General features: G+C 63.1%; 49 protein-coding genes and 12 pseudogenes (1 of these 61 cut by a window edge). 31 read left to right on the top strand and 30 right to left on the bottom strand.

The window, feature by feature from the left end:
- Positions 1–82: 82 nt before the first annotated feature.
- The 3 genes from T428_RS0112555 to T428_RS0112545 are packed head-to-tail and all read right to left on the bottom strand — an operon-like array spanning position 83 to position 3216.
- Complete coding sequence (locus tag T428_RS0112555) at positions 83–988, bottom strand: esterase family protein (RefSeq protein WP_025736751.1); 906 nt, start codon at positions 986–988, stop codon at positions 83–85.
- Between the two features lie 42 nt (positions 989–1030).
- Positions 1031–1633: a hypothetical protein gene (locus T428_RS0112550; RefSeq protein ID WP_025736750.1), complete on the bottom strand. Its 603-nt coding sequence runs from the start codon at positions 1631–1633 to the stop codon at positions 1031–1033.
- Positions 1630–3216 (bottom strand): pyruvate, phosphate dikinase, encoded by a 1587-nt coding sequence (locus T428_RS0112545; RefSeq protein WP_025736749.1) that lies wholly within the window; start codon positions 3214–3216, stop codon positions 1630–1632. Before T428_RS0112545 ends, T428_RS0112550 begins: the two co-directional genes overlap by 4 nt.
- Positions 3217–3642: 426 nt before the next feature.
- On the opposite strand from T428_RS0112545, the gene T428_RS0112540 reads away from it, so the two are divergent.
- Entirely contained in the window at positions 3643–4236 is a 594-nt protein-coding gene (locus tag T428_RS0112540; protein ID WP_084298722.1) for a TetR/AcrR family transcriptional regulator, read from the top strand.
- A gap of 61 nt (positions 4237–4297) precedes the next feature.
- On the opposite strand, the gene T428_RS0112535 is transcribed toward T428_RS0112540, so the two are convergent.
- Positions 4298–4771 (bottom strand): nuclear transport factor 2 family protein, encoded by a 474-nt coding sequence (locus T428_RS0112535; RefSeq protein WP_025736747.1) that lies wholly within the window; start codon positions 4769–4771, stop codon positions 4298–4300.
- A 76-nt stretch (positions 4772–4847) separates the two neighbouring features.
- The gene (locus T428_RS0112530) at positions 4848–6461 is read right to left on the bottom strand and encodes a PEP-utilizing enzyme (RefSeq protein WP_025736746.1); all 1614 of its coding nucleotides are present in this window, start codon (positions 6459–6461) and stop codon (positions 4848–4850) included.
- A 144-nt stretch (positions 6462–6605) separates the two neighbouring features.
- Between T428_RS0112530 and T428_RS0112525 the strand changes: the two genes are divergently transcribed.
- From T428_RS0112525 to T428_RS31170, 7 genes are all read left to right on the top strand, one after another.
- Positions 6606–7607, top strand: a complete 1002-nt coding sequence (locus T428_RS0112525; protein ID WP_025736745.1) for a hypothetical protein — start codon at positions 6606–6608, stop codon at positions 7605–7607.
- A gap of 45 nt (positions 7608–7652) precedes the next feature.
- Positions 7653–8414 (top strand): SDR family oxidoreductase, encoded by a 762-nt coding sequence (locus T428_RS0112520; protein ID WP_211243942.1) that lies wholly within the window; start codon positions 7653–7655, stop codon positions 8412–8414.
- 10 nt (positions 8415–8424) lie between these two features.
- Positions 8425–8673, top strand: a complete 249-nt coding sequence (locus T428_RS31185; protein ID WP_156942940.1) for a hypothetical protein — start codon at positions 8425–8427, stop codon at positions 8671–8673.
- Positions 8674–8772: 99 nt separating this feature from the next.
- Complete coding sequence (locus T428_RS0112505) at positions 8773–8979, top strand: hypothetical protein (protein WP_025736742.1); 207 nt, start codon at positions 8773–8775, stop codon at positions 8977–8979.
- Complete coding sequence (locus tag T428_RS31180) at positions 8976–9524, top strand: alcohol dehydrogenase catalytic domain-containing protein (protein ID WP_051465220.1); 549 nt, start codon at positions 8976–8978, stop codon at positions 9522–9524. Before T428_RS0112505 ends, T428_RS31180 begins: the two co-directional genes overlap by 4 nt.
- Complete coding sequence (locus T428_RS31175; protein WP_084298720.1) at positions 9457–9975, top strand: zinc-binding dehydrogenase; 519 nt, start codon at positions 9457–9459, stop codon at positions 9973–9975. The genes T428_RS31180 and T428_RS31175 overlap by 68 nt, the downstream gene beginning before the upstream one ends.
- Positions 9976–10032: 57 nt before the next feature.
- On the top strand, positions 10033–10587 hold the full coding sequence (locus tag T428_RS31170; protein ID WP_169733653.1) for a TetR/AcrR family transcriptional regulator: 555 nt from the start codon (positions 10033–10035) through the stop codon (positions 10585–10587).
- A 58-nt stretch (positions 10588–10645) separates the two neighbouring features.
- Here T428_RS31170 and T428_RS34505 read toward each other — a convergent pair whose 3' ends face one another.
- The 5 genes and pseudogenes from T428_RS34505 to T428_RS0112470 form a co-directional block, all read right to left on the bottom strand.
- On the bottom strand, positions 10646–10834 hold the full coding sequence (locus tag T428_RS34505; protein WP_025736740.1) for a hypothetical protein: 189 nt from the start codon (positions 10832–10834) through the stop codon (positions 10646–10648).
- On the bottom strand, positions 10835–11191 hold the full coding sequence (locus tag T428_RS35430; RefSeq protein ID WP_281173783.1) for an LLM class flavin-dependent oxidoreductase: 357 nt from the start codon (positions 11189–11191) through the stop codon (positions 10835–10837).
- Between the two features lie 8 nt (positions 11192–11199).
- Positions 11200–11553 carry an LLM class flavin-dependent oxidoreductase gene (locus T428_RS35425; protein ID WP_281173782.1) on the bottom strand — a complete coding sequence of 118 codons (354 nt, stop codon included), beginning with the start codon at positions 11551–11553 and terminating at the stop codon, positions 11200–11202.
- Positions 11554–11571: 18 nt separating this feature from the next.
- A complete protein-coding gene (locus T428_RS0112475) occupies positions 11572–11877 on the bottom strand; it encodes an SDR family oxidoreductase (RefSeq protein WP_051465218.1) in 306 nt (101 codons plus the stop codon).
- Between the two features lie 43 nt (positions 11878–11920).
- A pseudogene (locus T428_RS0112470) lies at positions 11921–12898 on the bottom strand (acyl-CoA dehydrogenase family protein); the annotation flags it as partial.
- Between the two features lie 175 nt (positions 12899–13073).
- On the opposite strand from T428_RS0112470, the gene T428_RS0112465 reads away from it, so the two are divergent.
- Positions 13074–13487 (top strand): hypothetical protein, encoded by a 414-nt coding sequence (locus tag T428_RS0112465; protein ID WP_025736735.1) that lies wholly within the window; start codon positions 13074–13076, stop codon positions 13485–13487.
- A gap of 200 nt (positions 13488–13687) precedes the next feature.
- The gene (locus T428_RS27680) at positions 13688–14059 is read left to right on the top strand and encodes a CAP domain-containing protein (RefSeq protein ID WP_245604889.1); all 372 of its coding nucleotides are present in this window, start codon (positions 13688–13690) and stop codon (positions 14057–14059) included.
- Here T428_RS27680 and T428_RS0112455 read toward each other — a convergent pair.
- The 3 genes and pseudogenes from T428_RS0112455 to T428_RS0112445 form a co-directional block, all read right to left on the bottom strand.
- Positions 14041–15579, bottom strand: a complete 1539-nt coding sequence (locus tag T428_RS0112455; RefSeq protein ID WP_025736734.1) for an AMP-binding protein — start codon at positions 15577–15579, stop codon at positions 14041–14043. The two genes, T428_RS27680 and T428_RS0112455, sit on opposite strands and share 19 nt — an antisense overlap.
- A gap of 15 nt (positions 15580–15594) precedes the next feature.
- Positions 15595–16787: pseudogene (locus tag T428_RS27675) on the bottom strand (thiolase family protein).
- A complete protein-coding gene (locus tag T428_RS0112445) occupies positions 16784–17428 on the bottom strand; it encodes a TetR/AcrR family transcriptional regulator (protein WP_025736733.1) in 645 nt (214 codons plus the stop codon). Before T428_RS0112445 ends, T428_RS27675 begins: the two are co-directional and overlap by 4 nt.
- A 142-nt stretch (positions 17429–17570) precedes the next feature.
- Between T428_RS0112445 and T428_RS0112440 the strand changes: the two genes are divergently transcribed.
- The gene (locus T428_RS0112440) at positions 17571–18806 is read left to right on the top strand and encodes an amidohydrolase family protein (RefSeq protein ID WP_025736732.1); all 1236 of its coding nucleotides are present in this window, start codon (positions 17571–17573) and stop codon (positions 18804–18806) included.
- Between the two features lie 58 nt (positions 18807–18864).
- Here T428_RS0112440 and T428_RS27670 read toward each other — a convergent pair.
- Positions 18865–20363, bottom strand: a pseudogene (locus T428_RS27670) (class I adenylate-forming enzyme family protein).
- Between the two features lie 117 nt (positions 20364–20480).
- Between T428_RS27670 and T428_RS0112430 the strand changes: the two are divergent.
- The 7 genes and pseudogenes from T428_RS0112430 to T428_RS0112400 all read left to right on the top strand — a co-directional run bounded on the left by T428_RS0112430 (position 20481) and on the right by T428_RS0112400 (position 29032).
- Entirely contained in the window at positions 20481–21635 is a 1155-nt protein-coding gene (locus tag T428_RS0112430) for a thiolase family protein (protein ID WP_025736731.1), read from the top strand.
- Between the two features lie 255 nt (positions 21636–21890).
- A complete protein-coding gene (locus T428_RS27665; RefSeq protein ID WP_425412027.1) occupies positions 21891–22868 on the top strand; it encodes a cytochrome P450 in 978 nt (325 codons plus the stop codon).
- 65 nt (positions 22869–22933) lie between these two features.
- Complete coding sequence (locus T428_RS0112420; protein ID WP_025736730.1) at positions 22934–24427, top strand: class I adenylate-forming enzyme family protein; 1494 nt, start codon at positions 22934–22936, stop codon at positions 24425–24427.
- Entirely contained in the window at positions 24424–25527 is a 1104-nt protein-coding gene (locus tag T428_RS0112415; RefSeq protein WP_025736729.1) for an acyl-CoA dehydrogenase family protein, read from the top strand. Before T428_RS0112420 ends, T428_RS0112415 begins: the two co-directional genes overlap by 4 nt.
- Positions 25528–25760: 233 nt before the next feature.
- Positions 25761–26905, top strand: a pseudogene (locus T428_RS27660) (acyl-CoA dehydrogenase family protein).
- A 13-nt stretch (positions 26906–26918) separates the two neighbouring features.
- Positions 26919–28121 carry an acetyl-CoA hydrolase/transferase C-terminal domain-containing protein gene (locus T428_RS0112405; protein ID WP_025736728.1) on the top strand — a complete coding sequence of 401 codons (1203 nt, stop codon included), beginning with the start codon at positions 26919–26921 and terminating at the stop codon, positions 28119–28121.
- A 2-nt stretch (positions 28122–28123) separates the two neighbouring features.
- Entirely contained in the window at positions 28124–29032 is a 909-nt protein-coding gene (locus T428_RS0112400; RefSeq protein ID WP_036467846.1) for an SDR family NAD(P)-dependent oxidoreductase, read from the top strand.
- 47 nt (positions 29033–29079) lie between these two features.
- Here T428_RS0112400 and T428_RS27655 read toward each other — a convergent pair whose 3' ends face one another.
- The 3 genes from T428_RS27655 to T428_RS0112385 are packed head-to-tail and all read right to left on the bottom strand — an operon-like array spanning position 29080 to position 32738.
- Complete coding sequence (locus T428_RS27655) at positions 29080–30003, bottom strand: VOC family protein (protein ID WP_245604874.1); 924 nt, start codon at positions 30001–30003, stop codon at positions 29080–29082.
- A 3-nt stretch (positions 30004–30006) separates the two neighbouring features.
- Positions 30007–31218, bottom strand: coding sequence for a CaiB/BaiF CoA transferase family protein (locus T428_RS0112390; RefSeq protein ID WP_025736726.1), 1212 nt, complete (start codon positions 31216–31218; stop codon positions 30007–30009).
- A gap of 2 nt (positions 31219–31220) precedes the next feature.
- Positions 31221–32738 carry an aldehyde dehydrogenase family protein gene (locus T428_RS0112385; protein WP_025736725.1) on the bottom strand — a complete coding sequence of 506 codons (1518 nt, stop codon included), beginning with the start codon at positions 32736–32738 and terminating at the stop codon, positions 31221–31223.
- A 113-nt stretch (positions 32739–32851) separates the two neighbouring features.
- Here T428_RS0112385 and T428_RS0112380 point away from each other — a divergent pair, with 113 nt between their 5' ends.
- The 4 genes from T428_RS0112380 to T428_RS0112365 all read left to right on the top strand — a co-directional run bounded on the left by T428_RS0112380 (position 32852) and on the right by T428_RS0112365 (position 37043).
- Positions 32852–34051 carry an acyl-CoA dehydrogenase family protein gene (locus T428_RS0112380; RefSeq protein WP_425412026.1) on the top strand — a complete coding sequence of 400 codons (1200 nt, stop codon included), beginning with the start codon at positions 32852–32854 and terminating at the stop codon, positions 34049–34051.
- Between the two features lie 213 nt (positions 34052–34264).
- Positions 34265–35011 carry an acyl-CoA dehydrogenase family protein gene (locus T428_RS27650; protein ID WP_342666202.1) on the top strand — a complete coding sequence of 249 codons (747 nt, stop codon included), beginning with the start codon at positions 34265–34267 and terminating at the stop codon, positions 35009–35011.
- A 35-nt stretch (positions 35012–35046) separates the two neighbouring features.
- The gene (locus T428_RS0112370; RefSeq protein ID WP_025736723.1) at positions 35047–36189 is read left to right on the top strand and encodes an acyl-CoA dehydrogenase family protein; all 1143 of its coding nucleotides are present in this window, start codon (positions 35047–35049) and stop codon (positions 36187–36189) included.
- Between the two features lie 113 nt (positions 36190–36302).
- Entirely contained in the window at positions 36303–37043 is a 741-nt protein-coding gene (locus tag T428_RS0112365) for a FadR/GntR family transcriptional regulator (protein ID WP_025736722.1), read from the top strand.
- Positions 37044–37065: 22 nt separating this feature from the next.
- Here the strand turns inward: T428_RS0112365 and T428_RS35735 are convergent.
- The 3 genes and pseudogenes from T428_RS35735 to T428_RS0112350 all read right to left on the bottom strand — a co-directional run bounded on the left by T428_RS35735 (position 37066) and on the right by T428_RS0112350 (position 40246).
- A pseudogene (locus T428_RS35735) lies at positions 37066–37871 on the bottom strand (enoyl-CoA hydratase/isomerase family protein).
- Positions 37872–37877: 6 nt separating this feature from the next.
- Positions 37878–39038, bottom strand: coding sequence for a thiolase C-terminal domain-containing protein (locus T428_RS0112355; protein WP_025736721.1), 1161 nt, complete (start codon positions 39036–39038; stop codon positions 37878–37880).
- Positions 39035–40246: a Zn-ribbon domain-containing OB-fold protein gene (locus T428_RS0112350; RefSeq protein ID WP_245604873.1), complete on the bottom strand. Its 1212-nt coding sequence runs from the start codon at positions 40244–40246 to the stop codon at positions 39035–39037. The genes T428_RS0112355 and T428_RS0112350 overlap by 4 nt, the downstream gene beginning before the upstream one ends.
- A gap of 171 nt (positions 40247–40417) precedes the next feature.
- On the opposite strand from T428_RS0112350, the gene T428_RS0112345 reads away from it, so the two are divergent.
- The 5 genes and pseudogenes from T428_RS0112345 (at position 40418) to T428_RS27640 (ending at position 44335) form a co-directional block, all read left to right on the top strand.
- Entirely contained in the window at positions 40418–41185 is a 768-nt protein-coding gene (locus T428_RS0112345; RefSeq protein WP_051465217.1) for an SDR family NAD(P)-dependent oxidoreductase, read from the top strand.
- Positions 41186–41248: 63 nt separating this feature from the next.
- Entirely contained in the window at positions 41249–41413 is a 165-nt protein-coding gene (locus T428_RS32775) for a hypothetical protein (RefSeq protein ID WP_156942939.1), read from the top strand.
- Entirely contained in the window at positions 41410–42531 is a 1122-nt protein-coding gene (locus T428_RS0112335; RefSeq protein ID WP_036467842.1) for an acyl-CoA dehydrogenase family protein, read from the top strand. Before T428_RS32775 ends, T428_RS0112335 begins: the two co-directional genes overlap by 4 nt.
- Entirely contained in the window at positions 42528–43307 is a 780-nt protein-coding gene (locus tag T428_RS0112330; protein ID WP_025736716.1) for an SDR family oxidoreductase, read from the top strand. The genes T428_RS0112335 and T428_RS0112330 overlap by 4 nt, the downstream gene beginning before the upstream one ends.
- Positions 43308–43505: 198 nt before the next feature.
- Positions 43506–44335: pseudogene (locus T428_RS27640) on the top strand (mycofactocin-coupled SDR family oxidoreductase).
- Between the two features lie 70 nt (positions 44336–44405).
- On the opposite strand, the gene T428_RS0112320 reads toward T428_RS27640, so the two are convergent.
- The 9 genes and pseudogenes from T428_RS0112320 to T428_RS31985 form a co-directional block, all read right to left on the bottom strand.
- A complete protein-coding gene (locus T428_RS0112320; RefSeq protein WP_025736715.1) occupies positions 44406–45905 on the bottom strand; it encodes an MCE family protein in 1500 nt (499 codons plus the stop codon).
- Positions 45906–45915: 10 nt separating this feature from the next.
- Positions 45916–47040, bottom strand: a pseudogene (locus T428_RS27635) (MCE family protein).
- A pseudogene (locus T428_RS27630) lies at positions 47040–48487 on the bottom strand (MCE family protein). The pseudogenes T428_RS27635 and T428_RS27630 overlap by 1 nt, the downstream one beginning before the upstream one ends.
- Positions 48484–49788: an MCE family protein gene (locus T428_RS0112305; protein ID WP_025736714.1), complete on the bottom strand. Its 1305-nt coding sequence runs from the start codon at positions 49786–49788 to the stop codon at positions 48484–48486. The pseudogene T428_RS27630 and the gene T428_RS0112305 overlap by 4 nt, the downstream one beginning before the upstream one ends.
- Positions 49773–50799, bottom strand: a pseudogene (locus T428_RS27625) (MCE family protein). The gene T428_RS0112305 and the pseudogene T428_RS27625 overlap by 16 nt, the downstream one beginning before the upstream one ends.
- Before the next feature lie 77 nt (positions 50800–50876).
- Positions 50877–52308 (bottom strand): annotated as a pseudogene (locus T428_RS27620) (MCE family protein).
- Positions 52309–52311: 3 nt separating this feature from the next.
- On the bottom strand, positions 52312–53166 hold the full coding sequence (locus T428_RS0112290; RefSeq protein WP_025736713.1) for an ABC transporter permease: 855 nt from the start codon (positions 53164–53166) through the stop codon (positions 52312–52314).
- Between the two features lie 10 nt (positions 53167–53176).
- Complete coding sequence (locus tag T428_RS0112285; RefSeq protein WP_425412031.1) at positions 53177–53890, bottom strand: MlaE family ABC transporter permease; 714 nt, start codon at positions 53888–53890, stop codon at positions 53177–53179.
- Positions 53891–55051: 1161 nt separating this feature from the next.
- Positions 55052–55509: pseudogene (locus T428_RS31985) on the bottom strand (MaoC family dehydratase).
- A gap of 85 nt (positions 55510–55594) precedes the next feature.
- Between T428_RS31985 and T428_RS0112275 the strand changes: the two are divergent.
- The 3 genes from T428_RS0112275 (at position 55595) to T428_RS36085 (ending at position 56685) form a co-directional block, all read left to right on the top strand.
- Positions 55595–56020, top strand: a complete 426-nt coding sequence (locus tag T428_RS0112275; RefSeq protein WP_025736710.1) for a Zn-ribbon domain-containing OB-fold protein — start codon at positions 55595–55597, stop codon at positions 56018–56020.
- A gap of 41 nt (positions 56021–56061) precedes the next feature.
- Positions 56062–56256, top strand: coding sequence for a ferredoxin (locus tag T428_RS0112270; protein ID WP_025736709.1), 195 nt, complete (start codon positions 56062–56064; stop codon positions 56254–56256).
- Between the two features lie 279 nt (positions 56257–56535).
- Positions 56536–56685 carry a hypothetical protein gene (locus T428_RS36085; RefSeq protein WP_425412025.1) on the top strand — a complete coding sequence of 50 codons (150 nt, stop codon included), beginning with the start codon at positions 56536–56538 and terminating at the stop codon, positions 56683–56685.
- 250 nt (positions 56686–56935) lie between these two features.
- Here T428_RS36085 and T428_RS0112255 read toward each other — a convergent pair whose 3' ends face one another.
- Positions 56936–57289, bottom strand: a complete 354-nt coding sequence (locus T428_RS0112255) for an ArsR/SmtB family transcription factor (protein ID WP_025736708.1) — start codon at positions 57287–57289, stop codon at positions 56936–56938.
- A gap of 96 nt (positions 57290–57385) precedes the next feature.
- Between T428_RS0112255 and T428_RS27610 the strand changes: the two are divergent.
- Positions 57386–57671 (top strand): annotated as a pseudogene (locus T428_RS27610) (heavy metal translocating P-type ATPase); it runs 1655 nt beyond the window's last position.

The following is a 57671-nucleotide window of genomic DNA, read 5'->3' as shown; positions in this document are numbered from 1 at the left end:
CGGTCCGGTTCCGACCGCACGACGCGGCGACACCGGCGCGCCGAGATGGCCACGATCATGACCCGCCAGATGACTGGCGCGCCTACCGGATGGAGCCGGCGACGTCGCCCGACATGGCGCCCAGCTGTGCCGGCCACGAGCCCCAGCCGTTGTCGCCGCCGGCCGGGAAGTCGAAGTGGCCATTGCCCCCGCCGACGGCTCGATACTGTTGGTAGAACTGCAGATTGCTGCCCGTCGCCTGATCGGCGTAGCCGATCATGGCGGCGGCATCACTCGCGCCGCCGCCCTTCGCGGCCCACATCCAGATCCGGGTGTTGTTCTGCGCCAGCAGCGGGGCGTGCACGTACGGGTCGTGCCACTTCCACCGGCCCAGCTGCGGGGCGCCCCACATACCGTTGCCGTCCACGCCGCCGAATTGCTGCAGGCCGGCCAGAATCGCACCGTGCAGCGTGGTTTCTGACGGATAGACGAATCCGGACAGCGAGCCGGCGTACTCGAAGCGATCGGGGTGGAAGGCGGCCAGTGCCATCGCGGCGTAGCCGCCCTGGGCAGCACCTACCGCGGCGTGGCCGCCGCGCGCCAGGCCCTTGTTGGCGGCCAGCCAGTCGGGCAGCTCGCTGGACAGGAAGGTGTCCCACTGCTTGCTGCCGTCCTGCTCCCAGTTGGTGTACATGCTGTACGCGCCGCCGGCCGGCGCCACCACCGATATCCCTTTGCCGGCAAGGGTGTTCATTGCATTGCCCGCGGTGACCCAATTGCTGACGTCCGGGGCGGCATCGAAGGGATCCAGTAGATAGACCGCGTGCGGACCGCCGGCCAAAAAGGCCACCGGGATATCACGGTTCATCGCGGCCGAATGCACCATCAGAGATTCGTATCCAACCGCCCTGGCCTTTCCCGCGGCCACCACGTCTACCGTCACAGCACCCAGACCTATCGCAAGCGCACAGGCACAGAACACCCGCAACAACGCCGACATGCCTTTCATATCCACCTCCGTACGTTGACGCGGCGGAGCCGCCGATGCCGCTCAGGCGTGTCCGGCCTCGGCTTCCTCCTGCCGGGTGAGCCCGGCGGCCCGAATCAGCTCCTCGTGCAGCTCGAACCAAACAGTGTGGTACGAATCCACGACCGGCCGAGTAAGCCAGGACGTTTCACCAGCCCTGATCTTCACCAGCGCGTCGGACAGTTTCGTCAAGTACCCCGACAGCCGGGGCAGTTCGAGCGATACGGGCTCGAGGATCGCGACAGTGCGCCGGTGCACGTCCTCGAGCCGTTCGAGGATGGCGCCGTCGTAGGCCGAGTCGTCGTGTGCGTTCGGCAACCCGTCCTTGAGCTGCCAATTGGACACCAACTCCTTGAAAGCTGCGTTGACAGACCGGAATTCGTCATATGCTCGTTTGATTGCAGCTTGGTCCACGCCGCCGAGTTCGGAAGTCAGCAATTCCTCCAGGCGGGCGCGGCCCTCCGGCGTGATTCGCATCGTCTTGCCGGTGACCACCAAGCCGGCGTCACCCAGCCTTTCCACTGCGGCGGCCACTTCGGCGGAATCCTGCCTCAGGGTCCCGGCGAGCGTTTCGAGGTCGGCGCGCCCCTTCAGCCGCAGGGCCTGCAAGATCGGTAGATCAGTCATCGCGTAGTACCCGTCGTGGATGTCAGATGTATCGCGGTCAGCATGGTGAGCAACGGAGATTCGGATACGACGTCGCGGACGCCCGCGTCGATGGCCTCCAGTATCGCGGCGTCGGTCAATGCCGGAAGGACCGGATAGTCGCCCGCCGGGTGGGCGCGCAACGGAGCACGGCGAATAGCCATCTCACGCAGCGCTTCTAGGTCGGCCGAGTCGCTTTCCGACCACACCGTCAATTCCAGGATGCCGTCCCGGATCTCGCCATGGGTTCCATCGACGGTGATCAGCCGCCCGGCGAGCAGTTCGCGAGTACCCTCACCGCATCCGACCACGGCCGGCCGTGGCAACTCGCGGCTGACAACCGCCGCATGGCTTGTCGCACCACCAATCTCAGTGACGATAGCGCGCGCGGCAAACATGCCCTGGACATCGCTCGGGCAGGTGGAGCCACGCACCAGTATCACGTCTTCGTCGCGTTCCGCGGCATCGATGGCTTCGTCGATGTCGACGTATGCTCGCCCCGATGCCACTCCCGGCGACGCGGCCACTCCGGTCGCGAGAAGCTCGGCGGCAAAGCGTGTTTCAGGTTGCAGGCCCGGTGACAGTAGGGAGCGCACCTGGTCGGGCGTTACCCGGCGTAGCGCCTCGGATTCATCGATCAGCCCTTCGTGATGCAGAGCAACGGCCCAGCGTACCGCCGCCTGAGGCGACCGCTTGGCCGATCTCGTCTGAAGCAGCCATAACCTGCCGTCTTCGACGGTGAACTCGATGTCCTGCACATCCAACGCCGCCCGCTCCAGGGTGTCGGCAGCGCGCAGCAGCTCGCTGTATACGTTCGGCATACGCTCGGCAAGTGCGGCGACCGGCTCGACATCAGCGGTCCCCGCCACAACGTCCTCACCCTGCCCACCGCCCAGCCATTCTCCGAACGGCGTCTTGCCGCCCGTGCGTGGATCGCGGGAAAAGAGCACTCCGGTCCCGGAATCGACCTCCTTGTTGCCGAACACCATCGCTTGAACGACGACGGCCGTGCCGGCCAAATCGTCGAGCCCATGATGACGGCGGTAGGCAACTGCGCGATCCGACGACCAGGATCTCAGCACCGCGTCGACTGCACCACGCAGTTGGACATCGGGATCGCCGGGTACCTCTGCCACCTCGTCTTTGAGTACGATACGCCGATAGAGCTGTCGAAAGCGGTCACCCGTATCGGGGGCAAATGACGGTGAAAACTCCTCTGCCAACGCGCTTTCCACAAGGTCGTTGAGACCGAGGTTCAGGATGGTGTCGAGCATTCCCGGCATCGATACGGCAGCGCCGCTGCGCACACTTACCAACAGCGGTCGTGGCCCAGCCCCGAACGTCCGCGAAGTCTCGCCTTGAAGCCAGGCAATGCCCTCGCGCACCTGAGGCCAGATGTCGTCCAAAGTCGAGTCGGGATCGGCGGACCACCGATGAACGACGTCCGTGGTAATGCAGAAGGCCGGTGGCACGTTCAGCCCAAGACGCCGCATCGCGTTGATGCCGAAGCCCTTGTTTCCCAAGATGTCTGGTGGGAATTCCGCAGAGCCGTCCAGCAGCACGATGCCGGGGCGCGAAGTCGACGAGGGCGACAAGGAATCAGAACCTCCGGATGTAGTAGTCCAGGCCTTCGAGGTGGTCATGGTCGTCGACTTGTCTCCGTCGGGCAGAGATACGGGTGAATGGCGTTCACCTTCCGCTAAGACAACGGTTTCGGCGGCGAAGGCAGCGTCCGACCTCGGGCCGAACCGGCCGAAGATCCGTTGGCCAGGCTGCGCGGTACCCTTGAGCCTCACCGCCCGCGCTGTTAATCTACGATATGCTTGTATTGAACAGTGCAATACAACCACATTGTGAGGTCGGGTGGCAAGACTGGATTTCGTGGAATCTTCCGGTGCCGCCGCGAAAGTGCCTCTGCCAACGACGAATAGGACTAGGCCACGGCCGCCGGGTGGCCGTCAAGCGGCACGCGCGGCAGTAAGCTACGTGCGATGAAACAGAACACCAGAGCTCATCAGGACGCGGCGCCGCCCGACACGTCTTCGAAGGCACGCATACGCCAGGCGGCCCTTGAGTTGTTGGCCGAACGTGGTGAGCGCAGTACGACGCTTCGAGCGGTTGCGGAACGAGCCAACGTATCGTTGGGAATGGTCCAGCATCAGTTCAAGTCCAAACTGCGCTTGCTGGGCGATGTGCAGGCGTGGGTTTCCGAGCAGCTCGCCGAGGTAACGAGCACCGCGTCGACGGACGGGCCGCGGGCCACCGATCAGCCCACGGTCGACGCGTTTCTCGCCGGCAACCCGGTTATCGCCGCATACTTGCGGCGCAAGCTGCTAGAGGAGGCATACGCGCAGTCCCTGAGTTGGGCTTTCGATGCCCTCCGGGATCGTCCACGTGATGCGGGCGCGGATACCTCGAATTCGAAAGATGCTGCCGTCGTCGCGACGATGGCCGGCCTGCTTGCCGTGAGCCCAACCCTGTTGGAACCTCTTCTCGAGCACGCGCTTGACTGCGGGCCCGACGAACTGCGCACCCGATGGCGTGCCGCTGAGGACAGATTGTTGGGTGTCGCATTCAACATCTGACGCGTCCCACACATGTGACGAATGGTCTTGCGACTAAACCGCTTCCGCAAAACCCCCCGAGTCACCTCGGCAAGATGTCCGCCGGTATGCCTGCTTCGGCGAGGCGGTCCGTCATGACGCCCAACTCCGGGGTTACGGAGCCGACGCACAGGCCCTTGGGCCGCAGGGCGTGGCACCGACGATGACTGATGTACCACCGACCGTCGACGCGCTTGAGTTCGTCGACATACGCGCCGGTCATCACGAAATCCGCTGGGCGCGACGGCCCCTGGCTCTGGTAGGCGCGACTCCAATGCCACGCCGTCACATAGCACCGTGACCTGGCCACGTCCCGGTCCACTGTCACCGTGTGATTGCTCAACGAATGCACCGTCGCCTCCATGACGGCCGACGCACCAACGAGCATGTCCCGCAGCGCCTCCCGGCCCTGCACGGGTCCAAACCCGTGGTCATCGATGGCGTCTTCGGTAAAGATCGCCTCCGGAACTTCGGAGAAGCGCCCGGAGTCGAGCAGATAGCAAAAGTGCACCAGCACATCCCAGATCTGCTACGCATCCGATTTCATCGGGTGCACGCTCCTTTCCGACCGGCTAACCGATCGCGGGACTTCGTCACTTGGCACGCTCGAGGATCGTGATGACGCCGGTCTTACCGTTGACGCAGCAGTAGTCACCCGTGCGCAGTGTGCGAGAACCGTTCTTGGTGTTGACCACGCAGGGAATTCCTAACTCGCGAGCGATGATTGCGGCATGGTTGAAAGTTCCACCGATATCGACCACCAACGCCTTCGACACGAACATCAGCGACGCCCAGCTCGGGTCAGTCATCCGTGTGACGAGGATGTCTCCCGGCTCGATCTCGGCGTCGGGGTCGGCGGGGTCGAGGATGACCCGAACTGTCCCTTCGACGACGCCGGCGCTGACGCCGACTCCGTGCAGTTCGCTCACCTCGGAATCGGATTGAGATGCAACCGAGGCGACAGGCATCCCCTGCCAGGTCTCCGGCAACGTCAGCGCGGCGTATTCCTGTTGCCGTTGCCGGCGCTCGGCTATCACCGCGGTCCAATCTCCCTGGCGCGCCAGCGGAATTTCGTTGACTGTCAGTAAGAAAATGTCGTCGGGCTCTTCGATGACTCCCCGCTCGGCCAAGCATGCGCCGATCTTGCGTGCGGAAACTCTTGCCATGTCAAGAGATTGCAAGAACGCAGCCTTGGCCACGCCGCGCATCGGAATTCCCCTGGCTGCCATCCACAATGCGAGATGCGCGAGCGGCCGCTGCCATCCAGGACAGGCATCGACGAGCTTCTTCTCCAGAGTGACGCGCTCATCTCGCTTGCGCTGTTCGACCAGGAGCGGATCGCTGTCATCGTCCATGTTCTTCCAACTGCTCAGGGCACTGTGCAGTGGCGCGTCGTCTTCGCGCCACACCCGACCGGACAGCTCTCCTTCGTTGGGACCGTGGGACCCGTGCCGTCGGACTACTTGTTCGACGGACAGCCTGCCGCGCGAGGCGGCCCACATGTCTTGCACCAGCGCTGTTTCCGCGTGCTCCCCGTAGCCGCTCATGAAGTCGGTGACGTCTCCCGCACCGGCTCGCTTGACCAGAGCGGACAGGGCCTCGAAGGCGGGCTGTACGACGCACGCGACCGCCTGGCCGTCCAGGATGACGCTGCGCCGGAACCGGGCACGGGCATCGGCGAGTTGGTCGATCGCCTCGTCGAGGCTCATCGTAGCCACTGCGCCGATCCGGGTGCGCCACCATTGGTCGGTCTCGAGCTGGTTGGCCCGCAGTTTGGCCGGCAATGTCAGAAACGCATGGACGGACATAACCGCGATGAGTGGATACCGGCGACGACGGCGGCTTGGCCGATAATTCGGTGGCACGATTCCATAAATGCGTTCGGCGAGTTGACCGCCGTTGGTACCCGGCAACCCGTCGCCCATTTCGGTGAGGAAGTCCACCCGTCCCGCGACCCTGCCGAAGAAGATGTTCACCCCACGCTGCGTCGGATCCGCCGGTACGCCGCGATCGCGACGGGGCAGCACACCCATGGACACGAGTGGCTCGCGCATGCTGCATTCGGCTGGATCACCCCATACCGACCAACTCAGCGGGGTCATCACACCGGGCATCGCCTCGCCGATGTTCAACGTGCTCCAAAACGATTGCGGGTCACTGACTCCATGCAGCGGATCATCGCTGGCGCCAACCACGCTGTTGGTCATTGAGGTCCTTTCGTGGGCTGGACCCAAAGTACAAGTCGATGGTCGATGCAAGCGTATCGATTCCAATATCCTAGTATTGACACATGCGACTTCCGATGGCAAGGTCGCCACCGTGCCCGAGCTGAAAATTTGTCGGAATCGCCGATGATCACCGTCGCTGATGACGCGTTGCACCCTCCGACATCCGATGACTACTCATGGTCGGAGACTTACTATTTCAACTTCGACGCTCCCGAGGCCGGCCTATCGTGCATCGTCTATCCGTGGTTGCGCACCAACCTGGGCATTGCGACGTGCGGCGTCACCGTCTGGCAAGGCTTCGCCACATCGGCGTTCGAAATGCGGCTATACGACTGGCAGCAGCAACTGCCGATGCCCGACGGGAGGCTTCCGAACGTCGCATCCGTCAACGGTGTAACCATCGATTGCCTTGAGCCGCTGCACCAATACCGGCTCCGGTACGACTCGCCGCCATCGGTGCGGCAGAAAACGTCGTTCGACGTGCTGTGGACAGGCATCGCACCGCCCTACGAGCTGCTCAACCAGGGTCTTCGATTTTTGGGCAAGGGGCACTACGACCAATTGGGACACGCACGCGGCTGGCTGCAGATCGATGACGATCGCTTTGTGGTCGACTCCTATGTGGGGCGGGACCGATCCTGGGGACCGCGCGCCGATCTCGGCGACGGCATGGGATACGCCACCACCACGCTCGGTGTTGCGTCACCGGAATTGGCTTGGCACATCATATGTGCGGGAGCCTCGGACGAGCAGTACGCGAGCGGCGGCGGCGTCATGCTCGTTGACGGGCAGGTACGCAAACTCACCGCAACACGCGAGGTCCTGCGCCGTCACTTCAGCGGGCGGCCTGAGATAGTTTGCGTCAGCGGCACCGACGACACGGGTAAGCCCCTCGACGTCACCGGAGAGGCAATCAACGGAGCACCGTTTCACGCCAGACCCAACCTGTTCTCGTGGGTGACGGCGATGCGGTGGGAAGGTCAGGGAACAATGTTCTACGGCCAAGAGCAGGATGCATGGTCTTTCAACCTGTACCGCGACAAAGTGCGTGCAGGTCAATTCGCAATGGGCGCTGCCGCGCCGGCCATCAAGCCGCTGCACATCGACAGCGCGCCAATACAGTAAACGGAGGAAGACATGGACCTAGGAATTGCTGGCAGAGTCGCCCTGGTGTCGGGTGGCAGTCGCGGCGTGGGCCGCGCGGCGGCCGAGATGTTCGCGGCCGAAGGCTGCAAGGTCACCGTGGTGGCCCGCGGCCAGGAGGCTATCGACGCCACTGTGGCGGCAATAGAGTCGCACGGAGGCAAGGCGATCGGGATCTCCGCGGATCTCACGCTGGAAGATGATGTACGCCGCGCGGTGGCCGCGACGACCGAAGCTTTCGGGCCGCCCGACATCGCCGTCTCGAACGTGCACGGTCCCGGGCCGGCCAACTTCGACGACCTTACCGATCAGAACCTCTTCGACGCTTTCCAACGTATGACCATCAGCCTGGTGTACATGGTGCGTGCTTGCCTTCCACACATGAAGGAGCAGGGCTGGGGACGGCTCGTCAACGTCGGTTCCGGCGCGGCCAAGGAACCGCCGGCCGGTTTGCGCCACATGCTGGCCAACACCACCCGGGCCGCCGCGGTCGGATTCAACAAATCGTTGGCCAATGAGCTTGCCAAGCATGGCATCACGGTGAACACCGTCGCTACCGAGTGGATCGGAACCGAGCGAATGTACGAATACGTCAACAAGGTTGCCACCGAACGCAACGTCACCCCCGAGCAGGTCCTCGGCGGAGTAAAGGCCGACATCCCGGCGGGCCGGGTGGGCCGACCCGAGGAAGAGGCCAGCCTGGTCGTGTATTTGGCGTCCGAGTTGGGCGGCTACATCAACGGCGAATTCATTAACGTCGACGGCGGCTCGCACCGCAGCGCATTCTGAGGACCTGGCAATGTTGCAACCACCTGGGGCGGTCGTCGAAATCGCCCATGTGTTACGCGATATCGATGTCGGCATCGAGCAGTTCGGGGCATTCTGGGGTGCGGGCCCGTTCTACTGCGCCGAGATGCGGTTTGACACCGGTCACTACTATCGCGGCGAACAAACACCCCTGTTGATCGAGGTCGCCTTCGGATTCTCCGGTGGGGTCCTGGTAGAACTGATCCGGCCGCTCGACGGCGACCGCTCGGTATTCACGTAAGCACTGGATGCGCGGGGACCGAGCTTCCACCACGTCGTTCGTCGCGAGACCTACGAACAAGGTACTGCCCGTTACGAACGAGCCGGATACCCCAAGGCCTTGGAGCTCACCACCGCGTTCGGTGAGCGCACGGTCCTATTCGACACCACCGATCTCAACGGCGGCTTTCTCGAGGTAACCGATCTCAACATCACTTTCGAACCACTGATGACCACGCTGTCCCAAGCGCACGCCCAACGGGACGGGAGCGTCGAGAGACGCTCGTTATCGGCGCTGTTCGATTACGCCGGGACCGAATCACCATGAAGGCGCAAGCAATTCGCTTCTACGAGCACGGCGGTCCGGAGGTATTGCACGTAGAGACCGTCACCGTCGCGGAGCCCGGTCCCGGCGAAGTGACGATGGCGGTCGACGCGTTCGCACTCAATCGTGCCGATACCTTCTTCCGTGAAGGTTGGCATCCGATCAAGCCGGAGTTCCCCTCGCGCATCGGGTATGAGGCCGCGGGTCGCATGCTGGCGATTGGCGACGACGTTTCCGGCCTTGCAGTGGGAAATCGGGTGGCGACGCTGCCGGTGATGGAGGTCAACCGGTACGGCGGATACGGCGAGGCCATGACCCTGCCCGCGCGACTGGTGACACCGACACCGGACGGGTTGGGGGTGACCGAGGCAACCGCGGTCTGGGCCGCGTACATGACCGCCTACGGCGGGATCATCGACAGCGTAGCTATCGCACCCGGCGATTTCGTCCTGTGCACCGCCGCGTCCAGCAGCATCGCAAATGCGGCCATCCAACTCTGTTTGGCCGTCGGCGGCCAAGCCAATTGGTGCTACCCGGACCCCGGGTAAGGCGCGAGCGGTCCGGGACGCCAGTGCGCTGGACGTGATCGTGACCGACGAGGAGGATCTCGTCGCGCGAGCCATGGAGATCACCGGCGGGGCAGGGTTCAACTACGTCTTCGACCCCGTCGGCGGACCCGGCTTCGGGCTGCTCGCCGAAGCGGCCGCACCGCACGCAACTATCATCCTGTACGGGGCAACCTCGCCCCAACCGACCGAACTGCCCGTCATTACCTCAGTGAACAAGAATTTGTCGATACGCTGCTATGCGATGTTGCTGGAGGAACAACCAGACCGCGACGAGCGGGCAAAGGCCTACATTCGGCAGGGCATTGCCGACGGATGGTTGCGGCCCCGTGTTGAGCACGAGTTTGCATTTGACGAACTACACGAGGCCGTGGTCCTGTTGGACTCCATGGACCACAGCGGCAAGATCGTCATCCGTACCGCACCCAAATGAGATCCGCTCATGACGCCGGCCAACTTCGACGACAGCGACCTGACCACCAAGGCCAGGGTGCGCGCCGCCGCGCTCGATCTGGCCGGTGAACAGGGTCTGGATGCGACGTCGATAAGCCAGATCGCCCAGCGCGCCGGGGTTTCCGTAGGCCTGGTCCAGCATCACTTCAAAACCAAGGCCCAGCTCGCCGACGACGTACGCGCATGGGTGCTGGCTCGATTGGTCGACACGCCCGCCGTCGCGGTGGACCGCGACGCGGCGCGACCCGACGTCGCGGCATTCGACGAGCTGATGTTCAGCAATCCCAAACTCGCCGCGTATATCCGTCGGATTTTGATCGAAGCCACCCCGAATGCCAAACGCTGGTTCAACGAAGCCGTGGACCAAACCGTCGAGCAATTACGCAAGGGCCCCCCGGATGGATTGGGCGACCACCCGGATCAGTTACGTACAGTTGCCGCAATGCTTCTCGTCGTTACCTTAGGCCCGGTGATTCTCGGTTCGGCGCTTCCTGAGCAGTTGGACTGTTCGGCCGAGGAAGCTCATCGCCGCTGGCGGCAGATCGAAGCCGAGATGCCGTTTGCCGCCTCGCTACCGCGTCGACCACGCTGATCCGTTCCCGCGGCATCGCGGTGCTAACCGGACACACCGAAGTGGTGCGCGAATTGTGTCAGGTAGCGTTCGGCGGCCGCGGCGCTCGAGGCATCGACGTGGGCGATGATCGACGTTGCTCCCCCTTGCGCCATCCGCCCACGTACTCGTCGACCCAGGCAACGTCGTGCGGCTCGTCGAAGTTGATCGTGGGCAAGGCGACCTGAATGGCGATCTCGTTCGGGTCGCGGCCCGCAGCCGCCACCATTCAGTGCAATCTGTCGGTGATGCGGGAGAATTCGTCAACGCCGTCGATCGCGGCGGTGCGCACCGACGATGTCACGTTTTCGGCGCCGAGCACAGGGCACCAACCCTCCCCATGGGCTACCACTCGCCGCAATGTCGCGTTGCTGTTGCCACCGATCCACAACGGTGGATGTGGCTTCTGAACCGGCGCGTCTAGATGCATCTCGCCGACGGCCGCGAAGTTTGATTTCTTGACCGGCTGGGTCGGATTCAGCCAGATCTCCCGCAGCGCCGCGAGTGCCTCGTCGAATAGTCCGGCCCGCTCATCGAAATCGACTCCCAAAGCGGCGAATTCCGAGCGAAGGTAGCCAGCACCCACCCCGGCTATCAGTCGTCCACCGGACACGGGTCAAGAGAGGTGAGGGACTTCGCGGTCAGGTACGGATTGCGAAAAGGCAGCACAAACAGGTTGGTCATCAACCGGATTCGGGTTGTGACAGCGGCGAAGTAAGCCAATGCGACCGCCGGATCGAAGGTGTCATGCCCGCCATACTTTCGCCATTTGGCCGACGGCGCCGGATGCTCGCTCAACGCGATGGCGTTGAACCCGAGACTCTCGGCGGCGACCGCAACCGCGCGCAGCGTCTCGGGCTGCCGGAACTCGGCACTGGCATTCGGTACGTCACTGGGATATTCGACAGTGTATTTCATGAAGTGAGCCATCCTCTTGCGCGCGAGCACCAGTCCGTCAATGTCTGGTCAGTAGATGGAACCGGTGCCTCCACCGTCCAGGTGCAGGTTCACGCCGTTGAAAAAGCCGGACATGGGACTTGCGAGCATCGTTACGGCGTAGGCGATGTCGTCGACCTCGCCGATACGATTGACGGTCTGGTTGGCGCCGCGCAGCACGTATTCGGCCGCGCGATCGATGTCATCGCCCCCTCCCCTCCGTTGCGCGAAAGTATGCAAGAAATCGCGTAGGCCGTCAGTCATGATCATCCCGGGAGTGACGGTGTTGATCGTGACTCCGTTCCCGGACAATGCTTTTGACAAACCCATCGACATGTTAATCATCGCGGCTTTGGATGGCCCGTAGTCCGGCTGACCCGTCCGTGCACCACCACTTCGCCTTCGACGCCTCAACCGCGGTCAACTCGCCGGCGACGACTGCCTGCAGGCAGCGATCAATGTATTGCTCACCGACCTCGAGTTCGGTGTCCATCTCGGCGAGCAGAAAACGGTTGTGCTGAAAGCTGCCTATCGCCTGCCCAAAAGCCTTCCGGTCCTTGGCGTACTGCAGGGTCTGTCGCCATGTTTCACGGGCACCCGCAACCGCGGAAATGGCGATCGAAAGCCGCTCCGAGGGCAGGTTGTGCATCAGGTGATAGAACCCGCGTCCCTGTTGACCCAACAGATTTGTCGCGGGCACCCGAACATTGTCGAATATCAACTCAGCGGTGTCCTGATAGTGCAGACCCAGCTTGTCGAGCTTGCGGCCACGGGTGAAGCCCGGCATATCGGCCTCGACGACCAGCAGCGAGAAGCCCTTGTGACCAGCGTCAGGGTCGGTGCGACATACCACCACCACGAGATCACAGTTGTAGCCGGACGAGATAAACGTCTTGGCGCCATTGACAATCCAGCTGTCACCATTGCGTACGGCCGAGGTACGGATACCCGCGAGATCGCTGCCGGCATCGGGTTCGGTCATCGCGATCGCGACAATCAACTCACCACTAGCGATCCCCGGTAACCACCGCTGCTTCTGCTCGGGGGTGCCCAACGACGTGAAATAGGGCCCCACCACGTCGTTTTGCAGACTCAGGGACGGCGCCGGTCCCGCGTAGCGGGCAAGTTCCTCGTCGATTACGGCGTTGAATCGGAAGTCTTCGACGCCGCCGCCGCCGAATTCTTCCGGGATGTTGAACCCGACGAGTCCACACTTTCCGGCAGCAACAAACGCCAATCTGTCGACCAGTCGCGCCTCCTCCCATTGCTGAGCGTTCGGGGCGAGTTCGCGTTCGATGAATTGGCGCACGATATGACGGAACGCCTCGTGTTCGGCGCACATCACCTGTCGTTTCAAGATAGTCCTCGCTCCGCGGTCGCCGACCGCTGTGCCGACGCTAGCGCGCTTTCGCGCCATTCGCTAACGCTTTTCCGTTAGGTGTTTGGCCCTCGAAGGCGGTCAACCGCGCCGCAAGAACACATGGCCACCCAATTCTCTAAACATTTAGCTGTCTCTAGGCTACCATCGGCAAATGACCTTGCGACGCATCGCCTGCCGCGCCGCCGCGGTGGCAGCGGCCACGGTCTGCTGCGCCAATCCCGCAGCCGCTGAGCCTGGTTCGGAGCCGGCAAGCGCGGAGAACTGCCAATTCACCGTCTCGGCGGCCCAGCCGGCGGTCATTCCCGGCGGAGCCCTGGCGGTCACCGCAACGCTGACACCGGGCGCGTGCAGCGGGGCCTTCACCCCCAACACGCTGACGGTGTGCCTCGCTCAGGACGGCGGACCCCGCCAGTGCACCACCAAAGCGCTCTACACGCATGCGCAGGTAGTACTGGCCACGTCACCGCACGGCAGGCTTACCACCACCGGAAAGCTGTGCGGCATGACGATCTCGCCGGATCGGTATGTCTGCTTTACCAGCGACCCCGTCATTACCAACCTCTGATCACCCGCGACGATTTACAAGACGACGCCCTAATGTCTAAACTGTATAACCCTATAGATAAAGGAAGGCGAGGGGCGATCATGCCTGCTCCCGGTCGATACGCGCTGGTGATCAGCGCATTGCTGGTCGCGGCGACGGCCCTGACGGCGCCGGTTGCGCAGGCCGCCAATCGGCTGCTCAATTAGAGCGTATTCGCCAATATCTATACCGCACAACGCCAGAACGGTTGCACCACCGAGCCGCGCCTCGACGGACGACTCGAAGAGGCCGCACGCAGACATACCGATGACGTCCTCAACAATCCACAGCTCGACGGCGACCTGGGGACCGACGGATCTACGCCCTCGATCCGAGCCGAGCAGGCCGGCTTTGTGGGCAAGGTGGCCGAGACCGTCGCCATCAACCCCGCACTGTCGATCACCGGTATCGAGATTCTCAACCAGTGGTGGTGGAACCCACCGCTGCGGGCAATCATGCAGGATTGCTCGAACACCGCGACCGGCGTTTGGTCTGCCAACAGCCTGACCCGCTCGGTGGTCGTCGCTGTGTATGGTCAGCCCGGCACGCCCTGACGGGCAACCTGTACGCGCAGCAGTTTCTTGTCGATCTTTCCATTTGCCAGTTGCGGTAGCGCATTCACGATTTCGAGTCGTCGTGGAACTTTGTAGTCGGCCAGTTGTGACCACACGGCGCGCCGGAGGGATTCCAATGTGACCGTAGCCCCCAGGGCGAGCACCACGACCGCGCATACCGTCTCACCCCATCTGCGGTCCGGGGCGCCGACCACCGCGCACGCGGCGACACCGTCGACGCCGCTGACGACATCCTCGACATCGGGCGAAGACGCGTTCTCGCCACCGGTGATTATCACGTCCTTCTTGCGGTCGACCAGGTAGAGCAGACCGCGCTGGTCGAATCTCCCGATATCGCCGGTGTGGCACCATCCCTCGCGCAGCGTCGCCCGAGTGGCGTCGGGATCGTTGAGATAACCACGAAACATCATGTCGGACTTGACCGCAACCTCACCCACAACCCCGTCGGGAACCGCGCAACCGAACTCGTCGACGATCTTGACTTGCACACCGGGGAACGGGAACCCGACCGATCGTAAGGTCGCGGCCGCGTCCTGGTCGAGGCTGTGCAGTTCGCGCGGCAATACCGACACGATCGCCTTGGTCTGCCCGTACAGGTTCAAAAATCCGGCCCGGGGCATCTTTTCGAGGGCCCGCCGCAACGTTGACACGGCCATCGGTGCGGCAGAGTAGACCACGGTGCGCACCGAAGAGAGCTCATCGTCGTCGCTTGCCTCATCCAGTAGCGACTGGAGCATGGTGGGCGCCATGTGCAGGATCGTCACCTCCTCCGCACGGATCAGCCGCACGGCCTCCGCAGTGTCGAACTGCCGCTGCAGTATCACCGTCCCGCCGCGCGCGTACACGCCGCCGACGATCGCCATCGCGCCGATATGGAACATCGGCATATTGATCAGCACTCGGTCCTCACAACCCGATCCCATCGCGGCGTTCATAGTCAGCGCAATGGCCTGCATCTCCCCGCGGCCCAGGATACAGCACTTGGCCGCACCGGTGGTGTCACTCGTGAACAACAGGCACGCAACGCCATCGGCCGGCACCCTGCGGACAGGTACATGTGGGACGGCGGCACCCAATGATCCCAAGGTGGGCTCGTCAAGCGTTATCACTCGACGAATCCCCGCTTGGGCCGCCGCCACGGTGATCATCGGCTCGAATTCCCGATCGCAGAACACGATTGCCGGAGACACGCGTCCCAGCGCGTCAGCCACTTCGCTCGACGTCGAGCGGAAGCTGATGGTAACCAGGATGATTCCGCTGATCTGGCTGGCGGCCAGCACGATGCCGAACCCCAGACTGTTTCGCCCCATGACGGCAATGCGGTCCTGATACCGCACACCCAAGTCGGCCAGCACGTCCGCCAGCGCAATCGCCCGATCCCGCAGCTGGGCATGAGTAAGTGCTTGGTTCCCCATCCGGTATGCGATGCGATCGGGGTAACGCCGCGCGTTGTCGTGCACTGCGTCGCCAAGCATCACCTCGCCCGTCGGCGGCGACACCCCGGCTTCCTGAAACTACCTGGCGCTCAGTAGCATTGCTCCCGCCACCGGACCCCCGCCAACACCGACGGCAACCACCTCGGGCGGTTGGGCAACCTGTCGGTCACCGCCCTCGCCCCACATTTGCACGCAGGCCTCGTGCAAAAATCCCATGCCGTGCAGGCGCCCCGCCCGACAGCTGCCCACCGCTTGTGTTCACGGGCAGGTCGCCGGTGAGACTGATCCGTTCTCCACCTTCGATGAATGGACCGACCTGCCGTGGTCACAAAACCCAAGGCCTCCAGCCACATCACCGTGAGAAAGCTGAAACCGTCGTAAACCTGCGCCATGTCGACGTCGGCGGGAACCAGTGTCGTTCGCTCCCACAGCGTGGCGCCGGCATCGTGCGCTGCCATCGTGGTGAGATCGCGGCGCTGATCCCACGTCGCCCGCTCGAACATCCCAGTACCTACCGACTCCACCGTGAGGGGGTGTCGTGGCAATCCGGCGACCGCACCACGGCGGGAGATCACCACTGCGGTCGCACCATCGCACGGGATATCGCAGTCCTAGAGGCACAACGGTTCCGAGATCATCCGTGCGCCAAGATAATCCTCGATTGTCATCGGATCGCGGTAAATCGCGTCGGGATTGAGCGCGGCGTTGCGGCGCCCATTGACCGCAATCTGACCGAGTTGTTCGCGAGTGAGCCCGAAATCGTGCATGTAACGCTGCGCGGGCATGGCCAGCCAGTTGACGGCCGACAGCGCCCCAAACGGCGCGACCCATTCCAGGTGCGGGGGCAGCTGCCCGCCGCCTAACAGAACTGACGCACGTCCTCCACCGGCCTGCTGTGCGGCGGTGGACTCCCACACCGACCGGTAGACGACGACGTGGGTGGCCAGCCCCAATGTCACGGCCATGCATGCTTCGATGGCGGGGCCGATTCGCCCCGCCGTCTCCATAGCCGAAACGAACCACCGGCAACGCAGCCCAAGAGCGTTATGCACTTCGGTGACGGTTGCACCGGAGAAACCGATGTCGGGTGCGCCGGGGCCGGGATAGCTTGCCACGCCGTCGATATCGTCGACGCTGAGACCCGCGTGCGCAATCGCACGCTCGACGGCCTCAAGCGTCAGATCCAAGCCGGTGCGACCCAATCGACGACCCACTTGCGATTTGCCCGCACCGGTGATCACGGCCTTGCCGCCAAAAGGCCCGCTTGTCACGACGCCGGAACCTTTGTGACCAGCTGCGGATCGCCGGCGTTCGATTGCCCGACGTGGGCGAAGATGATGTCGGCGACCGCGCTCACCACCTCGTCGCGGTCGACACGCACCGACTGAGTTTGCACCGAATGCCAGGCGCGGTCGAGCAATCCCATAATCAGCATTCCCATCACCTCTGGCGAGTATGCATCAGAGCAATCCAGTGCTTGACCGAGCTTCCATGCCGCGCGCGTCAACATGCGGTCGCGGGATTGCTGAAAGGCTTTGTCGTTGGGAGCGAAGTGGGCCGCTGCGAGGACGAAGGCTCCGTGGCGATCCAGATAGGCGAAATAGCTCTCGACCCAAACCCGCACGGCGTCCGTGGTGATCGGCCGGGGCGTGTCAGCCCATTGGTTCAGCACTCCGATAATGTCATGAAAAGCCAAGCGCCCCAACGTTTTGAAGACTTCGTGCTTATCTTTGAAATACACATAGAAGTTAGCCCTCGAGACGCCGCTGGCCGCGGCAATGGCATTGATCGACGTCCCGGCGTAACCGTGCTCCAGGAAGCACTGCCTGCTGGCTTCCAGGATCGCAGCTCGCGTCCGCTGACCACGCCCCAGCTCTTCCGGGTTCCCGTCGCGACCGGCGGTTGAAGTCATTCGGCCAGGTTAGCTGACAGTTATGTCATCAAGCAATAAGCAGGATTGATATGTGCTTTTGACGATCTAGTTGGTTTGACTTGACACTTGTGTCAGGTGATGCGAAGCTCGGTTCACACTGGAGGACGAGGAGGTCCGCGCGATGACGCAATTCGACGAGGCGCCAATTTTCGACGCCGACCAGCACATGTACGAGACACCCGAGGCGCTGACAAAGTTCCTGCCGGAGCAGTATCAGCGGTCGGTGCAGTTCGTCAACGTCGGACGGCACACCCGCATCGCGATCTTGGGCAAGATCACCGAATACATCCCCAACCCAACCTTCGAGCGGGTCGCGGCGCCGGGCTCCCACGAGAAGTTCTACGCAGCACAAAACCCAGAGGGTCTCACGCTGCGCGAGATGCAGGGTCCGGCCATCGATGCCCCGTTGGCGTCCCGAAATCCGGCCGACCGAATCCGCGAACTGGATCGGCAAGGCGTCAGTGAATGCTTGAATTACCCCACGTTGGCCAACCTGGTTGAGCATTCCTCTGCCGAGGACCCGGAACTCACGGCGGCAATGATTCACGCTCTCAACCAGTGGATGTTCGAACATTGGGGCTATGTCACCGAAGATCGTGTCTACTCGACGCCAGTCATCAACCTCGGGATACTCGACGAGGCACTGAAAGAACTCGAGTACATCCTCGAATGCGGCGCGAAGGTGGCGCTGATCAAACCGGCACCGGTGCGCGGATTCAAGGGATGGCGGTCGCCGGCATTGCCCGAGTTCGACCCATTCTGGCGGGAAGTGGAGGCCGCCGGTCTGCCGATTGTGCTGCACGCCAGCCAGCCGCCGCTGACCGACTACATCAACATGTGGGAACCGCCTTCAACCAACAACTTTATGGAAATGAGCGCGTTCCGGTGGCTGGTGCCGGGCCACCGCGAGATCTCCGACATGCTGTCCAGCTTGATCTGCGATGGCACCTTGACCCGCTTCCCCAAGCTGCGGATCGCGAGCGTTGAAAATCGCAGCGCTTGGATTCGGCCGCTGTTCCACGACATGTCTGAGCTCTATAAGAAGATGCCGCAAGCGTTTCCGGAACATCCCCTCGAGGTGTGCCGGCGCAACGTCTGGGTCAGCCCGTTCTGGGAGGGCTCGGTGGCCGACGTCGTCGAGACGGTTGGCTGGGACAAGGTCCTGTTCGGTTCCGACTATCCGCACCCCGAAGGGCTGGAGACTCCCAAAGGGTATTTCAAGTACGCCGAGGGCATGGATCGACGAAGGACCTACGACTTCATGGGCGACAACGCACGTAGGTTCATGGGGCTGCCGATCCGCAACCCGGATCCAGACGTGACCAAACCGCCCGTGCTCGAGGCGGCCGGCGCCTAGCCTCGCAGACCGTTCGATCCCTTCTAGTGCCGCCAATTCGCCTCACCCGACTGGCATTTCAGTCGGGTGGGTCGGCGGTGGTCAGCTGTGCCACGATGTCACGGCGCAAGATCTTGCCGGTCGCGTTGGTGGGCAGCTGGTCGCAGAACACCACTTGATCGGGCGTCCGGGAGCCGCGCAGCCTGTCGCGCACATAGGTGCGCAAATCCTCGGGATCCGGTGAGCAACCGGCCGCCCGCACCACAACCGCGACAATCGACTGACCCCACTGCGGGTCGTCGACGCCGACGACCGCCACTTCGCGCACGTCGGGGTGCTCGACAAGGATGTCTTCGAGTTCGGCAGGAGCGATGTTCTCCCCACCACGAATGATGGTGTCGTCGGCGCGCCCACGGATGAACAGATAACCCTCCCCGTCGATCATCGCGAGGTCCTTGGTCGCAAACCAACCCGCGTCGTCGAGGACCGAACCGATCCCGGCGTAACGGCCCGACACCTGATCGCCCCGGACGAATAATTCCCCGGTTACCCCGGGCCCGAGGGAAACTCCTTCAGCGTCTCGGATCTGAACCTCTATGCCGGGTACTGGCCGGCTCACCGATCCCAGTCTGCGGGCAACTGCAGGATCGTCGGATCCGTGCGCGAGTCGGTGGTCGTCGGGCGTGAGTACGGCGATGGTGGAACTCGTCTCGGTCAGCCCGTAGGCGTTGACGAATCCCACGTCGGGTAGCAAGTCGAGCGCTCGTCGCACCAGCGGTAACCCGATTCTGGAGCCCCCATATGCCAAGTTGCGCAGTGAGGGCAATGCGATCGCCTCACTGTCGATCACGCTGACGATGCGGTCGAGCATGGTCGGTACCACGGTGGCGGTGGTGATCGCCTCATCGCGGACCAGTCGCACCCATATCGCGTGCGTCGAAGTTGTTCAGGTACACCATCTTGCGGCCCGCGTACAGATTGGACAGCACCGCTCCGACACCGGCGATGTGATAGGGCGGTACACAGATCAGCGCAGCATCGCTGTCGTTGGCGGCACCGAACTCCACCGTGCCCATCACGTAGCTCGTCAGGTTGCGGTGCGTCAGTTCACCGCCTTCGGCTGTGCCGTCGTACCCGAGGTGAACAGCACGATCGCGGCATCGTCCGGTCCGCGAACTCGGCTGCTGTCGGCTTCCCGGCCAATGCAGATGCCACGAACTCGGTCGCATCGATCGTTCGCGTCCCGGCGCGAATCACGTCGCGGTACGCGTGATCGACGACCACCGGCGGATCGGCCAAACGGTCGATCAGCGCCTGGAGCCCCTGCGCGGAGAGCCGGTAGTTGAGCGGCGTCAACGGCAACGCGGCACGCGATGACGAGAAAATCAGCAGGGGCAGCATCAGGCCACCAGCACCGAGGTACGCGAGGTGCTTTGCGCCTGAGCGGGTGATCACCCCGGCCCCGGCGTCGGCGAGGTCGCTGAGGGTCTGACAGGTGATTCGGCGCTCGTCGGCCACGACGGCCAGCCGGTCAGGACTGCTCGATGCCGCCATCTCCAGCAGCAATGAAACACTCACCTGCCGTTGTCCCTTCGTCGTCGCGTCCCCGGGTGCGGGATCGTTGTTCGAACGGTGTAGTTTAACTCGCACAAATAGATATATAGTTATCTGGTTGCCAGTATCGATGGGAGCACCGTGAGCGCATCGCCGAGCGTCGCCGTCATCGGCGTCGGACTTCACCCGTTCGGTCGCTACGACGACCGTTCCGCGCTGGAAATGGGTGCGGTAGCGACGAATCGCGCGCTTGCCGACGCGGGCATCACCTGGACGCAGGTGCAAAGCCTGTATGCGGGCAGCCTCGAAGTCAGCAATCCCGAGGCGGTCACGGGAATTCTCGGTATGACCGGTATTTCGGCACGCGCCACATTGAGTGGATGCGCCACCGGCAACTCGCTGCTGACCCTGGCCGCGCGGGAGATCGAGAACGGTCTCGCAGATATCACAGTCGCGGTCGGCCTGGACAAGCACCCACGTGGGGCGTTCGGTGCGGACCCGGCGGTGTCGGGTCTGCCGCAATGGTATGGCGATCAGGGTATGTTCCTTACCACCCACTACTTCGGCACGAAGATCATGCGCTACATGCACGACCACGGCATCTCCGAGCAGACGCTCGCCCGCGTCGCCGAGAAGAACCTCGGCAACGGAGCGCTTACCCCTCATGCTTGGCGCCGCAAGCCGATGAGCGCCGACATGATCTCGCAGAGCCCAATCGTCAACGCTCCACTGCGGCAGTATATGTACTGCAACCCGAACGAAGGCGCGGCCGCAGTAGTCCTTTGCCGCGGCGACAAAGCCAAGCAGTACAACGACGTCCCGGTCTACCTGCGGTCGACGGCGTTGCGTAGCCGAACCGAGGGCGGTTTCGAATTACTGCGGACCTCAATCGAAATGCCGATCCGGCCCGGAGCAACCTGCAGCGCCGCGGCGCAGGCATACGAATCCGCGGGAATCGGCCCGGCCGACGTCGATGTCGCGCAACTGCAGGACACCGACTCCGGCTCGGAAATCATTCATATGGCCGAGACAATGCTGTGCAAAGACGGCGAGCAGGAGGCACTGCTCGCCGTCGGCGCGACCCGAATCGACGGGCGCCTACCGATCAACACTGACGGCGGTTTGATCGCCAACGGCGAACCGATCGGCGCCTCAGGCCTGCGCCAGGTGTACGAGCTGGTCCATCAACTGTGGGGCACCGCAGGTGATCGCCAGGTTCCCAACAATCCTCGAGTCGGCCTCGCCCAGTTGTACGGGGCGCCCGGCACCGCCGCAGTGGCGATTCTTAGCAGGTAACCGATCAGATACGGAGGCAACGACTGTGACTCAGGCCGATGCACGCGTGACTGTCGACTTGGACCATCATTCGGCGGAGTTTCGGGAAGATCCGTACGGCTTCTTCGCCAAGATGCGCGAATCCGGTTGCCCGATAGCCCATTCCCACCACCACGACGGCTTCTGGGCGCTGGTCGACTACGCGTCGGTGTTCGAGGCATCCCGTGACGATGATTTGTTCACTCATATCCATCGATCGGGGTACCGGCCAGCGGCATGCCGTTTCCGATCCTGCCGATCGAATCAGATTCCCCGCAAACCAAGGAACTTCGCGACGTCACATTGCGACAGTTCTCACCAGCAGCAGCAGAGAGACTGCGCCCCACGGCAATCGAGATCACCGACGAGCTCATAGACGCGTTCATCGAACGTGGTGATTGCGACGTCGTCGCCGAGCTGACGACTCCGATGCCCGCGCGGCTCATCCTCCGACTGCTGCAATGGGACGAGTCGCGCTACCGCGAGTGGGTTAAGTGGGTTCACACGGTTATCCATGATCGCGCTCACGATCCGGACCGGGCCGGGGCCGCCGGGATGGAACTCTTTGGCAAGATCAACAAGGAGTTGCTGAAGCGTCGTGAAAGCGGACTGGGTGACGACCTGTTCAGCGATATCCTGCGGGGCACACTCGACGGTCAGCCGCTCGACGACATCCAGATCACCATGTACGCATTCCTGATGATCCTGAGCGGCATGGACACCACCAGCGGGCTCACCGCTAATGTGCTACTCGAATTGTGCGAGAATCGTGCTCTTCGCCAGCGACTCATCAATGAGCGGGAACTGATAAGCAAAGGCATCGATGAATTCCTGCGCTTATACACGCCCACGCCCGGTCTGGCGCGCACCGTGACTCGCGACTGCCGCTTCCACGGCCAGGATCTCAAGGCAGGAGATCGGGCAATCCTGATGTGGGCCGCGGCCAACCGCGACCCTGACGTATTCGAAAACCCGGACCAAACCAACCTGGACCGCGCAAATGCCCGCAAACAGATGGCGTTTGGGGTTGGCGTGCACCGCTGCCTCGGATCGCACTTTGCCAGGATGATGTTCCAGGTGATGCTCGGTCGGATACTCGACCGGCTTCCCGACTTCGAGCTCGCAGGACAATACCAACGATTCGAGGATGCCGGCGAGGTGTACGCGGTCCGCAAACTCCCGCTGAGGTTTACCCCGGGTAGCCGAATCGGCTAACCCGACGGTGGCCGACGCGCAGCCGCGCCGGCCGACAGACCACCCGACGCCGCGAAAAGCTCGCTGTGCAAAACAACTGCTCGATTGCGAGCCTGCTCGACGCGGCAGCAACGGCCCGGCCGGACATCCCCCTGCTTCAGGATGGATCCGGCACGGTTCATACCGTGGCCGAGGTCGCGCAGGCCAGCAAGGCGGGCGTCCAATGGCTGTGGGACGCCGGCATCCGACCCGGCATGACGGTCGCTTGGCAGCTGCCCTCGCACGTGCACGCCGCCATGTTGATGCTGACACTCGCCCGATGCATGGTGCGACAGGCACCGATAGTCCACATCAATCGCCAACGCGAGGTCGAGGCCGCGGTCAAGTCGTGTGGCGCCGACCTCCTCATCGTCGATCAGGGCCGAGCCGAGCACGTTCCGGTAGGCACCGATGTTGTTGAATTGCCGCCGAATTTCGCAGACTTCCTGCAGGTAGCCGAGCCGACAGCTCCCCACGGGCTGGTCGCCGACACGCCCACCGACAACCCAGACTGGATCTATTTCACATCCGGCAGCACCGGCGCACCGAAAACTGTGACACATTCCGACGCGACGCTGCTGACCGCCACGGACGGATTCACCACCCACCTCGGATTGGGTAGTGTTGCCAACGAGGTTGCGACAGTGGCCTTTCCGGTAGCTCACATCGGTGGCATCGTGCAGATTGTGAGTGCCATCGCGGCCGGCTACTCGGTGCTGATGGTGCCGAAGGTCGACCCGGATGCAATCTCCCGCACGCTGACGCGACACCGGGTGACCGTCACCGGCGGCAGCCCGACGTTCTACCGTCTACTGCTCGACGCGCAACTCGCCTGCGGGGCAGAAGAACTGGCGATACCGTCGCTGCGGATGCTGATCGGCGGGGGTGCGCCCTGCCCGGAAGAGCTCCATCGTCGCGTGCGCCGACACCTTCGCATCCCCATCGTGCACGCCTATGGAATGACCGAGGCACCGATGATCACCGTCAGCAAGTACACCGACACCGAGCAGCAACAGTGTCGTTCGAACGGTGCACCGATACCCGGTGTCGACGTGCGCTTGGGTGAGGACAACGAGGTCCAAATACGCGGCGCGGCCGTCACACCCGGTTACCTGGACGCCGAACAGTGGTCTGCCGTCACGCTAGCCGACAGCTGGATGCGCACCGGTGACACCGGGCGCATCCGGGATGACGGGCGGCTGGTACTGACCGGGCGCTTGAAGGACCTCATTATCCGCAAGGGTGAGAAGGTCGCGCCGGCCGAGATCGAGGCGGAATTGCTCGCACATCCGTTTGTCGACGACGTCGTCATCATCGGGCAGCCCGACGACCTCAGGGGTGAACTGGTGTGTGCCGTTGTGCGACGTTCCGACGAACACCGCGACGTCACACTCGATGAGCTGTGTCGTTTTCTCGCCGCGAGGGGACTGATGAAGCAGAAGTGGCCGGAGCGACTGGTAATTGTCGACAGCTATCCGATGACCGGCCTGGGCAAGGTCGCGAGAGCCGAGCTGGCCCGCGCGATCGGAGCCGCCCGATGACAACGCTCTCCGCCGACGAATCCAATGATCTCGCCAAGTCCATCCGCGCAGTGTGCGAGCGCCTCGCCACCGAGCAACGAGTCCGCGAGATCGCCTTCGAGCAAGGCGGTTTCGACGCCGAGCTGTGGAAGACGCTCTGCACCGATATCGGGGTGACAGCGATAGCACTGCCCGAGCGCCTCGGCGGAACGGCCTTGGGCGCGACAGCGCTGGGGAGTGTCGCTCACGAGCTTGGGCGGACGTTGGCACCGGTTCCCTTTGTCTCCTCGGCGGTGCTCGCGACGGGCCTCCTGCTCGACCTCGGGGACGACGCTCGGGTGGCGGCACTGGCTGATAGTTCACTCACCGCGGCGGCGGTGATCACGCGCGACGGTGGCGCGTGGCTGCCCGGCGCGGTCGCCGTACGGGCGCGACGCCGCGGCGCCTGGATTCTCGACGGCATCGCGCGTCACGTGCTCGGCGCCGCCGCTGCCGATGAACTTGTCGTCGTCGCCACGACCGACGATGTTCCGGCTATCTTCACGGTGGATAGCCACTCCGACGGGGTCACGATCGAGCCGGAGCGCGTGCTAGACGCCACCAGGCCCACCGCCACGGTGCGGTTGGAGGGTGCGGTTGGATCTTCGTTGACCGGCAGCCGACCCGCGGGTGACGTGATCAGCGACAACGTCCGGCGCGCCACCGCGGTGCTGACTGCCGAACAAGTGGGCGCGCACGAACGCGTTTTGGAGATCGCGACCGAATATGCGCGAACCCGAACCCAGTTCGGACGAGCAATCGGCAGCTTCCAAGCGGTTAAACACCGGTGCGCGGACATCCTTGTCGACCTGGAGTGGGCCCGGTCGGCTTCACTTGCGGCCTTGCAGGCAGTCGACGCCGACAGTCCCGATGCGGGGTGGCTGACGAGCCTCGCCAAGGCGGTCTGCTCAGAGGGGTTACGCGATGCCAGCCACGCGAATCTTCAAATCCACGGCGGGGTCAGGTTCACCTGGGAGCACTCCGCGCATCTGTACCTGAAACGTGCGCGTACAGACGAAGTTCTGTTCGGCGGTCCGGCGATGCACTGGGACCGAATAGCGGGTGCGGCCAAGCTGGTCTAGCGGCTGGCTTGATGCCATCGCGTCGGCTAATCTAGATTGATAACTATTTAACTATATCTCTGTTTGCTCTGTCGGCGGGGTCGGTTAGGCGCCCCGGAAAGAAAGGTGTCCAGATGCGCGTGTCGGTCGCTACCTCGGCGCGAGGGTCCGCATGAGATCACGCAGGACGGTACGCATCTGCGAATCGCAATCGGTTGTCGCGCAGCGCAACCCCGAGATTCGGTCGAATTGACGTGCCGGCTTCCGCCCAAGAACCGGAGTTGGATCGGGTGCGCGCGCAGATCCGCCAATTCCTGCAGTCCGCCCCTAAACCCGCCGGATTGCGCAACTACGGCCCGACTCCGACCGCCGATGATGTCGAGCCGGCCGGCAGTGGCACAAATACCTCGCCGAGCACGGATATGTGTGCCTGCATTGGCCGAAAAAGTACGGAGGTGCCAACGCCTCGGTCGCCTTTCAGGCCGCCTTCGCCGAAGAATGCGCGCGGGCGGGGGTGCCACGCCAACTCGGGATCACCGCAGTAGATCTGGTAGGTCCAGTCCTCATCGAATTCGGTACCGAGGACCAATAGGCGCGCTATCTGGAACAAATTCGCTTGGGTGACGACCTCTGGACTCAGTTGTTTTCCGAGCCGGGTGCTGGATCCGATCTTGCGGGCGTGCGAACCCGGGCCGAGCGGAGCGCGACCGGTTGGGTGATCAACGGTCAGAAGGTGTGGAGTTCGGCCGCCAACTCGGCCAATTACGGCCTACTGGTTGCCCGTTCGGGCGCCGACGGCCACCGGGGCCTGAGCATGTACATCGTGCCGATGAACTCACCGGGTATCCGCGTCCGGCCGCTCAAGCAGATCGACGGCGAGAGCAAGTTCAACGAAGTCTTCTTCGACGACGTCGAACTGGGACCCGACGCCTTGATCGGCGAGCCCGGACAGGGTTGGGCCTTGGCCATGGTGACGCTGGGCCGGGAACGGCTGACGCTGGGGACGCAGGCTGTCGGCATGTTGCGAATGCACGAGCGGCGCATGGCGCAGGCCGCCCGCGACCACGGCAGGCTGGACCCCGTGCTCGTCCGGTCGATGACCAGGTTATGGGCCCGGATCTGGCTGCTTCGCTTCATTTGGGAGCGCGCGGTGAAAGACGGCGACACCAACTCGGCGGCGTTCTCGGTACTCAAGCTGATGACCTCCGAGACGGACCGCGATTTGGGGGACTTGGCCACCCAGACACTCGGAACCGATGCCATGGCCGACCCGGCCGACAACGAGCTGGTGCACGCGATGCTGGTTGGCCGCGCTCAAACCATTCTCGGCGGAACCAGCGAGATTCAGCGCAACATCTTGGGCGAGCGGATTCTGGGTCTGCCGAAGGAACCGCGATGAGCCCGTTCCCGTGATCGCTGCCGGCGACTTCGAGGACGCGCTGCGATCACTGACCCATCCAGGCGCCACTATCGCTCTCGGTGATGGAGTGGGCCGACCGGGCACGGCGACGGATGTCGGGCACATCGGCAGTGCGCTCTCCCGCATCGCCCGCGCGATCGGCGGAATCCGGTTGGTGGTGGGTTGGCTGCCGGCACCGGTCGAAGGCATTGAGCCCGATGCCTTTCGCGAAATTGTCGCGCTGATGCCCGGGTGGGGCGCCCGGACGCTGACCAGCTGCCCCAACGGAACATTTGTTCCGACTCGCCTGTCGGCCACCCCGGCGTTGCTGTCCGGCCGACTCATGCCCGACGTCTTGATCACCCGACTGGTGCGACGAAGTGACGGTCTGCATTTCGGCACCGAGGTGTCCTGGCAGCGCCGGCTCGTCGAATCCGGTGTCCCTGTCCTGGCGATCATCGACGACACCGCTCCCAGCGCAGATGCCGGGCCCCCATTGAAGCCCGAACTGGTCAGCGTCGTCGGATACAGCGAAGACGGCCCGGCGCTGATTGCGCCGACCCAACCCGACGCGATCCATCAGGCCATCGCCGATGCGGTGATCCGATTCATTCCCGAAGGGGCGCGACTACAGGTGGGACCGGGTCAGGGCGGCACGGCCGTACTCAATCGGGTCACCACCGCCGTCAACATCGACACCGGTCTGCTCACCGATGCCGTCGTCGATCTGGACAGACGCGGGCTACTGATCGGAACGCCTTCTGCTACATATCTTCTCGGAAGCAAGGCCCTCTACGACTGGGCGGATGGCAAACCGATCCTGCGCGGCATCGAATACACGCACGACCTCACCCGGCTCTCCCGCGGCGCCCCTCTGATCGCTGTGAACACGGCGATCGAGATCGACCCGTGGGGCCAGGTCAATGTCGAGGGGATCGACACCAAGGTGGTCGGTGGCATCGGCGGACACCCCGACTATTGCGCTGCCGGGGCCATCTCGGCTGACGGAATCTCGATCATCGCCGTGCTCTCGACACCGCAGGCGGGTCTTGCGCGCCGGTCCGCTTTGGTCACCCAGCTCAGTCGCCCCGCGTCGACGCCCACATTCGATATCGACCTGATCGTGACCGAATCCGGTCATGTGGATCTGCGGGGCGCCAATTGGGAGCAGCGCCGGGAACTTATCGTCGAACTCTTCAGCGGAAGGAACTCATAAACGTGGTATCCCAGGGAGCACTTGCCGGTCGGGTCGTGCTGGTCACCGGGGGCGGACGTGGTATCGGGCGAGCGCACTGCCTCGAGTTGGCGGCCCAAGGCGCAGCCGTCGTCGTCAACGACCCGGGCGTTACTCGCGACGGCGTCGAACGCGACGCTGACCCCGCGGCCGAGGTGGTGGCCGAGATCGAGGAAAAAGGGGGTCGAGCCATCGCCCATACCGGGTCGGTTGCGTCGTGGTCCGATGTCGCGGACATGGTGGGATCGGCGGTGGAGACGTTCGGCGTGCTGACCGGTGTGGTCAACAATGCCGGGATCGTGCGCGACGCCATGGTGCTCAACGCCACTGACGCCGATTGGGACGCGGTGATGGCCGTGCACCTCAAAGGCACGTTCGCCGTCACCAAGCATGCGATGCAATACTGGCGGGCGCAGGCCAAGGGCGGCAACCAGATTGCTGCACATGTCGTCAACACGGTGTCCGGCGCCGGTCTTTGGGGCAATGTCGGCCAGGGTGCCTACGGCGCCGCCAAGGCGGCGATCGCCAACCTCACACATGTCACCGCGATTGAGGGAAGTCGCTATGGCGTTGCCGCGAACGCGATCTCACCGCTGGCGACGACCCGGATCAGCGAGAGCTTCTTCAGCAAAGAGAACTCACAGAACCCGGCCCTAGATCCCGCACGTAGTTCGGCAGTGGTGGCGTGGCTGCAGTCCGCCGACTCGTCGTGGCTGAGCGGACAGATACTGCGCGTCAACGGCTCGGTACTCAGCCGTATCGAGGGCTTTACCGAGGCGCCGGATCGGTACCAGGCCCAAGGCCCCGATGGGCTGCAATTCTCCGAGATCGGTGCGGCCGTACGGCGGTTGTATCACGTGGCACCACGCGGACTTGCCGGGGGCGGCGGCTAAGCCGCGAACATAGCCCCGTCATCCCGAGTCTCCCGTGGCAAAGAACTTCAGGGAGCGCTCGACGAATTCGAACACCACACCGTCGGGCGAGCGCAGGAATGCGATCGTGAGTCCGTCGATCTGCGTACCGGTAGCGGGCACCACACCGGATCACCGCATGCTTGGACCGATCCGGGGAGCGCCGCAAGCGCATCATCCACCGAGTCCACCCGCAGCGCACATCTGTAGAGGCCCTGCCGATTACCACCCCACGGCACCGGTTCTCTGCCCACGGTGTCGGGGTGTTGCACCACGACGACACTGAACTGGTGGGCGTCTTCGGGTAACGCGTAGCGCGCTAGCAAGCACTGTGTCGACCGTTGCTCCGCACCGGGGTCCAGCCGGTAACCCGTCACCGGTACCGCGGTAATCTCCTCGGTTTGCTCAAAACCTATGGAGCACAGGAATTTCCCGGTGGCTGCGGCATCGATGGCGGCAATGCGGATGCCCGCGAACACTGCGCACGGCTGTCCGCGGGCCTGGCTCAACTCGATGACGACGCCGTCGGGGTCGGTCACCAGCACCGACTCCGCATTCGAGATCAGTCCCTCGCCCGGCTCACCGACCGCGAAACCGCGGTCGGTGAGCCGGGCGGCCGCTACCGTCGGATCCGAGACCATCAGCAGTAACGACCGTATTCCCGGCCGTGCCGGGTCACGCTCGTGATCGTATTCAAGCGCCGGGATCCGGTACTCGATGGTCTCCAGCGCGCAGCCTCGGCGGGCGCCTAGTGCGTCGTACAGAAACGCTGTGGTGCAGTACGTTCCCCTGTCGAGTCCGAGAATGCTGCCGTCGATCATCACGCTGGGGTCGGTGCGCATCCGCTCCAACAACCCCAGTTGCGTGCAATACAGCAATTCGGTGCTAGCCAACGACGCGCAGTTGAGGTTGACATGCAGGAACCGCCGGGCGAGGCTCGCAGATGGCGACATCGGCTAGAGCACGACGGAATTGATTTTGAATTCGATGATCTCGTCCTCGCTGAAACCTAACTCCGCCAATATCGCATCGGTGTGCTCGCCGTGTGCTGGCGCGCACCGGAGATTCAACGATTTCTCGTCGAACTGCACCGGACTTGCCGCCAAAGCGAACTCGTTTCCGTTCTGATCCGACGCGCGGGGCAAGTAGCCGTTGGCGAGAACTTGCTCGTCGTCGTGGATCTCTCGCGCCGTGCGCATCACGTCCCACACACCGTCGAAATCGGCGAAAGCCTTTTCCCAGTACGTCAAATCACGTGCGCCGATGGTGTTGCGGAGCTCGACGATGCAAGCGGCGCGGTTTTGGAAGCGCACGGCGGCGTCGGCGTAGCGGCTGTCGTCGATCAGATCCGGCCGACCCAGCCGGTTGCAGAAGTCGGCCCAAAATCGATCGGACTGCAGCAATACGAACGCGATATGGCGTCCATCCTTGGTGGCGTAGATACTTGCCGCGGGATTTGGCATCTCTGCCAGATCGAATCGGGGGATGTCCTGGCCCGTGATTCCGGCGCCGACGATGTCCGGTCCCAGCTGCCAGATCGCCGCGTCGAGCAACGAGACGTCGACCACCGACGGTTGACCGGTGCGCTCGCGTTTGAAGAGCGCACCGGCGATGCCGGCCGCCAAGGACAGTCCGCCATAGACGTCACCGAACGCCGGCCGCTGCAGCGGCGGGTACGAACCGTCGCACGGCGCGTACGCCGCCCCGACGCCACCCCGCGACCAGTAGGCGGCCAGGTCATAACCGCCACGGTCGGCATGCGGACCTTTCGTGCCGTAGCCGTGACCGCGCGCGTAGATGATCGCCGCATTGCGAGCTCGCACGTCATCCAGGTCAATTCCCATGCGGCACCTGGATTCTGGCAGCAGGTTGGTGAGGAACACGTCGGCGGATTCGATCAACTTCATCAGCACTTCCAGGCCGTCGGCAGTGCGCGTGTCGAGCCCGATACTGCGTTTGCCGCGGTTGGGTTGCTCGATGAAGTGGTTGACGCCACCGGCCGCGGCTACCACCCCCGAATTGATCAGTCCCCGTTGGGGATCGCCGGTTTCGGGATGCTCGATCTTGATGACGTCGGCCCCCCAATCGGCCAGCACCGCACCGGCCGCGGGCACGAACGTCCAGGCTGCGAGTTCGACAACACGGATGCCGCTGAGAATGTTCGTCATGACTACTTTCGTGACACGCAGGGATCAGATGCGGGGAAGCCGATGGATTTGGTCTGCAGATGCTGCTCGAAGCCCTCGTGACCGTTCTGGCGTCCGACACCACTCATCTTGTAGCCGCCAAATGGGGCGTCGGCGCCGTAGAACAGACCGCCATTGATGTTGAACGTTCCGGTGCGGACCCGGCGGGCGACGGCCATGGCACGTTCGGGAGAGCCCATCACCGCGCCCGATAATCCGTACGCGGAGTCGTTGGCCAACGCGACCGCACCGTCGTCGCCGCCCTCGTACGCGGTGATCGACAGCACCGGGCCGAAGACCTCTTCCTGAAATATCCGGTGACCGGGTTCGACGTCGGCGATCACAGTGGGGGCCACCAAATAGCCGCGATCCAGCCCGGTGGGAGCCCCGCCACCGGCCGTAACGCGTCCGCCCTGCTCCGCGGCGGCCTCGATGTAACCGAGCACCCTGTCTCGCTGACGGGCCGAGACGAGCGGTCCGCAGAAAGTCGCCGGGTTGCCGGGATCTCCCACCCCGACGGCACTGAACGTCGACGTCGCCACCTCGACGGCCTGCTCGTAATGTTGGCGCGGCACCAACATGCGAGTGGCCAATGCACAACCCTGGCCGGAGTGGATCAATGCGCCGACACAGCCGGGCAATGCGATGTCAAGGTCGGCGTCGTCGAGCACGATGTAGGCCGATTTGCCCCCCAGCTCGAGCAGATTGCGCTTCATCGTCTCCGCGGACATGCGCCGGATCAACTGGCCGACCGCGGTGGAACCGGTGAAGGAAACCATGTCGACGCGCGGGTCGGTCACCAGCAGCTGCACCGCACTGTTGTCCGATGCCACAACGATGTTCACCACGCCGGCCGGAATGTCGGTCTGCTCGGCGATGATGCGGCCCCAGCGCAACGCACTCCACGGAGTCTCGACGGCGGGCTTGAGCACGACGGTGTTGCCGGTGGCCAGAATGGGCCCCAGCTTGTTGACGATGATCTCAACGGGAAAATTCCACGGGGTGATGGCAGCCACCACGCCCACCGGTTCTTTGAGCACTTTTCGCCGATTTGGAACACCCATCAGGGCCGCGTCGGGAAGGTCGCGTTCCCATGCGAATTCGCTGATGTAGCGGGCTGGCCACGAAATACTGTCCGCAAGCGGCCAATCCAACTGTGCGATGTAAGTCGACGAGACCGGACACCCGACCTCGGCGACCAATTCCGCTCGCATGCGTTCCTTTTCCTGCTGCAGCGCATCGTGCAGTTGCATCAGACAGTGCTGGCGGAACGCATGGTCGGTCGCCCACTCGGTGGTGTCGAACGCCCGACGCGCCGCCGCGATCGCCTCCTCCATGTCCTGCTTGCCGGCATCGGCACACATGCCGAGCACCTCTTCGGACGCGGGGTTGACGTTCTCGGCGACGGCACCGGTCGACGCCGGGCGCAGCTGGCCGTCGATGTATAGACGTGTTTCAGGGTCGAAGTCCACCGAGCTCGGGGCGGGAGCAGAAGCCGTCATCGACGATCCCTTTCGCCTGGGGTCTGTAGGTTCGTCTACCATACCCATAATAGATAACTGTTTATCTAATTAGGGCCGTAAAAGCCAGCCCCGCGTGCGAAGGAAGGACACCAGTGGCCCACACCACGGACTCAGGCGCCGACGGCCTGGCCGACTACTCGTCCGATCCCGCGCGGTATCGGCGGGGTTTGCGAAGCTTCCTCGACCAGCTCGATTTGGCGCGAGACTGGCGCGCGGCGGTGTTCGGCACCGCCGAAGAAGAGATGGCACATGGCGCGCGCATGCTGGCCACCCTGTTTGAGGCCGGATGGAACCGACACGGCTGGCCGGTAAGTTGCGGTGGCCTGGGTGGCAATGAGATTCATCGCGCGCTGTTCTACGAGGAACTGAGCCATGCGATGCTGCCCATCCCGGCACAGCAGTGGACGCTGGAGACTCTCGGCCCCGCGCTGCTGAAATTCGCACCCCACCTCGCCACCCGCCATCTGGTGAACTACTTGGACGGTACCGAGTGGTGGGGTCAGTGCTTCTCCGAACCAGAGGCGGGAAGCGACCTGGCCGCACTGCGAACTCGCGCCGTGGCCGACAACGACGCCCTTGTCGTCAACGGCCAAAAAATCTGGACAAGTCAGGGCCCGACCGCCACCCGGTTGTTGGTGTTGGTCCGCACCGGTACCGCCGAAAGTCGCCACCGGGGGCTGACGATGCTGATGATCGACGCGAACGCACCCGGGGTGACCATCCGCCCGATCGCACTGGCGAGCGGGCGCCGCGAACTCGCCGAGGTGTTCTTCGACGACGTTCGAGTGCCCCCCGACCGGGTTGTCGGCCAGGTCGGCGGTGGGTGGGCCGTCGCGATGTATCTGATGCAGTTCGAACGCGGAATGTACGGCTACGCCGTCCTCAACAAGGTCATGACGGACCTGAACTGGCTGCGGACGGTGATGATCAGATACGGAAGTACCGCCGCGTTGCGTGAGCGGTTCGCCCAGGTTTATACCGACGTCGCCGCGGCGCAGGCACGCACCGCAAACACCGTGCGCGCGCTGGCCGCGGGCGCAGCCGTCGGGCCGGCCAGCAGCATCGACAAGCTGCTGTTTGGACGAGCCGAGAAAGCGACTCAAGACCTGATCCTCGATGCACGCCGGGATTGGATGGTCACCGGAGAGGGCCCGCTCGACGACCCGACCCTCGACAACGTCCGGGCCCAGTGGTGGTATTCGCGGGCGGCCACGGTCATGGGCGGCACCGCCGAGGTACAACGCGGCATCGTTGCCGACCATCTTCTCGGCCTGCCACAGGAGAAGCGATGACCGACGACGATACCTGGCCCATGCTCGAGGAGGCCGTGGTACGGCTCTTCGAGGGCATCGCCGGTGCCTCAGCCGGCGAGCACGTGCCCATCGGTGACCGGCTGAGCGAAATGGGCTGGGAGGAAATCGAATCCGAGTTCCCGCTGCACGCACCGCAAGCGCTCTTCCGGGTCCAGGGCCGATTGCTGACCGACACCGACTGCCTAGCGCGCCATGCTCGCGGAGTTCGCCGGGCTGATCGACGAGCTGCCCGCCACGATCCTGTTGCCGCTCCCGTCGACAGGGATCGCGCCGGCGTCGGACGAGCACACCGTGGACGGACTGATCCTCGGACCGGCCACCGTCCTCGTCGCGGTGCCGTTCCGGTCGGGCAGCTCTGTTTCGGTATGCGTCGTGGACGCCTCACTGCTGCAGTCCAGTCGACTCGACACCTTCGATCCGTCCGTGCATTGGACACGGATCACCGGGCCGCTCGACGGCACCGGCGTCGATGCCTCGCCGGCGTGGGGCCGGGCGCTCGCCACGGCGCACCGCAGTCTGGCAGCCGAGCTCGTGTCGGTTGCGGACACCGCGTTGCACACCGCGATCGAGCACGTCAGTAGCCGCGTCCAATTCGGCACGGCGATCGGCGCACTTCAGGCGCCGCGCCATGCCCTGGCGGATGCTGCCGCGCAGCTCGAGGCAGCGCGAGCCATGCTGTCCGAAAGCTGGCGGACCGCAGCGCCACTGCAGGCACAGCTCGCCAAAGCGTCTGCCGGGCGTGCCCATCGCTGGGTCGCCGACGCCGCCTTGCAGGTATGTGGCGCAATCGGATTGACCGCCGAGCACAGACTGCACCGCTACGCCGCCGGGGAATCCAGCTCGACGCGTTATGCGGTTCGTACCGAACCTTGGAAGCGCATCTCGCCGACCAGCTCTTCTGCCAGGAGACTGCGGGTCAGGCTCTACCCACGATCGTGACCGGGTGCTGATAATGCCAGTTGGAGGAATAGACGATGCGCCGCAACATCTTTGATGACACTCACGAGGAATTCCGCGCGACCGCACGTGAGTTTTTCGAACGGGAATGCGTTCCGCACGTTGAGAAGTGGGAGCGGGATGGCAGAGTCAGCCGCGAAGCCTGGCTGGCTGCCAGCGAACACGGCCTCATCGGATGGGAATTCGACGAACAATACGGCGGGCTGGGAATCAGGGACTTCCGGTTCAACCAGATCCTGTCAGAAGAGATGTTCATGACAGGCGCGGTCGGCATCGGCCTCGGAGTGCAAAACGACATCCTCGTCCCGTACCTCAACTCATTGACCACCGAAGAGCAAAAGCAGCGTTGGCTGCCCAAATTCGTTGCGGGAGAATACATCGGCTCGATCGCCATGTCGGAGCCCGTAGCGGGGTCGGACCTGGCCGGCATCAAGACGACCGCACAAGATCAGGGTGACCACTGGGTGGTCAACGGGCAAAAAACGTTTATCAGCAACGGGCTGCTGTCGACACTGGTGCTCACCGCCGTCAAAACCGATCCCGAAGCAGGCCACAAAGGTATCAGCCTGCTGATGATCGAAGATGGCATGCCGGGGTTCACCCGCGGACGTAAACTCGACAAGATCGGCCAATTTTCGGCCGACACCGCCGAGCTGTTTTTCGACAATGTCCGGGTACCCAAGCAGAACCTGGTCGGAGAACCCAATCGCGGGTTTTACCATCTGGTCGCGAACCTGCCCAGCGAACGTGTCGGCGTCGCATGCTACGCAATTCCGGCTGCCCGGCGCGCGCTCGATCTGACCAAGGAATATGCGGCGCAACGTATCGCCTTCGGGCAGCCGATCGGCAAGTTTCAGGTGAATAGACATTTCATCGCCGAGATGCAGGTCAAGCTCGACGCCGCGCAGCCTTACCTGGACCAGTGTGTGCTCTCGGTCAACGACGGCTCGCTATCTGACGCCGACGCCGCCGGTCTGAAGTGGTGGACGTCGGAAGTGCAATGGGAAATCCTCGATCGCTGTCTGCAGCTGCACGGTGGCTACGGGTATATCAACGAGTACGAGGTGGCGCGGCTGTGGCGAGATTCGCGGGTGCAGCGGTTGTACGCCGGGACAACCGAAATCATGAAAGATCTGATGGGCCGGGCCATGGGATTCTGACACAACATCTCGTTGCCCTACCGAGAAGAGCACGTCGATTTTGGATCAAGTAATCTATCCAGATATTTAACTGAATATTCTGAACAACGCATGCCATCGGAGGGATGGGAAACGTGGAGGTCAACAGTCTCCGTGAGCCAAAGATGGCTGACAGGGTGGCGTCCGTACTGCGGCGCATGGTGGTGCGCGGCGAGATCAGCGAGGGCACGATGTTGCCGTCGGAATCCGAACTCATGGAGCAGTTCGGCGTCTCCAGACCCACGTTGCGGGAAGCATTCCGGGTATTGGAGTCCGAGTCGCTGATCAAGGTGGAACGCGGGGTCCGGGGCGGCGCACGAGTGCAGGCGCCGCGCAAGCAAACCCTGGCGCGCTACGCCGGGCTCATTCTGGAGTACGAACGCGTCACCCTCAAAGATGTCTACGATGCCCGCGTAACCATCGAAACTCCGCTAGTGGTACAGCTGGCACAAAAGCGCGATCCCAAGGTCATCGCCGAACTTGAAAGCATCGTCGAGCAAGAAGCTCAGCTGCGCCCTGGCAGCGAAGCGGTCTCGCAACTTACCGACTTTCACGCGGCCATCGCGCGCTTGTCGGACAACAAGACGCTGCAGATGATCAACGAGATGCTGCACCACATCATCGAAAACGGCAATCGATCACTGCAGCCCACCACCGGCGCCAACGCCGAGCGGGCCGTGCGCCGGTCGGCCAAGACTCACCGAATGATCCTTGACCTGATCAAGACCGGAGAAGCGGAGAAGGCCGGCGAGCTGTGGAGCAAGCACCTCCGAAAGGCAGAAGAATTCTTGTTCACCGGCGTCGAGCTGTCGACCCCCGTCGACCTGCAGGAATGATCCGCCCAGTGCGAGTACACCGTTAGGCCTTGCGGCCACGAAACGCCGCGACGCGTTCCTTGAATTCGCGAGTCGAAAAGGACGTGTATTCCTCCGCGAGCGCGTATTCGAGGACGCCAAGAGCGGCGCGAGACAGGTGCATGTTCATGGCAATCTTGGTCGCGCGCAACGCCTGCGCCGGCAGTGCGGCCAGCCGCTCGCCCAGTACCAAGGCTTCGTCGAGCACGGCGTCATCGGCAGCGACTCGCGTGACCAAATTCAGCTTCTCGGCGTCCGCGGCACTGATCCGGTCCCCCAACATCACATACTGCTTGGCTTTCATCAGGCCGATCAGAAGCGGGAGCATAGCCGCACCACCGTCGCTGGCAACCAGACCCACCGCCACATGCGGATCCGCGAGGTAGCTGCTCTCCCCCATCACAGGAAATCACTCAACAACGCGATCGAGCAACCAAGGCCCACTGCGGGACCGTTGACGGCCGAAACGAGCGGCTTTGGGAAATTGATCACTTCCATGAACACCGTTCGCGCTTCGGTGATCTGGAATTGGCGGGCCGTGGCATCCTCGATGAGGCGCCCGAACATGACCATGTCTCCGCCGGCGAAGAAAGCTTTACCAACGCCGGTGACGATCACCGATCTGACGTCGTCGTCGGCGGCGAGAACACGCCAGATCGGCGCGAAAGCGTGGTGTACCTCCTCGTTGACCGCGTTGAGAGCCTCAGACCGGTTGATCGAGACGACATGCGTCGCACCTCGCTTCTCGACCAGCAACCAAGGCGCGAAGCCCTCGCAGCCGGCCAACGTCGCGGTCTCCGCAGCAGTCATTGCGCCCTAACTCTTCCGATTCGACAGTATTGTCACGGCCGACACTGCTGTCGGTCCGCCGATATTGTGCGCCAGGACAACTCGCGCCCCGTCCACCTGGTTCTCCGCTTCGCCACGCAACTGATTGAACAACTCGAAACACTGCGCAACCCCCGTTGCACCGGGCGGGTGGCCCTTTGCCTTCAGACCACAACTGGGATTGACCGGTATCGATCCACCCACATAAGTCTCCCGGGCTTCGACCAACTTGTGCGCTTCGAAACGGCTCGCGAAACCGAGGTCTTCGTAACTGATCAGCTCCACCCCGGTGAAACAATCGTGCACCTCGGCAACGTCGATGTCCTTCGGGCTGACCCCCGCCATCGCCATCGCGGATTTGGCGGCCTTCACCGTCGGTAGGAAGCTGGTCATATCCGACTTGTGCTGGTGCATCACCCGATCCATGCCCAGGCCGAAGCCGCGGATCCAGACAGGCCGGTCGGTGTATCGGTCCACGACGTCCTCGGCAGCCAGGATGACGGCCGCCGCGCCATCGCTTTGCGGTGTGCAGTCGTACAGCCCAAACGGGTCAACCACGATCGGGGCGCTCAAGGCTTGCTCGATGGTGATCTCGTAGCGAAGTTGCGCCTTCGGATTCTTCAAGGCATGGAAGTGGTTCTTCACGGCCACCATCGCCATGTGTTCTCGAGAAGCCGGAGATTCGTGCAGATATCGCGTCACGTGCAGCGCAAAGTTGGCCGGCGCAACCAGACCCAACGGATAGTCCCACGCATTGTCTCGCGTCATGGCCGCCCAGTCCCAAAAAGTGGTGTTAGCCGCGGTTTCACGTACCTTATCAGCACCGACCACCAGCACCACGTCGTAAAGACCCGAGCCGACCGCGATCGCCGCATTGCGAATCGCGTCATTGCCTGTCGCGCAGGCATTCTCAACCCTGGTAACCGGGATATCCACGAGGTCCAAGGTGTCCGCGAGAATGCCGGATGGAAAGCCATCGGTGGTGGACAACTCGCCAAACCAGGCGGCCTCGACATCGCGCTTCTGTAGGCTCTTGTCGACATGAGCCACGGCCTCGGCGTAGGCCATCGGGATCAGATCTTTGATTCCCAACCCAAAATGCTCGGCGAACGGCGTCATTCCCGCCCCGACGATCGCAACGTTTCTCATGCCGATACTCCTAGTGTCCGCTCGGGCCTGAACGCGTAACCGTAATCGGGAATCCCGGACCGGTTGGCGATCTTGCGCAAGACCACGCTGCCCGGTTGGCCGACCTCGATCTGCCCGGCCGCGACGCCGGTGAGTTTGAGCAGCACACGGACCTGGCTGCCATCGAGCTGCACCACGGCCAGCGAATAGGGGCCGGGGAGGTCCGGAACCGGGATGTGCACCGTGGTATGGGTGTAGACCGTGCCGGTACGCGGCAACGGGGTCAACCGGTAGTCGGCCAACTCGCCGAGGCTGTCCACCCGAACCCGGGGAGGAAACAACGGTGCCGCATCGATGCCCGGTCGGGGTTCGAATACCGCTGCTTCCCAACGCAATTTGGGATCGAACGCGCGACTGTACGCGGCCAGCGAGATCGGGATTCCGTTGCCTTCCACATACTTCGACGCCGGCAACGACGCGGGCTCCGATTTGTCTCGGTTGATCGGACAACTTCCCGCGCCGAGGCGAGCAGCCACCGCCGTCGACTGTTTGACGGCGAGCAGCATGCCCTCGGTGCCGGCGTGGACAACATCGGCGAGGGCACCGATGACACCGGACGCCGAGGACTGCGGGTGTTGCACGCAATCGGCTGCCACCAAGCCCTTTCCGAGTTCGCGGGCGCCGATACCGACGACGGCGACCACATCGGCAACGCCCAACCGGGCAACCGTTGCCTCGACCCCGATTTCGCGTACCAGGCGGGTGTCAGCATAGGTGTGGCGCACTCCGTCACCACCGCGCGCCACCACGTGCAGGCTGCGCAATTGCCGAGACACCGGGCTAAGTGCCGGTCCGCTCGTGCCTACCAGCACGGCGCCGGCCCCGACCGCCGCATCGGCATCGGAGGCGAGCACCAAGGTGCCGTCGTCGGCAGCCAAAATCTGGTCGAGTACCACCGGGCCGCCACCCAGGACTTCAGCTACCGGCACGTCGGCGGGCAAGGACAGACCCGCGAGCAGCGCGGCGCCGTTGCCGCCCTCGAGCAGTGGGAAATCGCGGGAGACGAACACGACCCGGCGTGCAGTGGCATCGGGATCTGCCGCCCGGCCCGCGGCCACGGCCATCGTCAGCGCATCCTCGTCGGGACCCGCGGCGCGCACGCCGCGCACCTCCCAGGGCGGCAAGTACGTCCCGATGGAGGCAATCTGCACCCGGCCAGTTTCAGTCACAGCGTCCACCCTTGTCGTACCGGAGACTTCGATATCTCGACCGCCATATATATATATAGTTATATCATTCAACCGCGAGTTCGATGTGGGCGCCCGGCTACGTCAGCCTATCCACCGTGAGGGAGACACGTGAGCAGCTATCGCGCCACTCGGTCATTGACGGGCCAAGTGATGCTGGTTAGCGGTGCCAGCCGAGGTATCGGCCGCACCCTCGCCGATCGTGCCGCGGCTGATGGGATCCGAATTGCATTACTGGCCAAGACATCCACACCTAATCCGAAGATTGCGGGTACACTGAACGAAACCGCAGAGGCCGTGCGGGCCGCCGGCGGCGCGGCCTTGGCGATACCGTGCGACGTACGCGATCCCGGATCAGTCGGCGACGCGGTCAACGCGGTCGCCAAGGCGTTCAGCCAACTCGACATTGTCGTCAACAACGCCGGCGCATTGGATCTGCGGCCGACCGTGGCGTTGCCGCCCAAAAGCTTCGATCGCTTGCTCGCGGTCAACGTCGAAGGCCCCTTCACGTTGGTGCACACGGCCCTGCCCCTGTTCTCGGCCTCGCCGCACGCCCATATCGTCAATATTTCCCCGCCGGTGAACCTGGAAGCCGCGTGGGTCGGCGCCCACGTCGGCCATACCGTCAGCAAGTACGCGGAAAGCCTTCTCACCCTGGGTTGGTCGGCAGAATTCGCGGCGTTTGGCGAAACCCAGGCCACCGCACAGTCGCGGAGTCCACACATCATGGCCGATGCAATGCACGCGCTGGTTACCCGGCCACCGATAACCAGCGGCAAGTTCTTCACCGACGAACAGTTGCTACGCGAAGAAGGTGTCACCGACTTCAGCGAATATCGGCTCGCGGCCCGTGAGGGAGACCTCACTCCAAACTTCTACCTGCCCGATACCGCAGTGCCGACGATCGGTGCGCTGCAATGAACCCGCAGGGTCAATGCGCTTGCGATTGATCTCGGCACAACGTTCGAGCAGGAGTCCGTCGAGGTGGCTGCAGAACTTATCGAGGAACTCGGTCCGACGTCGTCCGACGCTGAGTCCATGCGCGAGCTACCCACCACGGCCCGCTTGCACGCACCGCTGTTCACGCTGCGGGGCGGGACAAACGAGGTCATGCGCGGGATGATCGCCCGGCAGATGGGAATTCGATGACTAACGCCAACGCTCTGCTCGGCGGCATCCTTACTGCCGACAGCCAGCCGGACGACCTGTCGGACTTGTGCAAGTTAATCACGGATATCGGGCAGAAGTCGTCCGGTGCCCGGGCCGGTCGTGGAACCATGCCGGAAACTCTCGACCGGCAACTGTGGACCGACCTGTGCGACACCGGGCTGGCCCGGTTGACCAGCACACCAAGCCTTGACGCCGGACCCGCCGAACTAGCTCTGGTCCTGTACACGCTGGCTCGACACGCCGCTGCGGCTCCCATCGCCCAAACGGATCTGCTTGCGGCATGGCTTATTTCACTCATCGACCATGAACAGCCACAAGACGCGGTGCTGACCGTCGCCTGTGCCGACAGCCAGCTCAGCAATGGCTGGCTGCGCGGCGTGGCCACCGACGTGCCGTGGGCCAGTGCCGCGGATGCGATCGTGATAGCGGCCCGCACCGCCGACGGGCTACGCATTGCGGTAGCCACCCATCGAGAATTGTCGATTCAATACCGGCACAACCTCGCCGGCGAGCCGCGCGACACCGTGCTCTTCGAACTCCCGCACGAACTGTTCAGTGACCCCCTCCCCGGTGCCGAGCGTGAGTTGATCCGACGCGGCGCCTGGGCACGATGCGTCCAGGCTGTCGGCGCACTCGACGCCGTCGCAGAGTTGACACTGCAGCACACCCGCGAACGCGAGCAATTCGGGAAGTCGCTGAGCCAGTTTCAGGCGGTGCAACAGTCGCTGGCGGCGATGGCCGGCCTGGTCGAAGAGGCGCGGGCGACCGTCAACCTCGCGGTGAGCACGACTGTCGAGTACGGGTTCGACTCGCCGGCAACAGAATTCGCCGTGAACTGCGCCAAGGTCACCTGCGCAAGGGTGGTTTCCCCGGCCAATACCGTGGCACACCAACTCCACGGCGCAATCGGCACCACGCTCGAACATCAATTGTGGCGGGTCACAAGTCGTGCCAGGAGCTGGACAGAAGAATTTGGTCGCCCTACCGCATCCGCGGTCGCATTGGGCGCCTACGCCCTGGCCGCCCCCGATCCCTGGGACATCTGCATCGGCCTGGCACCGGATCCCCAACACCACAACGGCAAAGGAGCTTTATGACTATCACCTGCACGTCGCTGTTCGCGGATGCATCGGCCATCGTCAGTGGCGGGGCGGGCGGCCTCGGTGAGGTCACCGTCCGACGACTGCACGGCGTCGTGATCGCGGACCTAGACGAGCGCAAGGGAGCCGCTCTTGCCGCGGAACTAGGGACGGGCGCGCTATTCGCCCAGACCGATGTCACTAGCACCGAGAGCGTTACTTCTGCCATCGAGGCCGCCCAGTCGTTGGGTGCCCTGCGCTACGCCGTGGTCGCCCACGGCGGGTTCGGCGTAGCGCAACGAATCGTTCAGCGCGACGGCACACCTGCGGATTTCGAGAGGTTCCGCAAGACCGTCGATCTGTATCTGAACGGCACATATAACTTGACGCGCCTGGCTGCTGCCGCCATGGCCGCGACGACCGAACCCGGCCCCGACGGTGCGCGCGGCGCAATTGTGCTCACCGCATCGATCGCCGGCTACGAGGGTCAGATCGGACAGACCGCTTATGCGGCAGCCAAAGCCGGCGTCATTGGCCTGACCCTGGCTGCGGCCCGCGACCTCAGTTCCACAGGTATCCGAGTCAATACGATTGCCCCCGGAACGATGCGAACCCCGATCATGGAATCGGTCGGCGAAGAAGCCCTGGCTAAGTTCGCCGCGAACGTGGCCTTTCCCAAACGCCTGGGCAGTCCGGCCGAATTCGCCGAAGCAGTCTTGTTCATGCTGTCCAACGGGTATGTCAACGGAGAGGTCCTGCGCCTCGACGGCGCGCAACGATTCGGGCCCAAATAGATTCGCTCGGAACACCGGCTCCGATGCGTATCGGCGAACACGCAACAGTGCCGGAGCCGCCGTCGTACGTTCTCATCGGGTATCTCGCCAATCCAGGCTGGCGCACGACTCGCCCGACGACTAAATTATCAAACTAGTTCTATAATTCGTGGTCGGTCGAACACCTTCAATCCGGCGCGTCCGGGGTCAGGAGAAGCCATGGGAATGTTGGACGGCCGGGTGGTATTCATCACCGGTGCGGCCCGCGGGCAGGGCCGCTCGCATGCCGTTACATTCGCCGAGGAGGGCGCCAACATCGTCGGGGTCGACATCTGCGAAGACCTCGATATCGTCCCCTACTACCTGGCACACTGGCGGACCTTGAAGAGACCGTACGTCTTGTTGAAAAAACAGGCCAGCAAATGGAGTTCGCCAAGGCTGACGTCCGTGACATGGCGGCTTTGCAACGGGCGTTCGATGCCGGGGTCGAGCGATTCGGTCACATCGACACCGTCATCGCCAACGCCGGCGTGATTCTGACCAATGCCGAGGAACGCGATGCTGCCGAGGCGATGCGGCTTGGCGTAGACAACACCATGCTTATCGGCGTGTGGAACACCTTCCAGGTAGCGCTGCCGCACCTCAAGGCACGAGGGCAAGGTGGCAACATCGTGGCTACCAGTTCCATGGCTGCCTTGCTGGACCTCACCGACGGCCGCGGCGGCCCCGATGCCTATAACATGTCGAAGCTTGCGATTACTGGGCTGGTCCGTTCATACGCGAACCTTCTTGCCCCGCAGGGAATCCAAGTAAATGCCGTGGCACCTACGAACTGTGCCACCTCGATGGTGACGGAGAACCCGGCGCTGTTCAAGGTGATCGAGGAAAACCCCAACCTGGTCAACGCCATGCAGACGGCACTACCCAGTCTCCCGATGATCGAGCCTCGGGACGTCAGCAACGCGATCTTGTTCTTGATCTCCGAGCAGGGTAGGTCTTTCACCGGAAGCCTGCTCCAGGTAGATGCGGGCATGGCCATCCGTTGCTGAGCTGGGTCACGCTGGCATCACCCCAAAACGACGACGCGGAGCACCCGACCGCCCGGTACCTCACCTTGGTTTATTCGTTGGGCGGCACCAGCATCGATTGCCATGTCCGGCCCACCTGGTTGTTGGCAAGGTCGGATTGGCGGTACACCATGCCGTCGGGCCCCACGTATTCGCCAGTCGTCGGGTTGTATTCGGCGATCGCAAGCGGCGCGGGCGGCGGGCCCGCAGGCGGCTGAGGTGGTGCCGGCGGCGCGGGCTGGGGTGCGGACTGCGGATACCCTGGCGGAACTGGCTCGCCGGGATCGAACTGCGGCACGCCTTGACCGGACAGGGTCGCGTTGGGATCGCCCTTCCGGTTGTTTCCCTCATTCAACGGGACATACTCTTCGTTGCTTTCGCACAACTTGACCGTCGCCGCCCGCTTCCCGAGCACTGTCTCACACGGGTAGTTGCGAGCACCACGCACGTTGAACTGCGCGTCCTGCGGTACTCGGCAGTAGAGCGGACCCGCGGGCCGAGCCGGGTAATCCTCGAAGGTGGCTGAGCGTTGTTGTTGTGCCGGAAGAAAACCCGTAGAGCACACCGGCGGAGGATTCAGGTTCAGCTTGAAGCTCAGGAAAGCCCCGTTGTACTCCTGCTTGGTTCCCCGGTTGGCCAGACCGGCGCCCTGGACGGCCTGGGTTCCTTGTGGCAGCAGCACGAGGAGCTGTTCGAGATCGGCTCGGTAGGCGACCGCGACCTCGCCGACGCTGACCAGGTTCGTGAGCAGCGCCGGCAGCGTTGGCTGGACCCGCTCGAATAGTTGGCGCGCCTCGTCGGCCGCACCTGCCGTGTTGTGCACCACCCCGCGTAAAGCGGAGTCATTGGTTTGCAAGGACTTTGTGACATAGGCGAGGTGGGATGCCCACGCCTGGACGGCGTCAGAGGTGTCGGACTGGGTGTCTAGCAGTGGACCGACGTTGTCGACCAGATTTTGCAACTCATCCTGATGCGCTCGCGAGTCGTGGGCCAGGGCCGAACCGCCACGCAAGAATCTGGCGATCTCCGGTCCAAGACCGCCGAAGGCCGTATACGACTCGTCGACAACCGTTTTCAGGTTCTCCTGCAGGATCGCCTTCAGGCCACGGTTAGTCGCGTCGAGCAGGGCGTTGATATCGGGCGGCACCGATGTGCGCGCTCGCGGGATCACGTCGCCATTCGACAGCGGCCGAGACGAGGCGTTGCGCGGCAACAGGGCCACATACTGCTCGCCCACAGCGCTTTGACTATGCACTTGGGCGTCTAGGTCGGACGGAATTTTGACATCGGAGCGCAGGCTTAACGTTGCCGCGACACCGCTGTCGGTAAGCCTGATGTCTTTCACCGTACCGACCTCGGTCCCCAGGTAGGTGACGTTGCTGCGGTCGTACAGGCCGGCCGCTTCGGGCAACTGCAGCGTCACGTCGTAGCGACTTACCCCGAAAAACAGTGCGGGCAATCGCATGTAGTCGAAGCCCAACACCAGCATCGCCGTGAGGGATACCAGCGAAAAAATCGATATCTGAATCAAGATCCTTTTGCTTAGGCGCATTTCACGGCCCCTAATCGAAGCGGTAGGGCACAACAAGTGGGTTGCGTGCTGTGTATGGACTCGGCATTTGTCCGATGGTGCGGCCCCACTGCATCTCGAGCTCGGTCAGCGATCCCTCGAACCGGGTGCCCGTCAGGAGGCCGGCATCCAAGCGAGACAAGGTCAGGTCCATGATCACTGTCACGTTTGCGTAGTCGCCGCGCAGCCATTTCGACAGGGTTGGCTTAGGGAAGGGATAGGTCGCGAAGAAATCCAAGGATCTGGTCAGGGCCGGCCCCGCATCGGCTAGCGACTTCAGCACGGGCCCAAGGTCCTTCAGCTCTTTGACGAGGTTGTCTTTGGTCTGATGGACGGCATCCGAAGCCAACGCGCTGAATTGTCCGATGGCCGTCACCGCATCGGCCAGCGTATTGCGTTCGTTGCTCAGGGCCGTCAGCGCCTCGGGTACCGTCTTCAGCGCCTTGTGGACCACAGGTTTGTCGTCGGCGAACTGGCGTACCAGGTTGTTGAGGCTATCGCTTGCGGCGATGATGTCGCGAGTCTGGCTGTTGAGGTTGCCGATGAACTCGTCGAGTTGCTGGATCAGGCCTCGCTACTCATCCGCTCGACCCGCGAGCGCCGTGCTGAGCACGCGGGTGATTTCCTGGATCTGACCGATGCCGCCGCCGTTGAGAAGCATCGAGACCGCGGCCAGCGTCTGTTCGGTCGTGGGATACATGCCCCCCGCCGAGAGCGGGATCAAGGCACCATTTTTCAGCCGTCCCTGCGGTGGCACCGCTGTCGGCGGGGCCAACTCGATGTGCAGAGAGCCCAAAAGACTGGTCTGACCCACGGTTGCGGTAGCATTTGCGGAGAGGTTCACCGACCCGTCAATGGTCATTGTTACCAACGCATGCCAGCCCTGGTGTTCGATCTTGGTGACATTGCCGACGGTCGTGTCACCAACCCGCACGCGCGAATTGCGCTGCATGTTTCCCACGTCTGGCACCTGGGCCTGGATGGTGAACGACCCCGGGCCGTTGCCCACGGTGCCGGGCAATGGCAGTGAGTTGGCGCCGTGCCAATTGGCGCACCTGCTCGCCGCGCCCAGGGCGACGAGCATCAGGAGGCCGTACCCGAGTTGTCTTGCGCGCATCAAGATCCTCCCCCGGCTGGCTGCGGCACCATCAGACCGGACAATCCGGCCGCGGGATCCGTCGAAGCCGGTCCTGACGGCGACGGCTGAATTGGTTGCGGCGGTTGGAATTCGACGCCATCGGATGCGGGCAGACGACTCGAAACATGCGGGGCACCGGCGGTCGCGGGATTTGCCGCGGGCCCATAGCCTCCGCCAAACGGAGCCCCGGCCGGGGACAGCGGGCCGCCGGAAGAAGGCGTCTCGCCGGATCCCGCGGGGCCGCCTCCGGCCGGTGGAACGTAGTCCGGCCGCAACCAATCCTCGCTGTAGGTCAGCTCATTGGACCGAGCGGCCGCACCGACGAACAGGTTCTCTCCCAGCGGAGGGAAGTTGTACTGACGATTCTTGATGATCGGGGCCAGGTATTGCACGCACAGCTTCGCAGACTGCTCGGCACCCCGCCGGGATGCCGCCTGCACGGCAGAGCACAAGAATTGTATGGGGTTGGCGAAGTTGTTCACCGCGAGGCCGCCGCTGAGTGTGCCCTGCGCGGGTTGGTAGATGTTGACGAAGTTCTGAAACGCCGGTGCCGCCACGTGCAGTGTCTGCTTGAGATCCTCTTTGGACTCATTGAGGATCGCGGCGACCGCGGTCAACTGATCCGTTGTCTTACCCAGGGTTTCGCGGTTGTCGGCGACGAAGGACTGCACGTCGCCGACAACGTTGTTGATGTCTGCGACCGCCTGCCCGACCTTGCCGGGACCGTCGGCAAGCATTCCGGTTACGGCGGCGAGATTGCCGTTGAGGCGCTTCAACAAGTCGTGACTGCTCTGCAGCGCGGTCACGAAGATGGACAGGTTCTTGACCGTGGTAAACAGGTCATCGCTGTGGTCGCCAAGAGCTGAAAAGACTTGTGAGAGCTTGATCAACGTTTCTCGGATATCAGAACCTTGGCCAGCCAAGTTGCCGGCGGCACTGTTGACGAATTCGCCCAAAGTGCTGACGCCGCCCGGCTTTGTCGGCTGCAAAGCCTCGGTGAGCCGTTGCAGCTGCACGCGTAGGTCGTCAAACTCGACGGGAACTGCGGTGCGAGCCATGGGAATCACGGCATGGTCGGCCATGGTCGGCCCGGAGGTGTATGCCGGCGTCAGTTGGATCGCTCGCACACTGACCAGCGATGGAGATATCACGGCGGCTTGGCATCGGCCGGCACCGGATATTTCTTGTCGTACCAGAAGTAGATCCGCACTCGGGTGCCCTGCGGTTCGATTCGCTCGATCTTGCCGACGGACACTCCTAGGATCCGCACGTCGTCGCCGACGAACACTCCGTTGCTGTTCGCGAAATATCCCGTGACGCGCACCTTGTCGATCACAGCACCGGTGAGCGCCACGATCAGGCTGGCAGAGACCAGGACAACCACCAGTACGACGCCGAGCGCAATCCGGGTGGAACGCTTCGTCATCTGTGTTCTCCCGGTGCTGGTTGCATAACCGGGCCGCCGGCCGGTGACGGCACCGAGGGCTCGTTGGGCGGCACCTCGGTTGCCGGCGGGCCGGGCGGCGGTCCACCGGGCGGCGGCGCGGGTGGCGGTTCGTGGTAGGGATAGCGGGGATCGCCGGGATTCCCCGTGATCGCATCGGGCAGGTGGAGTCTCGGATCGCCACCCTGCCCAGTGCGAGGCATCGGCATTGGGAGCGGCGGTGTTCCCGGCTGACCGACTTGAGGATCGGTGCGCTGTGTCGGCAGCAAGGTCGCCGGGTCGAGGCCGAGATCGGAGAAAGCGGCGTCGATGAACGGCTGGGAGAGTTGGCCCGGAAGTAGGTTCACCACATAGGCTTTGAAGAACGGGCCCGCGGCAACGGATTCGCCCAGCGACAACGCGTAGGCATTGAGTCCCTTGATGGACGTCTGGATCTCGGTCTTGCGGTTTTGCACCATCTGCATGACGCCGTTGAGCTTGTCGAGTGCGGGCTTGAGCGTCTGTCGGTTTTCTTGGATGACGCCCTTTATCTGTTGGGTGACCGCCGACAAGTTCGTCCAGATTTCATCGAGAGCTGTACTTTGCTTTCGCAGAGCGGCCAACAAGGCGTTGGTGTCTTGGACCAGCTTGACGATCTCGTCGCTGCGTTCGGCCAGCACCCCCGTGGCTTTCCGGGCGTTCGCGAGAAGCGAACGCAACTGTTGGTCGCGTTGCTCGAGCGTGTCGGAGAATCGCGACACCCCCTGCAGAGCGACCTTGAGGTCCCGCGAAGTGTTGGCGAAGGTATCTGCCAAGGTGGCCAACGATTTTGATACCTGGTCGGTGTTCAGCCCGCTGATTGCCGCGGTGAGGTCGCCGAGGGCATCGGGCAATTGATAAGCCGACCGGGTGCGTTCCATCGGAATCGTGGACTGCTGGCGGCCGGTACCGCGCGGGGCGACCTCCAAAATCTTTGCGCCGAGCAGGCTTTTGGTCTTGATCGCGGCCTCGCTGCGATCGCCTACGGCGACATCGTCGTTGATGCTGAACTTCACCAACACGCGTGGACCGTCCAACGAGATACTGTCGACCCGGCCTACCCGCAGACCCGACACCTGCACCGAGGAGTCGGGGATCAGAGCGCTAGCGTCGGCGAAATAAGCCGAATACTGGTTGGATTGCTCGACGAACGGCAGCAGTCGATAGTTGAGCGCGGCGATGATGACCACGGCGACGATCCCGATGCCAATTGCACCGACGATCAAGGGATTTCGCTCTCTGAATGATTTCACCTCGGCGTGCACCTCCCGCTGCTTTGACCGACCAGCTTCACGTATACGGGTTGGCCGCCTTTGCCGTTGAGCTTGAGGATCGTTTCGCACATGTAGAAGCTGAAGTAGTCTCCGTACAATCCCTGCCGGCCCAGGATCTTGTACGCGTCGGGTAGCGTCGCCAACAGGTTGTCGACATGGTCTTTGTCGCCGACGACGAGTCCGGCCGTGCGGTCCGCTTCGGTCACCAGCTTTTGCAACGAGGGCCGGCTTTGCGACAGGAGGTCGGCCACGCCGCCGGCAGCGGAGTTCGCGTAGCCGATCGCGTTGGCGATGTCGCTGCGCCGGTCCGCCAAGGTGCCGACGAGCTTGGACAGCGTATCCACGGCCTTGGCGAACTGAGTGTGCTGGTCGCCCAGGGATCCCACCAAGCTATTGAGGTTGACGATGACCGCACCGATGAGCTGGTCGCGGTCGGCCAATGTGTTGGTCAGCGCGGCCGTCTGTTGAAAAAGAGCTCAGTGTGGCGCCTTGCCCCTGGAAGGCTGCGATGAGCTGGCCCGACAGGGCGTTTACCTGATCGGGGTCGAGAGCATGAAACAGCGGCCTAAACCCCCCGATCAGAGCGTCGAGGTCGAGCGCCGGTGAGGTGTGGTCCAACGGAATCGTCGCGCCCGGCGGTAGTCGGCGGGTGCCTCCGGCGCCCTGTTCCAGTGCTAGATGCCGCCCACCGATGAGGTCGTCATACTTGATGACTGCGCGGTTGCCTTCGGTCAGGACGACCGAGTCGTCGACGGTGAATTGGACCCGGACGGTGGTGTCGGGTTGGATCCTGATGTCTTTGACCTGACCGACTTCGACGCCCGCAATCCGTACGAACTGGCCGGATTCCAGGCCGGCGACATTACTGAAGACCGCGTTGTAGGTGAGACCTTTACCGAACCTGACACCGCCGAAGATCGCGAATACCGCGAACATGCCGAACAGGCAGATCGCCACGAAGACGGCGAGGCGCCAGGTGGCGCCTCTCAGCCCTTGCCTCACAACCGGTCCTCTTGCTACCTCACAACCGGTCCTCTTGCTAGTCGTTGTCGGTCCGGCGTTGTCGATCCATCGCCGGCTTATCCACCCGGACCCGGCGGTGGCGCCGGCGTCGGCTGCATCTCGGCGGGATGAGGCACCACCATCGGCTCCTGGCCAGGTCGAGGTGGACCCGGCTCTGGTGGTGCGCCCGGTGGGGGCCGGTGGAAGCCCGGGGAACAGCGGCGTGCCGTCGGGCGCATACTGCTGCTGCCCGTACGCCGGGGCTCCCGGGTAGGGAATCGGGCCGGGCGCGGGGCCGCCGGGGTTCCGGATGCTGGGCGGTTCAGGATTTGCCCGCGTGACCGGGAAATAGTTTGCCCAGCCGGGGAATCCGATGCCGGGGTTGGTCCGGATGTCATTACCGGTGCCGTACCCGGTGTTGGTGACTAGATACCGCACCGGCCAGTTGTTGGCCACGTCAGGCAGCGACCCACATCCCGGTTTACCTCCCAGCCCGCCCTTGGCGCCGTTGATCGGCAGATTGTCTGGATAGCGGTAGGGGTCATCACCCATCAGCAGGGCGACGTCGAGGAGCACGGACTTGCCGTTGGTGCCGCCGGTGACACCGAGAAAGCCGGTGTCGAGCACCTGTTTGCCGCCGACCAACAGGCAGGTGAGCTCCGGGTTGTACTTCATGAGCAGCCCGGTGGTGGGTTCCAGGACGTTGATCGCCTTGATCAGGCGGTCGTTGTTCGCGCCGAGCAGGTTGGCGCCGCTGTGTGCGAAGCCGGTGACACCGACCAGCAGCGCGTCGAGATCGCTGGGGCTGCTGGCGATCGTCGTACTCGTGGTCGACAACGCGTCCAACGTTTTGATGATGTCACCGGCGGCAGCGCCGTACGTATCGCTAAAACCCCTGACTGAAGGCCAAACTCGGCGCAGCGCATCCGAATGATGGTTGAGCATCGTCAGCACTTGGTCACCGTCGGTGATGGCCTCCCCGAGGCTGTCGCCTTGGCCGCGGAGCCCTTCCGCGAGCGCGGACAGCACCGCGTTGAGTTTGGCGGGATCTATCTGGTGCAAGACACTCGTCAGATTCTGGAAGACCGTATCCACCTCGGTACTAACGTTTTCCGAGCGAATCACCGCACCAGAGGAGATGTGTCGGGCGCTCGGGTTGGCCGGATAGATGAGGTCGACGTACTTCGCCCCGAACGCCGTATTGGCGCGGATTCGAGCGGAGATGTTGGCGGGGATGTATTTGACCTGGTCCGGGTAGAGGTCAAGGATCAGGCTGACCGGATCTTTGCCGCCGACAATCCCGCTGACCTTGCCGACCTCGACACCGCGCAACTTGATCTTGGCGCCCGGCTCCATGACCAATCCGGACCGATCCGACGTCAACGTCACCGCCACGTAGGAACGGAAGCTGCCGAAAAAAAACGAAGTGGTGACGAACAAGAACGTCGCAATGAAGGACAACAGCACCAAAGTCCAGGCTGCTGTCGGGATACCACGTCTGCGCCGCATCGCCTACCCCGACAGGTGGAAGTTACCGGACTGGCCGTAGATCGCCAGCGAAACGAACAGGGAGACGGTGATTGCCGAGATCAACGACGTGCGGACGGCGCGTCCTACCGCCTCGCCGACTTCGGCCGGGCCGCCACTGGCGGTATAGCCGTAGTAGGTGTGGACGAGCATCACCACGATTACCATCGTGATCGCTTGCAGGAACGACCAAATCAAGTCGCTCGGGTTGAGGAACGTGTTGAAGTAGTGGTCGTAGACCCCCGTGGACTGCCCGTAGACCGCCGTGGTTCCCACGCGGGTGGCGATAAACGCCATCAACACCGCGATGCAATACAAGGGGTTGACGACGATGACTCCCGCCACTACCCGGGTCGAGGCCAGATATGGCACCGAGCGGATGCTCATCACCTCGAGCGCATCGATTTCCTCACTAATGCGCATGGCACCCAATTGCGCAGTGGCGCCGGCTCCGATCGTCGCGGCCAACCCGATGCCGGCGACAAGGGGACCGACCAGGCGGACGTTGAGGAAGGCCGACGTGAACCCGGCCAGCGCGTCGACCCCGACTTCCTGTAATTGGGTGTACGCCTGCACAGCGATCAGGGATCCGGCCGACAGCGTGAGGAATCCGACGATCACAACCGTTCCGCCGATGATCGCCAGCGCCCCGACACCCAAACTCATTTGCGCGATGAGAGTTACGATCTCGGTCTTGTAACTGATCAAGGCATCACCGATACCTCCGAGAGTCTTTGCGTAGAACTGGGTTTGGATCCCGATGCGGTTCCAGCCTTCGAGGCTGCCGGTGATGGCCCGCCGCAGGCGTGGCGATTTGGTGGAGGGTACGGCAAGAGTCATCACGCCCTCCTCATTTGAACGTCACCTGTACCGCCACTGCCGTGACGACGACGTTGATGATGAACAGGGCCATGAACGTGAAGACCACGGTCTCGTTGACGGCATTGCCGACGCCTTGCGGGCCGCCTCCTACCGACAATCCCTTGTAGCAGGCGATCAGCCCGGCGACGACGCCGAAGATCAGGGCTTTGCAGAGCATGATGACGACTTCGGGTGTCTTGACCAACAGCGTCAAACCCGCGGCAAACGCGCCGGGGGTCACATGCTGGAAGAACACGGCGAAAAAGAAGCCACCGACGATCCCCACCAGTGCGACAAGGGATGTCAGGAGGAATGCGACGGCGGTGGCGGCGACGACTCGCGGCACCACCAGGGCCTGAACCGGATCGATCCCAAGCACCCGGAGCGCGTCGATCTCCTCCCTGATCGTCCGGGCACCGAGGTCTGCGCACATCGCGGTGGCCTCGGCCCCGGACACCACCAGCACCGTCACGATCGGACCGGTCTGCGTCACGGTGCCCAGCGCCGCCCCGGTTCCCGAAAAGTCGGCCGCCCCAATCTCAACCAACAAGGTGTTGATGGTGAACGTGCTCAGCACCGTGAAGGGGATGGAGAGCAACACCGTCGGCAGCATCGATACGCGAGCCACAAACCAGGCTTGCAGGATGAATTCCCGCCAGGCCCAGGGCGGCCGGCAGATCTGTAGGAACGTGTCGAGGCTCATCGCGAAGAACCCGCCAAGTTCGCGGACCGGTTTGGCCGCCACCGCAGCGTCAATCACCGTAACCCTGCTGATCGATCCGAAATCGCGCCAACGGATGTCTTCCTCTCGACTCACCCACACCGGCCGCGGCGAAGCGATGTGATTCACAACACTCATTGCGTCGCCGATGGGCAGTACACCACAAAAATCGGTGTAAGCAACCAGTTCTCCGCAATTTTCATGGTGCGTGGGACGGGCCGGTCAACAGCTAAGTTGATTCTTTGCTGTCGCCTAGTAACCGACAGCTCGCACCATCCGACTCGGACTGCGTCCGCTGGCCAGCTGTCAACGCGACGTCCGCCCGTCGGGTTAATCGACACTCGATACCCGACTTGGTTCACTAGAACGCGATGAGCTTCGAATATGCCGACTATGAACGTTATCTCGTCCGCAATTGGTTCGCGGGCGTAACTCAGCCATCAGCGACCCGCCCACGGCACCACATGCAGAAGTGACGGCGCCCGTCGGGGCGGACCGCTGCTGGCTCGACTCGAATAACATTTTGCTATGAATAAGATCATTTAAAATGAATGGTAACGTTAGCTACAGTAAAAATGATGCGGCTGAGAAGTCAGTTGATGCCATATTCTAATGGTGATGGAGCTAATCGTGGGAACGTATCTGCACAAAAGAGATATCTAGATAGTTTGCAGCTATCGGTACCGCATCCGGCCTTCTTGAAAATAACTCGACCGCGCGAACATCGGCGCGAGATTGTGCGCCGCAAGCAATGCCGGCGACATGCTCTGATGCGGCATCGACAGCGGGGTGGCACCCGTCCTACCTGCGGATATTCGATGTCGCGACCGCGGGGGCAGGCACTGCAGAGGTGCGGCGCCACGGCACCTTGCGTCGCCGGAATTCAGCCATCGATGAGCGGAACATCCCCGTGACCGCGTATTGAATATGCGCTCATCGCCGACGGATATGGCGCGTAAACCGTTTGGAACCGACGGCCACCGCGGCGAGAGACGCGAAATGCAGCTAAATATATATCTCATTATATAATTAGCGGGCGAGATCGATTCCCGCAATCGACCGTGGACGCTCCGATGATCGACTATGTACCGCGAGCTCGACTGCCCGGGCATTAGCTGCAGTCGCGCACACTCGGACAAAGACTCAGAACACAAAGCGGGCGATGAGATCTGCGACGAGTGCTGGCTTCTCGCATCCCTCGCGTCCGACGCTGTGCCGAACCGTGAGGTGACCGTCCGGTCGTCAACCTTTCCGGCCTCCACCAGCACTGAGCGCAGCCGTATCCGGGTTCCCGGCGTCACCGGCCCCAAAAAGCGGACTGTGTTCAACCCATAGTTGATGCCCATCTTGGCGTTCATCACCCGGTAGACCTCCTTGCTCATCGCCGGAATCAGCGACAGGGTCAGAAACCCGTGGGCGATGGTGGCCGCGTACGGGCTCTCACGCGCCGCCCGTTCGACATCGACATGAATCCACTGATGATCCTCGGTCACATCCGCAAAGTCGTCGATGCGATCTTGGCCGACGAGCCGCCACGAACTCGTGCCGAGCTCCTGGCCCGCTGCGGCCAAGGCGTCTTGAACGGAGGAGATCTTCCACATGTTCGCTCCTGACGCGGTGGAGTTTGAGAAAGCAAGATATTTGTATAACCATATAGCTGATAGATGGGACCACGGGAGGTTGAGGGTGACTCAGACGCAGGTGCTTACCGACACACTGTTTCGGGTAGAACAGGGCCGAGCCGTGCTGTTTGGGTCACGACGGCGATCGTCGGGACTGGTGAAGTTCCCCGCGGAACGATCCGAGTTGTTCGACGGTTGCGCCGACATCGACCTCGTCGAGCTATCGACCCAGGGCACCCTGTACACATATACGACCCAGGAGTTCGCTCCCCCGTTGCCGTACAAGGGAAACCGGAACCCTCAGGAATTTCGGCCTTACATCGTCGGCTTCATCGAGCTACCGGAGGGCCTCTTGGTAGAGAGCCTCATCGTGGGTGTCGAGCCGGCCGACATTCGTATCGGACAGCGGATGGTCTCGACCACCGTCAACTTCGAGACCGCGGACGGGGGTTCGTATCTCACATTCGCATTCACGCCGTCGGACCGTTGAGATCCGATGGACGATCAGTCAAGAAGGTGGCAGAACATCCAATGAAAGTCCGACTCGACAACGCGCGCTGCTCCGGCCACGCACAGTGCTTTGCCGTGCACCCCGATCTCTTTCCAATCGACGAGAACGGATACTCAATCGTTGAAGAGCACGAGGTTGACGCGGCGCACGAGGCGATCGTCCGACAGGGCGTGGCGGCTTGCCCCGAGCAAGCGCTGATTCTGAACGCCGACTAGCCTGCCCGGAAGTTCAGTTCGCAGGATAGGCCGGAGGTGGATAGACGCCGCGCAGTCCCCACGCGATCGCGTCGAACGCGAATTCGAGCTCATCGCTCATGTCGTAGTCAGGGCTTTGATCCATTGCATCCTCGCCTCAGGTTGACTTGACTCGACTGGACCTAGTGTCCTCGTACCATAACACGAACCATATAATCAGTTATATAGTTACTCCGTAAGGCTGAGCCGCGGATCAGCGTTTGTCACCGAGCAATCACCCATTCGGCTGCGGAGGATGCCATGGAGCGTTGCAAGTCACTGGTGGTGCTGGTCGCCGCCGCGAATGTCCTCAGCGGTGCGTTGACGGCCGCGGTGGCGAGGGCGGCTCGGGCGCTTGAGGTGGAGTACACGTACGACGTGGCGGTGCGGCGCCACTACAACTTTCCGTAATGATGCGATCGGGTACGGCCACGAGATCTGCGACATGGTCGGGCGCGGCGAACCCTACACTCAAGTCATGAGCGCCGTGAAGGGCAGCGTGACCCCTAACGACGAATTCGCGGCCAATTACCTTGTCTCGTAAGCTGTTAACCTGCTGTGCCCCGAACAGATCTGGCAGTTGAGGAACTCGGCAGCCGGCTACCGACCGCCCGCACAATAGCCGAGGGACTGCGAACGCATTGCGCCAAATCGGCGCGGGCTACGCCGTCGTGTCGGTCGCACCGAGACGCAGGTGCTCGACGTGATAGACGGCTTCGTCGAGCAATTGAGCGACGTGGTTGTCGTAGAGCCGGTAGACGATGTTGCGGCCGTTGCGGTCGCCGGCGACCAGCCCGAGCGTGCGCAGTAGCCGCAGTTGGTGCGACACCGCCGGCTGTTCCATCCCGACCTCCGTCGACAGCTCACCCACCGAACAGGGCGATTGCCGCAGCCGGGTCAGGATCATCAGCCGGTTGGGTGATGCGAGCGCCTGCAGCGTTTCGGCGATCTTGACCGCCGACACCGAGTCGAGCGTGGCCGGTGGTGTCACCCTGCCGTCGACTCCGTGTCCCATTCCTCAATTGAAGCACGCACCCACAAACTGATATGATACATATAGATCTGTACATGTCTACATAGTTGCCTGAGTTTGCGAGGGAGGACCGCATCGATGACGTGCACCACCGTGCCCCCGGTGCGCCTGCCGGTGGCGCGGCGTCTAGGCGTTTCGGGTCTCTGGTCGGTCGCGTCCGTCCGGTGGGCGACCGCCGCTCTGGTCCTGTTCGCGGCCGGACTCGCGGCCCAGTTGCTCGGCGCTCCGTCGTGGAGTTGGTGGGCCTGCTACCTGGCGTGCTATCTCACCGGCGGGTAAGCGCCGGCCTGGGAAGGCTTGCAGGCGTTGCGCTCTCGCTCGCTTGACGTTGATCTGCTGATGGTGATCGCCGCCATCGGTGCTG

This window comes from Mycobacterium genavense ATCC 51234, assembly GCF_000526915.1.
Lineage (GTDB): Bacteria > Actinomycetota > Actinomycetes > Mycobacteriales > Mycobacteriaceae > Mycobacterium > Mycobacterium genavense.
The sequence above is the reverse complement of the archived record's forward strand: the minus strand, read 5'-3'. Positions and strand labels throughout refer to the sequence as shown.

Bases quoted from the DNA above. Each gene is read 5' to 3' on its own strand.
- T428_RS31175 (WP_084298720.1), top strand. From the start codon at position 9,457: ATGCGGCCATCCAACTCTGTTTGGCCGTCGGCGGCCAAGCCAATTGGT.
- T428_RS0112285 (WP_425412031.1), bottom strand. From the start codon at position 53,890: ATGAGCCTCGACACGTTCCTACAGATCTGCCGGCCGCCCTGGGCCTGG.
- T428_RS0112530 (WP_025736746.1), bottom strand. From the start codon at position 6,461: ATGACCAACAGCGTGGTTGGCGCCAGCGATGATCCGCTGCATGGAGTC.
- T428_RS0112255 (WP_025736708.1), bottom strand. From the start codon at position 57,289: ATGGGACACGGAGTCGACGGCAGGGTGACACCACCGGCCACGCTCGAC.
- T428_RS31180 (WP_051465220.1), top strand. From the start codon at position 8,976: ATGAAGGCGCAAGCAATTCGCTTCTACGAGCACGGCGGTCCGGAGGTA.
- T428_RS0112370 (WP_025736723.1), top strand. From the start codon at position 35,047: ATGCGCCGCAACATCTTTGATGACACTCACGAGGAATTCCGCGCGACC.
- T428_RS0112440 (WP_025736732.1), top strand. From the start codon at position 17,571: ATGACGCAATTCGACGAGGCGCCAATTTTCGACGCCGACCAGCACATG.
- T428_RS0112270 (WP_025736709.1), top strand. From the start codon at position 56,062: ATGAAAGTCCGACTCGACAACGCGCGCTGCTCCGGCCACGCACAGTGC.
- T428_RS0112415 (WP_025736729.1), top strand. From the start codon at position 24,424: ATGACAACGCTCTCCGCCGACGAATCCAATGATCTCGCCAAGTCCATC.
- T428_RS0112345 (WP_051465217.1), top strand. From the start codon at position 40,418: ATGCTGGTTAGCGGTGCCAGCCGAGGTATCGGCCGCACCCTCGCCGAT.
- T428_RS27655 (WP_245604874.1), bottom strand. From the start codon at position 30,003: ATGTCGCCATCTGCGAGCCTCGCCCGGCGGTTCCTGCATGTCAACCTC.
- T428_RS0112550 (WP_025736750.1), bottom strand. From the start codon at position 1,633: ATGACTGATCTACCGATCTTGCAGGCCCTGCGGCTGAAGGGGCGCGCC.
- T428_RS0112290 (WP_025736713.1), bottom strand. From the start codon at position 53,166: ATGACTCTTGCCGTACCCTCCACCAAATCGCCACGCCTGCGGCGGGCC.
- T428_RS36085 (WP_425412025.1), top strand. From the start codon at position 56,536: ATGGAGCGTTGCAAGTCACTGGTGGTGCTGGTCGCCGCCGCGAATGTC.
- T428_RS0112335 (WP_036467842.1), top strand. From the start codon at position 41,410: ATGACTAACGCCAACGCTCTGCTCGGCGGCATCCTTACTGCCGACAGC.
- T428_RS31185 (WP_156942940.1), top strand. From the start codon at position 8,425: ATGTTGCAACCACCTGGGGCGGTCGTCGAAATCGCCCATGTGTTACGC.
- T428_RS27665 (WP_425412027.1), top strand. From the start codon at position 21,891: ATGCCGTTTCCGATCCTGCCGATCGAATCAGATTCCCCGCAAACCAAG.
- T428_RS0112385 (WP_025736725.1), bottom strand. From the start codon at position 32,738: ATGACGGCTTCTGCTCCCGCCCCGAGCTCGGTGGACTTCGACCCTGAA.
- T428_RS0112540 (WP_084298722.1), top strand. From the start codon at position 3,643: ATGAAACAGAACACCAGAGCTCATCAGGACGCGGCGCCGCCCGACACG.
- T428_RS0112445 (WP_025736733.1), bottom strand. From the start codon at position 17,428: ATGACTTCAACCGCCGGTCGCGACGGGAACCCGGAAGAGCTGGGGCGT.
- T428_RS34505 (WP_025736740.1), bottom strand. From the start codon at position 10,834: ATGGTGGCGGCTGCGGGCCGCGACCCGAACGAGATCGCCATTCAGGTC.
- T428_RS0112465 (WP_025736735.1), top strand. From the start codon at position 13,074: ATGACCTTGCGACGCATCGCCTGCCGCGCCGCCGCGGTGGCAGCGGCC.
- T428_RS0112390 (WP_025736726.1), bottom strand. From the start codon at position 31,218: ATGACGAACATTCTCAGCGGCATCCGTGTTGTCGAACTCGCAGCCTGG.
- T428_RS0112330 (WP_025736716.1), top strand. From the start codon at position 42,528: ATGACTATCACCTGCACGTCGCTGTTCGCGGATGCATCGGCCATCGTC.
- T428_RS0112555 (WP_025736751.1), bottom strand. From the start codon at position 988: ATGAAAGGCATGTCGGCGTTGTTGCGGGTGTTCTGTGCCTGTGCGCTT.
- T428_RS0112525 (WP_025736745.1), top strand. From the start codon at position 6,606: ATGATCACCGTCGCTGATGACGCGTTGCACCCTCCGACATCCGATGAC.
- T428_RS0112355 (WP_025736721.1), bottom strand. From the start codon at position 39,038: ATGAGAAACGTTGCGATCGTCGGGGCGGGAATGACGCCGTTCGCCGAG.
- T428_RS27650 (WP_342666202.1), top strand. From the start codon at position 34,265: ATGCTCGCGGAGTTCGCCGGGCTGATCGACGAGCTGCCCGCCACGATC.
- T428_RS0112475 (WP_051465218.1), bottom strand. From the start codon at position 11,877: ATGTCGATGGGTTTGTCAAAAGCATTGTCCGGGAACGGAGTCACGATC.
- T428_RS0112320 (WP_025736715.1), bottom strand. From the start codon at position 45,905: ATGCGCCTAAGCAAAAGGATCTTGATTCAGATATCGATTTTTTCGCTG.